At 46.9% G+C, this 57671-nt stretch carries 44 protein-coding genes, 3 rRNA genes and 1 riboswitch (2 of these 48 only partly in view); of the genes, 41 read left to right on the top strand and 6 right to left on the bottom strand.

Annotated features, from left to right (window positions below; genetic code table 11):
- From QFZ80_RS30760 to QFZ80_RS30745, 4 genes are all read right to left on the bottom strand, one after another.
- A protein-coding gene (locus tag QFZ80_RS30760) for an FtsX-like permease family protein (RefSeq protein WP_307562510.1) crosses the window boundary here: on the bottom strand, window positions 1-904 show its beginning. It extends 1043 nt beyond the left edge of the window; the window shows 904 of its 1947 coding nt (coding positions 1-904); it begins with the start codon at window positions 902-904; its stop codon lies off the left edge, out of view.
- Window positions 894-1655, bottom strand: coding sequence for an ABC transporter ATP-binding protein (locus QFZ80_RS30755; RefSeq protein ID WP_171641302.1), 762 nt, complete (start codon window positions 1653-1655; stop codon window positions 894-896). Before QFZ80_RS30755 ends, QFZ80_RS30760 begins: the two co-directional genes overlap by 11 nt.
- A gap of 99 nt (window positions 1656-1754) precedes the next feature.
- Complete coding sequence (locus tag QFZ80_RS30750; protein WP_307562508.1) at window positions 1755-2765, bottom strand: sensor histidine kinase; 1011 nt, start codon at window positions 2763-2765, stop codon at window positions 1755-1757.
- Entirely contained in the window at window positions 2758-3453 is a 696-nt protein-coding gene (locus QFZ80_RS30745; protein ID WP_307562506.1) for a response regulator transcription factor, read from the bottom strand. Before QFZ80_RS30745 ends, QFZ80_RS30750 begins: the two co-directional genes overlap by 8 nt.
- 160 nt (window positions 3454-3613) lie before the next feature.
- Here QFZ80_RS30745 and bcp point away from each other — a divergent pair, with 160 nt between their 5' ends.
- The 39 genes from bcp (at window position 3614) to QFZ80_RS30550 (ending at window position 54053) form a co-directional block, all read left to right on the top strand.
- Window positions 3614-4111 carry a thioredoxin-dependent thiol peroxidase gene (gene bcp, locus QFZ80_RS30740; RefSeq protein ID WP_307562504.1) on the top strand — a complete coding sequence of 166 codons (498 nt, stop codon included), beginning with the start codon at window positions 3614-3616 and terminating at the stop codon, window positions 4109-4111.
- 85 nt (window positions 4112-4196) lie between these two features.
- Window positions 4197-5567, top strand: coding sequence for a PepSY domain-containing protein (locus QFZ80_RS30735; protein WP_307562502.1), 1371 nt, complete (start codon window positions 4197-4199; stop codon window positions 5565-5567).
- A gap of 159 nt (window positions 5568-5726) precedes the next feature.
- Window positions 5727-6968 (top strand): MFS transporter, encoded by a 1242-nt coding sequence (locus QFZ80_RS30730; protein WP_307562500.1) that lies wholly within the window; start codon window positions 5727-5729, stop codon window positions 6966-6968.
- 156 nt (window positions 6969-7124) lie between these two features.
- Complete coding sequence (locus QFZ80_RS30725; RefSeq protein WP_307562497.1) at window positions 7125-8570, top strand: polysaccharide deacetylase family protein; 1446 nt, start codon at window positions 7125-7127, stop codon at window positions 8568-8570.
- Window positions 8571-8634: 64 nt separating this feature from the next.
- Window positions 8635-9612 (top strand): AAA family ATPase, encoded by a 978-nt coding sequence (locus QFZ80_RS30720; protein WP_307551874.1) that lies wholly within the window; start codon window positions 8635-8637, stop codon window positions 9610-9612.
- 10 nt (window positions 9613-9622) lie between these two features.
- Complete coding sequence (locus QFZ80_RS30715; protein WP_307562495.1) at window positions 9623-10837, top strand: DUF58 domain-containing protein; 1215 nt, start codon at window positions 9623-9625, stop codon at window positions 10835-10837.
- On the top strand, window positions 10824-13253 hold the full coding sequence (locus QFZ80_RS30710; protein ID WP_307562493.1) for a transglutaminase-like domain-containing protein: 2430 nt from the start codon (window positions 10824-10826) through the stop codon (window positions 13251-13253). The genes QFZ80_RS30715 and QFZ80_RS30710 overlap by 14 nt, the downstream gene beginning before the upstream one ends.
- A gap of 163 nt (window positions 13254-13416) precedes the next feature.
- Entirely contained in the window at window positions 13417-14955 is a 1539-nt protein-coding gene (guaA, locus tag QFZ80_RS30705; protein ID WP_307562491.1) for a glutamine-hydrolyzing GMP synthase, read from the top strand.
- A gap of 95 nt (window positions 14956-15050) precedes the next feature.
- A riboswitch (purine riboswitch) is annotated at window positions 15051-15151 on the top strand.
- A 137-nt stretch (window positions 15152-15288) separates the two neighbouring features.
- Window positions 15289-16692, top strand: coding sequence for an NCS2 family permease (locus tag QFZ80_RS30700; RefSeq protein WP_307551884.1), 1404 nt, complete (start codon window positions 15289-15291; stop codon window positions 16690-16692).
- A 408-nt stretch (window positions 16693-17100) separates the two neighbouring features.
- Window positions 17101-18642 (top strand): 16S ribosomal RNA (locus QFZ80_RS30695).
- A 242-nt stretch (window positions 18643-18884) separates the two neighbouring features.
- Window positions 18885-21802 (top strand): 23S ribosomal RNA (locus tag QFZ80_RS30690).
- 68 nt (window positions 21803-21870) lie between these two features.
- A 5S ribosomal RNA gene (rrf, locus tag QFZ80_RS30685) occupies window positions 21871-21987 on the top strand.
- Together the 16S, 23S and 5S rRNA genes form the textbook arrangement of a ribosomal RNA operon.
- A gap of 507 nt (window positions 21988-22494) precedes the next feature.
- Window positions 22495-23085, top strand: coding sequence for a chromate efflux transporter ChrB (gene chrB, locus QFZ80_RS30680; protein WP_373460209.1), 591 nt, complete (start codon window positions 22495-22497; stop codon window positions 23083-23085).
- Entirely contained in the window at window positions 23082-23615 is a 534-nt protein-coding gene (gene chrA / locus QFZ80_RS30675) for a chromate efflux transporter ChrA (RefSeq protein ID WP_307562489.1), read from the top strand. The genes chrB and chrA overlap by 4 nt, the downstream gene beginning before the upstream one ends.
- Window positions 23616-23969: 354 nt before the next feature.
- Window positions 23970-25475 carry an ABC transporter ATP-binding protein gene (locus tag QFZ80_RS30670; protein ID WP_307564278.1) on the top strand — a complete coding sequence of 502 codons (1506 nt, stop codon included), beginning with the start codon at window positions 23970-23972 and terminating at the stop codon, window positions 25473-25475.
- 68 nt (window positions 25476-25543) lie between these two features.
- On the top strand, window positions 25544-26593 hold the full coding sequence (locus tag QFZ80_RS30665) for an ABC transporter permease (protein WP_373460445.1): 1050 nt from the start codon (window positions 25544-25546) through the stop codon (window positions 26591-26593).
- Window positions 26594-26650: 57 nt separating this feature from the next.
- Window positions 26651-27586, top strand: coding sequence for an ABC transporter permease (locus QFZ80_RS30660; protein WP_307551890.1), 936 nt, complete (start codon window positions 26651-26653; stop codon window positions 27584-27586).
- 19 nt (window positions 27587-27605) lie between these two features.
- Entirely contained in the window at window positions 27606-28094 is a 489-nt protein-coding gene (locus QFZ80_RS30655; RefSeq protein ID WP_307562485.1) for a nucleoside deaminase, read from the top strand.
- Window positions 28095-28283: 189 nt separating this feature from the next.
- Window positions 28284-29417: a multiple monosaccharide ABC transporter substrate-binding protein gene (chvE, locus tag QFZ80_RS30650; protein ID WP_307551892.1), complete on the top strand. Its 1134-nt coding sequence runs from the start codon at window positions 28284-28286 to the stop codon at window positions 29415-29417.
- A 93-nt stretch (window positions 29418-29510) separates the two neighbouring features.
- On the top strand, window positions 29511-31061 hold the full coding sequence (gene mmsA / locus QFZ80_RS30645) for a multiple monosaccharide ABC transporter ATP-binding protein (RefSeq protein WP_307551894.1): 1551 nt from the start codon (window positions 29511-29513) through the stop codon (window positions 31059-31061).
- Window positions 31045-32208, top strand: a complete 1164-nt coding sequence (gene mmsB, locus QFZ80_RS30640; RefSeq protein ID WP_307551896.1) for a multiple monosaccharide ABC transporter permease — start codon at window positions 31045-31047, stop codon at window positions 32206-32208. Before mmsA ends, mmsB begins: the two co-directional genes overlap by 17 nt.
- An 88-nt stretch (window positions 32209-32296) precedes the next feature.
- A complete protein-coding gene (locus QFZ80_RS30635) occupies window positions 32297-34021 on the top strand; it encodes a methyl-accepting chemotaxis protein (RefSeq protein ID WP_307562483.1) in 1725 nt (574 codons plus the stop codon).
- A 38-nt stretch (window positions 34022-34059) separates the two neighbouring features.
- Window positions 34060-35076, top strand: a complete 1017-nt coding sequence (locus tag QFZ80_RS30630; RefSeq protein ID WP_307551900.1) for a substrate-binding domain-containing protein — start codon at window positions 34060-34062, stop codon at window positions 35074-35076.
- Window positions 35077-35107: 31 nt separating this feature from the next.
- Window positions 35108-36970 (top strand): cache domain-containing sensor histidine kinase, encoded by a 1863-nt coding sequence (locus tag QFZ80_RS30625; RefSeq protein WP_307551902.1) that lies wholly within the window; start codon window positions 35108-35110, stop codon window positions 36968-36970.
- On the top strand, window positions 36967-37239 hold the full coding sequence (locus QFZ80_RS30620) for a response regulator (protein ID WP_307562482.1): 273 nt from the start codon (window positions 36967-36969) through the stop codon (window positions 37237-37239). Before QFZ80_RS30625 ends, QFZ80_RS30620 begins: the two co-directional genes overlap by 4 nt.
- A 31-nt stretch (window positions 37240-37270) precedes the next feature.
- Window positions 37271-38185, top strand: a complete 915-nt coding sequence (locus QFZ80_RS30615) for a response regulator transcription factor (RefSeq protein ID WP_307562480.1) — start codon at window positions 37271-37273, stop codon at window positions 38183-38185.
- A gap of 262 nt (window positions 38186-38447) precedes the next feature.
- Complete coding sequence (gene pucL / locus QFZ80_RS30610) at window positions 38448-39917, top strand: factor-independent urate hydroxylase (RefSeq protein WP_307562478.1); 1470 nt, start codon at window positions 38448-38450, stop codon at window positions 39915-39917.
- Window positions 39914-40270: a hydroxyisourate hydrolase gene (gene uraH / locus QFZ80_RS30605; protein WP_307562476.1), complete on the top strand. Its 357-nt coding sequence runs from the start codon at window positions 39914-39916 to the stop codon at window positions 40268-40270. Before pucL ends, uraH begins: the two co-directional genes overlap by 4 nt.
- Window positions 40271-40316: 46 nt before the next feature.
- Complete coding sequence (locus QFZ80_RS30600; protein WP_307562474.1) at window positions 40317-41711, top strand: allantoinase; 1395 nt, start codon at window positions 40317-40319, stop codon at window positions 41709-41711.
- Window position 41712: 1 nt separating this feature from the next.
- Complete coding sequence (locus QFZ80_RS30595) at window positions 41713-42993, top strand: Zn-dependent hydrolase (protein WP_307564276.1); 1281 nt, start codon at window positions 41713-41715, stop codon at window positions 42991-42993.
- Window positions 42980-44224 (top strand): pyridoxal-phosphate-dependent aminotransferase family protein, encoded by a 1245-nt coding sequence (locus tag QFZ80_RS30590; RefSeq protein WP_307551912.1) that lies wholly within the window; start codon window positions 42980-42982, stop codon window positions 44222-44224. Before QFZ80_RS30595 ends, QFZ80_RS30590 begins: the two co-directional genes overlap by 14 nt.
- Window positions 44218-45813 (top strand): gamma-glutamyltransferase, encoded by a 1596-nt coding sequence (gene ggt, locus QFZ80_RS30585; RefSeq protein WP_307562471.1) that lies wholly within the window; start codon window positions 44218-44220, stop codon window positions 45811-45813. Before QFZ80_RS30590 ends, ggt begins: the two co-directional genes overlap by 7 nt.
- A 34-nt stretch (window positions 45814-45847) precedes the next feature.
- Window positions 45848-46837 carry an XdhC family protein gene (locus QFZ80_RS30580; protein ID WP_307562469.1) on the top strand — a complete coding sequence of 330 codons (990 nt, stop codon included), beginning with the start codon at window positions 45848-45850 and terminating at the stop codon, window positions 46835-46837.
- The gene (locus QFZ80_RS30575; protein WP_307562468.1) at window positions 46831-47478 is read left to right on the top strand and encodes a nucleotidyltransferase family protein; all 648 of its coding nucleotides are present in this window, start codon (window positions 46831-46833) and stop codon (window positions 47476-47478) included. The genes QFZ80_RS30580 and QFZ80_RS30575 overlap by 7 nt, the downstream gene beginning before the upstream one ends.
- 682 nt (window positions 47479-48160) lie before the next feature.
- Entirely contained in the window at window positions 48161-49075 is a 915-nt protein-coding gene (locus QFZ80_RS30570; RefSeq protein WP_307562466.1) for an FAD binding domain-containing protein, read from the top strand.
- Window positions 49059-51422: a xanthine dehydrogenase subunit D gene (gene pucD / locus QFZ80_RS30565; RefSeq protein WP_307562465.1), complete on the top strand. Its 2364-nt coding sequence runs from the start codon at window positions 49059-49061 to the stop codon at window positions 51420-51422. The genes QFZ80_RS30570 and pucD overlap by 17 nt, the downstream gene beginning before the upstream one ends.
- Window positions 51415-51912, top strand: a complete 498-nt coding sequence (locus QFZ80_RS30560; protein ID WP_307562463.1) for a (2Fe-2S)-binding protein — start codon at window positions 51415-51417, stop codon at window positions 51910-51912. Before pucD ends, QFZ80_RS30560 begins: the two co-directional genes overlap by 8 nt.
- Window positions 51909-53054: a BMP family ABC transporter substrate-binding protein gene (locus QFZ80_RS30555; protein WP_307551927.1), complete on the top strand. Its 1146-nt coding sequence runs from the start codon at window positions 51909-51911 to the stop codon at window positions 53052-53054. Before QFZ80_RS30560 ends, QFZ80_RS30555 begins: the two co-directional genes overlap by 4 nt.
- 21 nt (window positions 53055-53075) lie before the next feature.
- Window positions 53076-54053: an aromatic ring-hydroxylating oxygenase subunit alpha gene (locus QFZ80_RS30550; RefSeq protein WP_307551928.1), complete on the top strand. Its 978-nt coding sequence runs from the start codon at window positions 53076-53078 to the stop codon at window positions 54051-54053.
- Between the two features lie 124 nt (window positions 54054-54177).
- Here QFZ80_RS30550 and QFZ80_RS30545 read toward each other — a convergent pair whose 3' ends face one another.
- Entirely contained in the window at window positions 54178-54615 is a 438-nt protein-coding gene (locus QFZ80_RS30545) for a hypothetical protein (RefSeq protein WP_307551931.1), read from the bottom strand.
- A 244-nt stretch (window positions 54616-54859) separates the two neighbouring features.
- Complete coding sequence (locus QFZ80_RS30540) at window positions 54860-55066, bottom strand: hypothetical protein (RefSeq protein WP_307551933.1); 207 nt, start codon at window positions 55064-55066, stop codon at window positions 54860-54862.
- Between the two features lie 69 nt (window positions 55067-55135).
- Between QFZ80_RS30540 and QFZ80_RS30535 the strand changes: the two genes are divergently transcribed.
- Window positions 55136-57454: a sensor histidine kinase gene (locus QFZ80_RS30535; protein WP_307551935.1), complete on the top strand. Its 2319-nt coding sequence runs from the start codon at window positions 55136-55138 to the stop codon at window positions 57452-57454.
- A protein-coding gene (locus QFZ80_RS30530; protein WP_307562461.1) for a response regulator transcription factor crosses the window boundary here: on the top strand, window positions 57451-57671 show its 5' portion. The gene runs 412 nt beyond the window's last position; only the first 221 of its 633 coding nucleotides appear in the window; it begins with the start codon at window positions 57451-57453; its stop codon lies off the right edge, out of view. Before QFZ80_RS30535 ends, QFZ80_RS30530 begins: the two co-directional genes overlap by 4 nt.

The following is a 57671-nucleotide window of genomic DNA, read 5'->3' as shown; positions in this document are numbered from 1 at the left end:
GCGCGGATACGGTTGTAATGACAGTCAATAGCAAGGCATTCGATTTCATGCGAAACATGATGGATGAAAGCGATAAAACCTCGCGAACATTTAAATAGCCATTTTTCTTGCTTCGGATGATATTAAGGATTAGCCGGATAGACCCTTTATAGAACAGATAGGTTCCGATGATGACGGAGGCCAGAATAAAGATCATGGCAGAAAAGAGTGCAAACATCGTCATGAAATCGCCGCTAAACAGCTTAGAGGAAACGTAGTAGCCTAACAAAATAAGGATCAATCCCACTATCCCCATGATGGCTTCCGAAGTAGACAATCTTTTCACCTTCACTTCAGTCGAGGTAGAGACGCGAAACAACGATAAAATGCTCTGTCTTTTAATGAACATATAATTAACAAGCAGGATTAACAAGTAGACAGCGCTAAATATAACGAGGGTCTGGACCAGTGCTTGTAACGAAAATTGCAGCGAAGCGGCAGCCTTAACACCTGTAATTTGAAATAAAATCATTAGGATGAGCTTGGACACGGAAAATCCGATAAACGTCCCGACGATTAATGAGCCGAAATAAAGGATAAAGTTCTCGGCGCTAAGGATGCGGAAAATTGCGCCTTTCGTCATACCGATTAACTGCAATAAACCGATTTCTTTACTGCGCCTTTTCACAAAGATGTTGTTGGCATACAGATTAAAGATAGCGACAATCGCAACAAGTAAAATGGAAGCAGCTCGAATAGACGCGGCACCTTTAATTGTACCTTTGGTTTGGTCTAAAGCAGGGTCATACTGCAGAGTGACAAATGCGAAATAAAGCGCGACGCTGAACATTAAGGCAAACACGTACAAGTAGTAATGCTTGATGTTGGACTTCAGATTTTGAACAATCAGCTGGTTAATGCTCATTGTGCACCCCGCCCAGAACACCCTGTGTCTTCATGATGTCTTGAAAGAAGGCCTGTCTGGATTCTTGACCTTTATATAACTGGGTATAGATTTGTCCGTCCTTAATAAAGATGACTCTGCTGCTGTAGCTGGCGGCGACTGAATCATGGGTAACCATAACGATGGTTGCTTTCCGTCGTTGATTCAGTTCATTAAGCTTGTTAAGTAAATCGGAGGCGGATTTGGAATCGAGTGCACCGGTGGGCTCGTCGGCGAAAATAATACTTGGTTCATGAACAAAGGCTCTTGCGGCAGAGGTCCGCTGTTTCTGTCCGCCTGAGATTTCATTTGGATACTTATCCTTAATTTCAAAAATGCCGAGCTCTGTTGCTACCGCTTGAAATTTGTGATCGGCTTCTTGCTTCGAGGCTTTGGTAATGGACAGCGGCAGAAGGATATTCTCCTTAACGGTCAAAGTATCCAGCAGGTTATAGTCCTGAAAGATAAACCCCAGGTGATGCTTGCGGAATTCAGCCAACTGCTTCTCTTTCATGGCCGTAATTTCTTGGCCTTCGATTTTAATGGAGCCTTGACTTAGCCTGTCAATCGAAGAAAGTACATTGAGCAGGGTTGTTTTTCCTGAACCGGATGCGCCCATGATGCTGACGAAATCCCCTTTTTCAATGCTGATATCCAGACCCTTGAGCACCTCTTGTTTATTCAGCTTATTGCCATAGCTTTTATGGATTTTGGTTGCTTCCAAAATATTCATATCATTCACTCCTCTTCTACGATAGCTTTATTATAAAAAGCTTCGCATCCTTTTTCCTTCGATTGAACGAACAAAGAAGAAAGGCATGTGACAATGTTGTCACATGCCCGTAATCCGGACGGTTTCATTTGGTTGTGGAAAGGTGAGCGTGAAGGTTGTTCCCGCGCCTGCTTCTGAATGTACAGAGATTTGGATGAACAAGGCCTGCGCCGCTTTTTTGGCCAAATATAAGCCCATACCTGTAGCAGCGCTGTCCTGATGCCAAGTCGTAGAAGTAAAGCCTTTATCAAAGATACGAGGCAGATCCTTTGGGTTGATTCCACGGCCGTGGTCTTTTACCTCAAGCACTGTACGCTCATGCTGCTGGAAGCTCTTTACTGTGATATCCAAAGAGTCGCTGTCGCTGTATTTCACTGCGTTAGTTAAGAGCTGCCTTAGGATAAAGGCTAACCATTTCGCATCGCTGAGCACTTTCGTGACTTCGAATTGTACGTCAAAGCCAATTCCTTTTTGTATGCACCAGGACTTCAACGTCTTGATCTCCATATAGATAAGAGCTTCAAGATCTACGTGCTCGATATACAGGTCATTCTCCATAGACGGTAGACGTTTTTGGTGAAGCTGCTGGTCAAGCAGTAGATGAATCCGCAGCCATTCATAGGTCAAAGCAGCTTTCATGGTTTCATCATCCAAGCGGTCAATCATTAAACGCATGGCCGTGAGAGGTGTCTTCACTTCATGAATCCAGGACAGCAGCTCGTCTTTCTCTTGTTCTAATGCTATTTGGTGCCGTGAGGCAATTTGACTCAGCCGCTCAGTCAGGCTAGTCATACTCGTCTCGACAATTTGCTCAAACGGGCTTTCAGCATCGGCGATACTTGAGAGATCGAGATTGTTTTCTCGTTCTTCCAATTGCTTATAGAATTTCGTTTCTCTGTTGTAACGGATCGTCAGAAAGATGGCAAACATGGTCGTAAATAAAAAAACAATATAGAGAATAGGGAAGAAGGGAATTTCATAATCGAGATAAGCGATAAAAAGGAGTAGTCCTTGCCCAAACAGAAACAGCAGGATCCAGCTTTTCCTTTCCATAACATACTTCTTAATCATGGAAAGGGGACTCCTCTGCTGCGATGTAACCCTGACCGACCTTCGTTTCGATAAAGCGTCCTAAGCCAATCTCGTCCAGCCGTTTCCGCAGCCGATTGACATTCACGGTTAAGGTATTGTCGCTTACAAAACGCTGGTCATCCCATAAGCTGTTAATCATGTCTTCCCGACTAACGATCGTGTTCTTATGTTCGATCAAAAGCTTGAGAATATAGATTTCATTCTTCGTCAACTCAATCGAGCCTGCTTGATTAGTAACCGCATTTTTCTCGTAATCAACCGTTGCGCCGCACCATGTTTTGAGCTTGATGGATTCCGTGTTGTAGTTATAGACACGCCTGAGAATGGCTTGGATCTTCGCGATGAGCACATCAAAATGAAAGGGTTTCTGAATAAAATCATCCGCTCCCAGCTGCATAGACATGACCATGTCAGTGGGGTGATCGCGTGAAGACAGAAATACAATCGGAATGTTGGAATGGGTCCGAATCATCCGGCACCAATGAAACCCGTCAAATTTGGGCAGTTGAATATCAATGATAACTAAATCAGGTTTTAGGGCAATAAACTCTTCAATCACTCTGCTAAAATCCGTTATGCCGTGTACATCGTATGACCATTTGGCCAACCTGATCTTGATCTCCGTGAACAGGGTTGCGTCATCTTCAATGAGCAAGATCTTAAACACTAGGAATCACTCCAATTGAGTCGAATTTCTAAACCTCATTGTAATGGAAAATAGCGGCTTGTGCTATTCCGGTGTTTTTGGAATGGAAGTTTGATGTTCCCACCTCAAATGGCGCATAATGGATATACCTAAGAGTGGTTACATAGAGGAGAGAACATAGATGAGCAAAAAGATACAGATGGAGACAGATACTGCCAAGCGACTGGCACCTACTTTTACACTTCCTGCATCAAACGGGAAAAAAGTATCCTTAAAGGATTTTAAAGGGAAGAAGCTGGTCATTTACTTTTACCCACAAGACAACACGCCAACCTGTACCCAACAATCATGTGATTTTCGCGACTATAATGGAAAGTTTGCACAACTCGGCGTAGAAGTGGTCGGAATTAGCCCTGATGAGCTGAAAGCCCACGATAAATTCATTACGAAGTATGAGCTGCCGTTCCTACTGCTTTCTGACCCTGACCATCAGGTGGCTGAGAAGTTCGGTGTTTGGGCACTAAAGAAACTGTATGGCCGTGAGTATATGGGGATTATCCGTTCTACTTTCCTGATTGATGAAAAGGGATATATCGTCAAGGAATGGAGTAAAGTGAGAGTGAAGAACCATGTGCAGTCGGTTTTGGACGCTGTAATGGCATTGAATGCCAGTCGTTAATACGCGACAAAGAAAGTTGGAACTTTTTTACAAATCATTCGTCTAATCAATTGCGAGGAAGAAAATTTGTGAAGAGGGGAAAGCGATGAAAAAGAAGCTGATTGTTTCGATATTGTCTATTTTCATGGCTTACGGAAGTACAGCTTACGGGGCTGTGGAGGAAACCCATTGGGTGATGAAGGAGCTCAAGGATTACAAACAGTACATCGTGCCTTATAGGGACAACGCTTCGACACAAGGTACGATCACGCAGAAAGAGTGGGATTCATTCCAGCGAAATGTGCTGGACTCGGGCAGGCTGGATAAACCCATACTGCTCGATGATTGGGCGACGGCTCTTAAAATGGCGGTGGATTTGGCGGAAAAAAATCGTGATGCCTGGATCAGTATGTATGTTCACGGCCTGGGGCAAGGGACGGAGATTACCCGTGAAAATGCTGTCGGAGGGATGGTAAAGCTATTAAGCGGTTCTTACATCAAGGGGAGCTGGTCTGCGGAAGAAGTAAAGCCGGCAAAAGCGCTGCTGGATCACCAGGATATCAGCGATAAGCAGCGAGGTCTGGTTGAGAGTGCGTATATCCTTGGAATTTTGGATGATTCGGTGAAAGAAAAGTTTAGGCCGAACGATAAGCTGACGAATGCCGAAGCCATTTCTATGATGTTTCGGGTAATGGGGGAATTGGCGTATGACAAGCCGGATCTGCCGGCAGATCATTGGCTCAGTGAAGAGCTAGAGTCTGCCTACCAAAGCAGCAAGCTTCCAAAGCCGATGCTTAAGGTGCTGCGCCGTGCTTTTCAAGATCCGATGAACGTCGAACGCAATATTCCTGTTGCTTTGTGGCACGAAATGCTCGGTTCAGGGCTGCCGATACCTGCCAATATAAAGGAGAAAGCGTTTATGTATACGCTTGCCTATGATAAGGATGGAGGAATACTACGGGACAGAGCGGTAGTCGGAGTAACTAAGCTTGGAAAAAATCCAAGAAGCGCAACTGCGGAGGAAAAAATGAAAGCTGAACAAGCGTTTGCAGATTATGGCGCTGCTTTTGACTCCGATAAAATCGCTGTTGCCTACGGAGATGGCCTTTTGGAGGGACGGAACGGTCAAAGCTTCGGCGTCCATGGTTACCTAACCTATGCTGAGGCGGCTGCCCTTGCTATCCGTGCAAGCTTAAGGGAGGCTTTGAACGGTACCCCTTTGCTAATTGATGAGAAGACCGCATTGCAAATAGCCAAAGAAACGGACCCCGATTCTGAAGCCGAATGGACAGTAACCTTCAAGAAGGGGCTGGTGCTCCATTACAACACAAACAGGTTAATCTATGACGGATGGGTCGTAGAAGCGGTCTATCCAGCAGGAAACAAAATGGTTGTGTATATTGATGCCAGAACGGGTAAAATCATGGTCCTTGGGGAGAATGAAGCTCCTATAGGGGAAACAGAGGAGTCAAGCTGACAGACGAACTGCCATCTTACGACGAACATCGTAGGGTGGCTTTCTTTTTTTTATGATTGACAGCGATTGATTTATTAGTGAGGATACGTATAAGGGCAAAGCTTGCTATACTAGCTGCACCGAAAACAAAACCACCTACCTTGAAAGGATTTATCTCACATGTGGATGATGCTCAAAGACCGAAGAATGATGTTTCTCATGATAGCCAACATCTTATCCTCGATCGGCTCAGGAATAACCATGATCGGCGTACCGTGGCTGTTAGTGAATCGATCCGGGGGAAGTGAAATCTTTGGATATGCGACGCTAGCATCGACAATCATACTTTTCTTCCTATCGCCGCATATCGGCGTATATATTGACCGCATTTCCCGAAAGAAAATGCTGCTGGGAAGTGAAGTTGTCGGCGGATCTGTGACGCTGCTATTTGCGCTATGGGGATTAAGTGCGGGGCATTTTGAAACTTGGCAGTTGATCGTTATTTACTTTAGCGGTTCTCTGTATTACAACGTTCACTTTCCAACCCAGTTCGCATTTACGCAGGAGATCTTCTCGAAGGAACAGTACAAAACGTTAAATTCCATCCTCGAGGTCCAAAATCAATCCACATCGATGATCGCGGGCGGCTTGGCTAGTCTACTGATTGACCATATCGATTTTGCGTGGATTCTATTAGCGGACGCGATGACTTACTTTTTAGGTTTTGGCCTATTTTTGCTTATTCCCTATATCAAAAACAGGTCTGTCACTGCAAACGGCGCTGTTTCCATGTTGTCGAATATCAGAGAAGGCTTCGCTTATTTGAAAACGAGACCGCTATTAGTTATGTTTTTCCTTTGCGCGCTGATGCCGTTTCTTTGTGTTATGGTCGGTAATTATCTTTACCCTGTGTATATCACAAGTGTCCTCCATGGAGGGGCCAATGTTCTCGGGGCAGCAGATATGATTTTCGCCATCGGAGCTGTTGTGGCAGGCTTAACAGTCCCACTGCTCATGCAGCGTTTGGGTTCCTATTATACAACGATTCTTTCGTTTGTCATTTTTAGTCTGTCGATTGTTTTCTTTTACGTGTTTCCTCTAGTCTCTATTTTTCTCTTATTTAAAACGTTGAACGGATGGGGAAATGCGGGGAGTCGCGTAGCGCGTAATACGATTTTGATGGAAATGGTGCCAAATCATTTGATCGGTCGTGTGAATAGCTTTTTCAACACTGTAGGGATGGGCATGCGAGTTCTACTCATTGGCGTCTGTACACAAATTGTTTCTTTTCAAGGCGCTAGGACGGCTATTCTTTTACTCGGAGTCTTATTAGTCGTTAGTTTAATAGGTCTTATTGGCAGCAAACCCTTGTTTAACGTGGCAGCGCAAACGAAAAATGAGGTTGTACCGCAAGAAATTTAGCAATAATTTGAACAATAACAGATCAGGTCATTTCACTAGAAAACTATCCTTCTCACTCCGAGAGGGGTAGTTTTTGTTTTAGAGACATACTCTTGATGTTTCTCCCATATAATCTATCAGCTAGCAAAATGATAGAACAAGCGGAGGGATCATCGGATGCGTTTTCAGGTACAACGTGCAACCATCAGTCAGAAACGAGTTCAACTTTCAATGGTAATCCTTTTACTAGTTTCTCTATTTTTCTCAACAATTTCGGTAAAGGCAACAGAGAACGATGGGTACTCCGCACAAGTACAGGAAGGACAAGACCTTTATCAAAAGCTCAAAACAGGTAAGCGCCCGCAGAGCGAGAAGACGTATGAAACACCGGAACAGCCTACCGTTTACTTGACCTTTGATGACGGTCCTAGCAAGCTCACGAGTCAGGTGCTGGATATTTTAGATAAAGAGAATGTGAAAGCTACGTTTTTCGCACTTGGCGAACAAGCTCAGGCTCACCCTGCATTGGTCAAAAGAATTGTGCAAGACGGACATACCTTAGGCAATCATTCCTATAATCATGTATATAAAGAGCTGTATAGCGATTTCCAAACCTTTTGGGACCAAATCCAACGTAGTGAGGACTTATTTGCTAGTTTGGCTGATACCAGACCGCAATTAGTACGAGCTCCGGGGGGTACATATACGAATTTCGATGCGTATTACTACTATTTGCTGGATCAAGCGGGTTATTCGGTTATGGACTGGAATGTAGACAGTGGTGATTCCAAAAGATTGCGTGTACCCGCGAATGAAATTTGGCAAACGATTAAGGGATCACCGCTCGAACACGAGATCAACATCCTGTTTCATGATGGCAGCGGCCATGAGTCGACGGTAGAGGTACTGCCCCAAGTCATCAGCTATTACAAAAAATTAGGCTACGCTTTCGCTCCCCTTACTACAAAGGTTAAGCCTAAGCAATTCCCAGTGGGTAAGGCGAAATGGTCAAGAAACATGAGCTTGGCTCATTTCCAAGAGCTACTGAAAGAAACACAGCAATATGCCTTAGCGCATCCGATTCAGGCGGATAAAGATCAGAAGGATGCTGAACGGCATCTTGCCCAACAAACCGCAGTAGCTAGAGAAGAAACGGCACAAATTCTCTCCGCGCAGGCGGCGTTACCGCTGCAAGTTCATGTGGCTGGAGGCAGCAGCTTTACAATTGAACCTACAGAGTATCAGCTGCGTGCTAACCGGATTGAAATGCCGCTGCGCTTTCTCATAGAGAAAATAGGCGGGCAAGTAGAATGGCAGGCTGAGAAGAAGACAGCGAATGCACATTTTGGTGTTTATGATTTGGAATATGATTTATCCACTAGAAGCATTAGAATGTATACCCTAGGTAATAGCGTAGCTACCTATTCATTAGCAGATATGGATTTGCAAGACGGTAAGATTATCGTTCCTTTACGAAAAACCATAGATTTACTAGGCGGGCGAATTACGAATACGGTCATAGAATCAGATAAGCGAGAGGTGTCTGTGGCATTGCGTCCGTTTTATATATTTAAAGAGAACAATAGTCTTCTGAAAAACTCTCTATTTGCCATGGGAGGGTAATGTCTAAAATAGTAGAGGGCTGGAAAAACTAGAAGCATACCCTTATAAAGGAGGCTTCTTGTCTATGCAGTCGAAAACCCGAATATTCGATCAGCCGCAGCCTCTCGTGGAACGGATGATCATGAACGTAGAGAAAGTAATTGTTGGAAAGAGAGAGACGATAGAGAAAGCGTTCGTTGCTATGCTGAGCGGCGGCCATCTTTTGCTAGAAGACGTACCCGGTGTTGGGAAAACGATGCTTGTACGTGCCTTGGCTAGGACGATTGGTTGTGAGTTTAAGAGAATTCAGTGCACGCCTGATTTATTGCCGTCTGATGTAACTGGTGTGTCTGTATTTAACGTGAAGACGAATGATTTTGAGTTTCGCCCTGGACCTCTAATGACGCCAATCGTATTGGCAGACGAATGTAACCGTACCTCACCGAAGACACAATCTGCTTTCTTAGAGGCGATGGAAGAGAAGCGGGTTACCATTGACGGGGTCAGCTATGAATTGCCGAAACCTTTCGTCTTATTAGCTACGCAAAACCCAGTGGACTATGAAGGTACTTATGCGCTGCCGGAAGCTCAAATGGATCGTTTTATGATGAAATTGTCACTTGGTTATCCGACGCCGGAACAAGAAATTCTGATGCTGGATCGCCTACAGGATCGCCAGCCGCTGGATCACTTGAAGCCTGTTATTGTACAGGATGAGTTTGTGCAATTGCAAAGAGAAGCAACCATGATTCATGTCGATAATACGTTAAAAGATTTCATTGTTCGTCTGGCCTTGGCAACTAGGGACCATGCTGATTTGTACTTGGGTGCAAGTCCAAGGGCATCCTACGCCTTAATGCGTGCTGCGCAAACGTCTGCTTATATGAAGGGCAGAAGCTTCGTGGTACCGGATGATATCAAGGATTTGGTGCTGCCGATCTGGATGCATCGGCTCATTCTGACTTCTGAAGCACGAATGACCGGCAAGTCGGCGGATACGATTTTGACAGGTTTACTTGCTTCCATGCAAACTCCAGTTCTCCGTTACGTTTCGGCGAAGTAGGGGCCAACATATGAAAAGCTGGGGTAAAACGACACTGTTGGCTGTGGGAAGTGTGCTGTCTATCATTTTGGCGTATTGGCAAGGTGGATTTGCCGCTTGGTATTTAGGAATTTGTTTAACATTAATATGGGTCCAGGCTGGACTATTTTATGTATTCGCAATAAAAGGACTAACCGTTAACCGGCAGTTGTCAGGCGAAGTTTTCGTGTCGGGTGAAGATGTTACCATCACTTTGCAAGTTGGGCATCGTACATTATTGCCGCTGCCTTGGATGATCGTTAAGGAAACATGGGTACATGAAGGAAGCGGGGGGAAGCTGAGCTATAGCAAGCTGCTTTTCCCGGGGTTTCGATCAGCCTTAATCCTCCATTATAAAATGACGAGTCTTATGCGAGGCGTTTATCGTTTTGCAGGCTTTGAAGCAGTGACCGGTGATTTATTTGGTTTTGCTGTTCGAAAAGCATATCGTGATGATCTTCACCGGTGTGTTGTTTATCCAAGACCAGATTCTTTGACCGGAACCGGCATGAGGTTTCAATCGGAGGATGGTGATGTGCCTACTATTCGTGGCCCTAAAGTCGATACTCCGCTGATTAGCGGTGTTCGTGACTATGTCAGCGGTGATCCCTACCACCGCATCCATTGGAAATCCACAGCCAGGCTGAGCCGGCTGATGACCAAAGACCCCGAGCAAGCATCCTCCGCGAAGCAGATGCTGCTGCTCGACGCGGCGCCTGCGGCGGGTCCAGCTGAGGCGGCGCAGCCGCTGCTGGAGAAGGGCGTCGCCCTCGCGGCTGGCTTCTTCGAAGCCGCCGCTGGCGGGCGCGAGAGCTGCGGCTTCGCCAGCAGCTCGGGCAGCAGGCGAATCGCGCCGACGATTCGCCCTGATCTAACGCTCGCGTACGAAGTACTCGCGAGCGTAGGCGGCAAGCCCTCCCTTAGCTTTCCTGACCTCGTCAGGAAAGAGGCGGCGGACTTGCCGCTGGATGCGTCGATGCTGTGCATCACATCGACGCTGGACCTTGCGCTGGTGCGCGCTATCGCGGATGCGCGCACCAAGCGCCGGTCCGTGCACGTGATCTACGTGCACGCGCGGCCCTCCCTCTCGGTCGCAGAGCGAGAGGGGGCTTCTCAGCTGCAGGCCGTAGGCTGCAGCTTCACGGAAGTGCCGCACCCGCGGAGCCAGTGGCCAAAGCAAGGAGGTGTCGCGGATGCAACCGCTTGAACCTAACCGCGCGCCGCGCGCTCTTTCACGCCCTTTACGCACTAGCGCTGACTCGTCACGCTTGAAGTCTCGCTCTTTAAGTACTAACTCTTTAAGCACTGACTCTTTAAGCACTAGCTCTATACACGCAAGCGCCGAGCCCGCAGCCGCTATCCCATCAAGTCCAATCTTCCATTCAAGCGCCATCTCTAACGCACAGTCATCATCGCCAATCACCAACACCTTTTTCCGAGACAGTCTAATCTCGCTGCTGCTCTTCCTGCTGCTTTCAGAGTGGCTCCGTCCTCTAGCCTGGATGGCCGATGCCTCCATTCAAATCGGTCCTATACTGGTCGTATTTGCGATCTGCATCGCTATAGACTGCTTCAAGGTCCCTTATGTTTGGGGATGGACAGCCAAAAGTGTCATTATCCTGCTCTTCATCGGCTTTATGTTTGACCGTGAAGGCTTTCTAACCGGAGCATGGCTCATCGATTTGGTGAGGACTATTTCTCAGGATTTGGTTCACATCGTTCAAGCTCATTTCGACCTTATCAGTGGTCAAATGCGAACGCTGCTCTTTCTATTAGGTTGGTCGCTCCTGATCTCCGTGGTGCAGGCCCTAATGCTTCAGAGGCAGCACAGTCTCTGGTTTGTTGCGGCCACGCTCATCTATCTTGTCTTCTTACAGTTGGTGCTTGGCGCGGATACGGTTCAGGGGATTATGCGCACAATAGGATATGGACTACTTCTGTTATCGCTGCTTAATCTTTCAAGAATTGAACAAACCTATGGGATCACTTCGGAGCGTTCGGGCGGTGTTTTTCAATGGATTGTAGTCAGCTTGGTCGTTGTAAGTGCGCTGGCTAGTGTAGGATGGTACTCAGCTAGGCAGGCGGAACCTACTCCTCTCATGAAACCTGTGAGCTGGGCGTATGTATACGATCGCATATTTGAACTCTACAAGGAAGATACGGGGGCGAGCGGTGCTTTTGCTAGATCTGGATACGGTCAAGACGACTCCTCTTTAGGAGGTCCACTACAGTTGGACACGACCCCAGTATTCACAGCCAGAACATCCGAATTAACCTACTGGCGCGGAGAATCCAAAAGCTTCTACGACGGCAAAGGCTGGACTGAGCCCAACCAAACACTAGAGCCTTACGTTTCTAGTAATCAGCCTGTAACAGACCGGTCAGTGATGCAGGAAATTTTGTGGAACACCAAGTCACCAAATAATCAATTGTTTGTGGGTGGGAAGTTACTGAGCGTTGATATGCTTTTGAGCGAGAAGGGGAAACCGCAAACACCGAGCAGCCTCCTTACCTCTAAATCTAATGGTAAAGTAACTCTGCCCGAGATTATGGATCCTTTGTCTTATTACAAAATAACGGTCCAACCTGTGCAGGAAGATCCCTCGGTACTTAATACAGATATGGGCAGTTATCCCTCTGACATTACAGGGGAATATCTCCAACTTCCAGCTGCTTTGCCGCGGTCTGTTCGCAGCATTGCCGAGCAAGTGACAGCGAATCGTTTGACGCCATATGCCAAAGCGGTTGCGATTGAGCAGTATTTAAGCAATACCTATACCTATAGTCTCGAAAAGCCAACGCATCCAAGCCGTAATGAGGATTTTGTTAGTCATTTTCTGTTCGTAGATCGAACAGGGTATTGTGATCATTTTTCAACTTCGATGGTTGTCATGCTTCGTTCTGTCGGGGTGCCTGCCCGCTGGGTAAAAGGTTTCGCTCCAGGGACACTGCAAGCATCTAGCGACGGTGATGGGCTCAAGGAAGTTATGGTTCGCAATCAAGATGCGCATTCATGGGTGGAGGTTTATTTTCCTTCTATGGGCTGGGTGCCGTTTGAGCCTACGCCGGGCTTCTCTGGTATTTCGTCCGACCATCCGAGAGAAACCTTGACGACAGCTGCCATGGAGCAAGCGGCGATGACAGCTTCACTCATGAACATTCCCGCAACAACTAAGTTTGCAACCAATCCAAGTGAGTGGCTCCATGCAACGAAGGATAGAATCGTCAATTTTGCAAAGCCTTATAGGGAAGCTTTCATTGTTCTAATCGGATGTTGTCTCCTTCTTGTGGGTATTTTCGTTTTGCTTAGGCGAAAAGGTTTCCTAGTCAATACGCGGCTGTATTTTCCAAATTACAAAAGCCAGCAGGGCAACTCACACCCCATGACACCTTATATGGATCGTTTATGGATGCAGCTTTTTCGAAAATACGGCGCAAAACCCGCGAACCTGACGGTGCGAGAGTACGTGACAACTCTAAATTTCAATGATCAACGGCAGAAACAAGCACTGCTCGAATTTGCCTTGATTTACGAAAGTGTACGCTATGATACGGCCAATTCACTGACCTGCACGAAGCGGGAAATCACCACGATTTGGAAAGCCATTCAAAAGACACATTAAACCCCTTTACATCCTAGGTACCTAATGTTTAAAATTAGTACCTATAAATAGTGATAAGCGGACAAGGGGGCCCCAAAGAGCGGAGATAGGCTTTGTAGTTTATCCCATTGCTTTAAGGGGAGCCCCTTAAACCTCAATTGCTATGAATCTAGGAGGTCGGATAATGAGTAAACCGAGTGAAATGATTGTCGTATTAGATTTTGGAGGCCAGTACAATCAACTGATTGCTAGACGAATTCGTGATTTGGGCGTTTACAGCGAGCTGCTGCCGTTCAATACAACTGTTGATAAAATTCGTGAGCTTAACCCTAAGGGGATTGTGTTCTCGGGCGGTCCGTCGAGCGTATACGGTGAAGGAGCTCCCGCTGTTGACGCAGGAATCTTTGATCTGGGTATTCCAATCTTGGGTATTTGCTATGGCATGCAGTTAATTGCTCACCAACTGAACGGTAAAGTTGAACGCGCTCATACGCGTGAATACGGTAAGGCTGATCTTTCATTTACGAATGAAAGCCCGCTAGTGAAAGGGTTAGAATCCAAACAAACCGTGTGGATGAGTCACGGCGATCACGTTTCCGTTCTGCCTGAAGGCTTCGTCATAGAAGCAAGCACGGATTCTCTTCCGATTGCTGCAATGAGTAACCGTGAGCGCAACATTCATGCCGTACAGTTCCACCCAGAAGTTCGTCACTCCCTTCAAGGGAATGAAATGATCCATAACTTTATTTATGGCGTATGCGGTTGCGAAGGCGACTGGACGATGTCCTCCTTTGTGGAAGACATGATCAAAGAGCTTCGTCAAGAAGTTGGCGACAAGAAAGTGCTATGTGCACTTAGCGGTGGCGTTGATTCATCCGTTGTTGCTATTCTGCTGCATAAAGCGATCGGCGCTCAGCTGACGTGTATGTTTATTGATCATGGTTTGCTGCGTCAAGGTGAAGCGGAGAGCGTTATGGACACCTTTGTTGGCAAATTCGATATGAAAGTGGTCAAAATTGATGCACGTGACCGTTTCCTCGGCAAACTTGCTGGCGTAGACGATCCCGAGCAAAAACGTAAAATTATCGGAACAGAATTTATTCGTGTATTCGAAGAGGAATCCAGTCAGTTCGATGACTTTACTTTCCTAGCCCAAGGTACTTTATACACAGATATCGTGGAAAGCGGTACAGCTACTGCTCAAACAATTAAATCACATCATAACGTAGGCGGACTGCCGAAAGATATGAAGTTCAAGCTTATCGAGCCGCTCAAAACACTGTTCAAAGACGAAGTGCGTAAAGTAGGCGAGGAATGTGGCCTTCCAGCTGCAATCGTATGGAGACAGCCTTTCCCAGGTCCTGGTCTAGCCATTCGAGTTCTAGGTGAAGTAACGGAGGATAAGCTGAAAATAGTTCGTGAATCCGACGCCATTCTGCGCGACGAAATTGCCAAAGCAGGCTTAGATCGTGAGATCTGGCAGTACTTCACAGCACTTCCGGGCATGAAAAGCGTGGGGGTTATGGGTGACGCAAGAACTTACTCTTATACCGTAGGTATTCGTGCTGTTACATCTATTGATGGAATGACAGCTGACTGGGCGCGTATCCCTTGGGACGTGCTAGAGAAGATTTCGGTTCGTATCGTTAACGAGGTTGAGAACGTGAATCGTATCGTTTATGACATCACGTCTAAACCGCCTGCTACTATTGAGTGGGAATAATATAAATCACTAGTAAAAGACGAACGTTATGGGAGAAAATACCCTAGTATCGTTCGTCTTTTTTTATTGACATCTGGTTATTTCCCAACTAAAATGTGTTATGGATAACAGTTTTTCGTATAATCTCGGGAATTGGCCTGAGAGTTTCTACGAGATCACCGCAAATGATCTGGCTACGAAAAAAAGGAACGGAATCCGTATGAGTTTCCACGTGCACCTTTACACATGGAAGGTAGCTCTCATATGGATAGCTCCTTTTTCGTACCCGGAATCAGGCATTATGATTCCGGGTTTTTTGCTGTTCCCCACATTCGTTTTAGGAGGAGTAGGAAAATGGATCGCTTTTTTAAATTGAAACAAAACGGCACGACAGTAAGAACTGAAATCATGGCGGGGATAACAACCTTCATGACGATGGCTTACATCCTTGCAGTAAATCCGGACATTCTGAGTGCTTTTAAATCGGGGGCTACCGGCGGTGACTGGACTTCGATTTTCTTGGCTACAGCGATTGCTGCGGGTGTAATGACGATTGCAATGGGGTTATTCGTTAACTTTCCAGTTGCACTAGCTCCTGGGATGGGCTTGAATGCTTACTTCGCGACCATCATTTTAACTTCGCAAGGTAAATTCACGTTTTCAATGGCTTTAGCAGCCGTATTCATTTCGGGGATTATTTTCATCATTCTTACTGTCACCAGAGTCCGCCAAACACTCCTAGTGGCTGTTCCAGACAGCTTGAAGCATGCGATTACCGTGGGTATTGGTTTGTTTATCGCAATGATCGGTTTCAAGAACAGCGGCATCCTAACCGTTGCTGTTGAAAGTGGCAAAGATATTAAGGCACATCAATTTACAGATGTACTTTCATTTGAAACTGTGTTCCACATGGGTTCATTAGAAGATAAAAGCGTAATTTTGACGATCATCGGGATTTTGTTGATTTCTATCTTTATGGTGCTTAGACTGCGCGGCGCTATCTTGTTTGGTATTTTGGCTACAACAATCATTGGATATTTCATGGGTATGGTTAATCTCGGTACTTTGACTAGTGCAGAGACAACATGGATTCCTGATTTGTCCAAGCTTCGTTTCGCTGATTTTGATTTTGCAGGCATTATGACAACTGGGATTATTTCCGTTATCGCTACATTTACGTTTGTTGAGCTCTTTGACACATTCGGTACGATGGTTGGAACAGCAAATCGCGCTGGTATTATGAAGAATAAAGAAGAAGGCAACAAGCGCGTAGGTAAAGCCATGTTCGTGGATGCCATTGGTGTTAGTGGCGGTGCGTTGGTTGGGACAAGTACCGTTACTGCTTTCGTAGAAAGCGCAGCGGGTGTAGCGGAAGGTGGACGTACAGGTTTAACGGCGGTAACTACAGGCGTATGTTTCTTGCTTGCCCTGTTCTTAGCTCCGATTGCCATGTTGGTTCCTGGTTCTGCGACAGCGGCAGCGTTGATCGTGGTTGGTGTTCTTATGGTTCAATCCATTCGTGAGATCGACTTTCAAGACTTTGTTCTGGCGATCCCAGCGTTCCTTACAATCGTATTGATGCCTTTCACTTACAATATTGCGAATGGTATCTCCTTCGGTATCGTTACGTATGTTGTTCTGGCGGCGGCTTCTAACTTAGGTGGCAAAAGTCAGACGCGTTATCCGATTCACTGGTTAATGTGGGTACTGGCGATTCTAATCCTAGCTCGTTACATCTTTATAGGAAGCCAAGGTTAAAAAGGCTCAAGCTCTGGTGCATTACGCACTGGAGCTTTTTTATTATTAATGAAACGAAGAGATTCTTTATTTCGGAATAGGGGGGGACGTCGTCCAACTAATGCATTTCCATATTTATCAAGGTATAAAAAGCTTGCAATCAGTTTGTGGATTTGTTATATTACTCCTTGTCGCTTCGGCGGTCGAACGAAAGAACGAAAGAAATCAAAAAAAGTTCTTGCAATCGAGTAGGCTGATGTGGTATATTAATCAAGTCGCCTTTGAGGGGCGAAGGATTAAAACGAAAGAAATTGATCTTTGAAAACTGAACAACGAGTGAGTAAGCACGAACGAGAAATCGTTCAAAAAAGAGATTGCAAAATCTCGCTAGCAAGTCAATGAGCAATTAAGCTTTCAAATAGTTTTACTATTATGGAGAGTTTGATCCTGGCTCAGGACGAACGCTGGCGGCGTGCCTAATACATGCAAGTCGAGCGGATTTATCCTTCGGGATAAGTTAGCGGCGGACGGGTGAGTAACACGTAGGTAACCTGCCTATAAGATCGGGATAACTATCGGAAACGATAGCTAAGACCGGATAACTGGTTTTCTCGCATGAGAGAATCATGAAACACGGAGCAATCTGTGGCTTATAGATGGGCCTGCGGCGCATTAGCTAGTTGGTAGGGTAACGGCCTACCAAGGCGACGATGCGTAGCCGACCTGAGAGGGTGAACGGCCACACTGGGACTGAGACACGGCCCAGACTCCTACGGGAGGCAGCAGTAGGGAATCTTCCGCAATGGACGCAAGTCTGACGGAGCAACGCCGCGTGAGTGATGAAGGTTTTCGGATCGTAAAGCTCTGTTGCCCTAGACGAACAGCAAGAGGAGTAACTGCCTTTTGTGTGACGGTATAGGAGAAGAAAGCCCCGGCTAACTACGTGCCAGCAGCCGCGGTAATACGTAGGGGGCAAGCGTTGTCCGGAATTATTGGGCGTAAAGCGCGCGCAGGCGGTCAATTAAGTTGGGTGTTTAAGCCCGGGGCTCAACCCCGGTTCGCATCCAAAACTGGTTGACTTGAGTGTAGGAGAGGAAAGTGGAATTCCACGTGTAGCGGTGAAATGCGTAGAGATGTGGAGGAACACCAGTGGCGAAGGCGACTTTCTGGCCTATAACTGACGCTGAGGCGCGAAAGCGTGGGGAGCAAACAGGATTAGATACCCTGGTAGTCCACGCCGTAAACGATGCATACTAGGTGTTGGGGATTCGATTCCTCGGTGCCGAAGTTAACACAGTAAGTATGCCGCCTGGGGAGTACGCTCGCAAGAGTGAAACTCAAAGGAATTGACGGGGACCCGCACAAGCAGTGGAGTATGTGGTTTAATTCGAAGCAACGCGAAGAACCTTACCAGGTCTTGACATCCCGATGTAACACCTAGAGATAGGTGCCCTCTTCGGAGCATTGGAGACAGGTGGTGCATGGTTGTCGTCAGCTCGTGTCGTGAGATGTTGGGTTAAGTCCCGCAACGAGCGCAACCCTTGATCTTAGTTGCCAGCACTTTGGGTGGGCACTCTAAGATGACTGCCGGTGACAAACCGGAGGAAGGTGGGGATGACGTCAAATCATCATGCCCCTTATGACCTGGGCTACACACGTACTACAATGGTCGGTACAACGGGAAGCGAAGCCGCGAGGTGGAGCCAATCCTTATAAGCCGATCTCAGTTCGGATTGCAGGCTGCAACTCGCCTGCATGAAGTCGGAATTGCTAGTAATCGCGGATCAGCATGCCGCGGTGAATACGTTCCCGGGTCTTGTACACACCGCCCGTCACACCACGAGAGTTTACAACACCCGAAGTCGGTGGGGTAACCCGCAAGGGAGCCAGCCGCCGAAGGTGGGGTAGATGATTGGGGTGAAGTCGTAACAAGGTAGCCGTATCGGAAGGTGCGGCTGGATCACCTCCTTTCTATGGAGACTCGGATCTGAAAGATCCAGTCAAGTGCGAAAGCACAAATCGCTTACTCACTCGTGTTCAGTTTTGAAAGAGCAATCTTTCAAAAGCATTACAGTTGTTCCTTGAAAACTAGATAACGAAACAAAACGTAAAGTAAGAACTTAGGTTGCTTGATTCTAACGAATCTTGCAAAAATCTTTAAAGTTTTTTCAGCTTAGGAGAGACTTTAGCTAACGCTAAAGATCCCTATAAATGGTTAAGCTAGAAAGAGCACACGGAGGATGCCTAGGCACTAGGAGCCGAAGAAGGACGTGGCGAACGACGAAATGCCTCGGGGAGCCGTAAGCAGGCTTTGATCCGGGGATGTCCGAATGGGGGAACCCAGCTGTGGTAATGCGCAGTTACCATGCAGTGAATACATAGCTGCATTGGAGGCATACCCAGGGAACTGAAACATCTAAGTACCTGGAGGAAAAGAAAACAAAAGTGATTCCGTCAGTAGCGGCGAGCGAAAGCGGAATAGCCCAAACCAAGGAGCTTGCTCCTTGGGGTTGTAGGACCTCGTTGTGGGGTTAGTTCGGTAGGCGAAGTGATCTGGAAAGGTCCGGCATAGAAGGTAAAAGCCCTGTAGCCAAAATCGAACGAAACCCCTAGAGGTATCCTGAGTACGGCGGGTCACGTGAAACCCCGTCGGAATCCGGCAGGACCATCTGCCAAGGCTAAATACTCCCTAGTGACCGATAGTGAAGCAGTACCGTGAGGGAAAGGTGAAAAGCACCGCGGAAGCGGAGTGAAAAAGAACCTGAAACCGTGTGCTTACAAGAAGTCAGAGCCCTCTATATGGGTGATGGCGTGCCTTTTGTAGAATGAACCGGCGAGTTACGTTCCCGTGCGAGGTTAAGTTGAAAAGACGGAGCCGCAGCGAAAGCGAGTCTGAATAGGGCGCTTTAGTACGTGGACGTAGACCCGAAACCGTGTGATCTACCCCTGTCCAGGGTGAAGGTGAGGTAACACTCACTGGAGGCCCGAACCCACGCATGTTGAAAAATGCGGGGATGAGGTGGGGGTAGCGGAGAAATTCCAATCGAACTCGGAGATAGCTGGTTCTCCCCGAAATAGCTTTAGGGCTAGCCTCGGATGTTGAGTTGTGGAGGTAAAGCACTGATTGGGTGCGGGGCCCGCCAAGGGTTACCAAGTCCAGTCAAACTCTGAATGCCACAAACTTAAATCCGGGAGTCAGACAGTGAGTGCTAAGATCCATTGTCAAAAGGGAAACAGCCCAGACCATCAGCTAAGGTCCCCAAGTGTGTGTTAAGTGGGAAAGGATGTGGAGTTGCACAGACAACCAGGATGTTGGCTTAGAAGCAGCCACCATTGAAAGAGTGCGTAATAGCTCACTGGTCGAGTGACTCTGCGCCGAAAATGTAACGGGGCTAAACACGCCACCGAAGCTATGGCTTGCACTTTAGTGCATGGGTAGGGGAGCGTTGTATGTACGTTGAATTCTGACCGTAAGGACAGGTGGAGCGCATACAAGTGAGAATGCCGGTATAAGTAACGAAAAGATCAGTGAGAATCTGATCCGCCGAAAACCTAAGGGTTCCTGAGGAAGGCTCGTCCGCTCAGGGTAAGTCGGGACCTAAGGCGAGGCCGAAAGGCGTAGTCGATGGACAACAGGTGGAAATTCCTGTACCACCGTAGCCGTTATGAGCGATGGAGTGACGCAGAAGGATAGTGACGCGAGCTGATGGATGCTCGTCCAAGCAGTGAGGCTGATGTGTAGGCAAATCCGCACATCGTTAAGGCTGGGCTGTGATGGGGAGGGAAATTTAAGTACCGAAGGTCATGAGTTCACACTGCCAAGAAAAGCTTCTAGCCAGGCGAAGGTGCCCGTACCGCAAACCGACACAGGTGGGTGAGAAGAGAATTCTAAGGCGCGCGGAAGAACTCTCGTTAAGGAACTCGGCAAAATGACCCCGTAACTTCGGGAGAAGGGGTGCCTCGGTAGGGTGAATAGCCCGAGGGGGCCGCAGTGAAAAGGCCCAAGCGACTGTTTAGCAAAAACACAGGTCTGTGCGAAGCCGCAAGGCGAAGTATACGGGCTGACGCCTGCCCGGTGCTGGAAGGTTAAGAGGAGTGGTTAGGGTGCAAGCCCGAAGCTATGAATTGAAGCCCCAGTAAACGGCGGCCGTAACTATAACGGTCCTAAGGTAGCGAAATTCCTTGTCAGGTAAATTCTGACCCGCACGAATGGCGTAACGACTTGGGCGCTGTCTCAACGAGAGATCCGGTGAAATTTTAATACCTGTGAAGATGCAGGTTACCCGCGACAAGACGGAAAGACCCCATGGAGCTTTACTGCAGCTTGATATTGGACTTTGGTACGATCTGTACAGGATAGGTGGGAGCCTTTGAAGCCTGAGCGCCAGCTTGGGTGGAGGCATCGTTGGGATACCACCCTGATCGTATCGGAGTTCTAACCTGGTACCGTGATCCGGTATGGGGACAGTGTCAGGTGGGCAGTTTGACTGGGGCGGTCGCCTCCTAAAATGTAACGGAGGCGTTTAAAGGTTCCCTCAGAATGGTTGGAAATCATTCGCAGAGTGCAAAGGCATAAGGGAGCTTGACTGCGAGACCTACAAGTCGAGCAGGGACGAAAGTCGGACTTAGTGATCCGGTGGTACCGAATGGAAGGGCCATCGCTCAACGGATAAAAGCTACCCTGGGGATAACAGGCTTATCTCCCCCAAGAGTCCACATCGACGGGGAGGTTTGGCACCTCGATGTCGGCTCATCGCATCCTGGGGCTGAAGTAGGTCCCAAGGGTTGGGCTGTTCGCCCATTAAAGCGGTACGCGAGCTGGGTTCAGAACGTCGTGAGACAGTTCGGTCCCTATCTGTCGCGGGCGTAGGAAATTTGAGAGGAGCTGTCCTTAGTACGAGAGGACCGGGATGGACGTACCGCTGGTGTACCAGTTGTCTCGCCAGAGGCATCGCTGGGTAGCTATGTACGGAGGGGATAAGCGCTGAAAGCATCTAAGCGCGAAGCCCCCCTCAAGATGAGATTTCCCAGTATGTAAGACCCCTTGTAGACGACGAGGTTGATAGGTTCGAGGTGGAAGTGCAGCAATGCATGCAGCTGACGAATACTAATCGGTCGAGGGCTTAACCAATAAACCTAAAATTCTAACTTTACGCAAGTTTCGTATCTAGTTTTCAAGGCGCAAACACGCTTTGACTGTTTGGTGATGATGGCGGAGGGGACCCACGCGTTCCCATCTCGAACACGACCGTTAAGCCCTCCAGCGTCGATGGTACTTGAACCGCAGGGTTCTGGGAGAGTAGAACGTTGCCAAGCACAAAAGAAACCTTACAAGGAGAAATCCTCGTAAGGTTTCTTTTTATATATTTAAAACCCTAGAAGCTCCTATTTTGCTCAAGATCTACCCAAACCAAGCCACATCATGAGAATAAGAATCTCTAATGACTCTTATTCCCGCAGAAATCACCAAAAATTCATAAATAACAGTCTCTAAAAGCTCTTATTCTACGCAAAGTAGCGCAAATCAAGCCCCATCCTACAAATAAGAGTCTTCAAAGACTCCTATTTCCACAGACAGTACCATAAATTCAAAAATAGCAGCTTCTAGAGACTCTAATCTTGTTCAACGTCTACCCACACTAAGCACATTCCCCCCCATTTACAGCTTTTACACAATTTCAAGCCAAGTCCCAAGAATTTGAAGAATCTTTGTCATTTTTACAAAGATGAGAAAAGAATCGAATGAATCCTTTCAACTTATATTACAATAAAGCTTAGTTTACTTTATTGTTAATGGTGTTACAGAGATAGGAGTGATACATAGTGGGAAATGCCTATGTTCAGATAGGTATGGCGATGTTCCGGACGGGGATATTGGGATATGGCGGCGGGCCGTCGATTGTGCCGTTGATAAGGTACGAGGCGGTTACGCGGTTTCAATGGATGAAGGATGAGGAATTCATGGAAGTGCTGGCGATAGCTAATACACTTCCCGGACCGATAGCAACGAAACTAGCAGGGTATCTTGGATATCGGCTCAAAGGGGGATGGGGAGCAGCGATTGGTGTTTTAGCTCACATTGTTCCTACCTGCGCAGCAATGGTGGGGTTGTATTCGTTTATTAATTTCTTTAGTACTTCTCAAGTGATTAAAGGCATGATAGCGGCGGTAGTGCCTATTGTAGCGGTGATGTTAGGCGTAATGGCGTATGAGTTCGGGGAGAAAGCGGTTAAAGGCTTGGGTTGGACGGCAGGCCTCACATTTTTTGTAATTTCATTCTTGCTGCTGCAGACTTTCTCTGTGCATCCGGCTATTGTTATTTTTATTTTTTTACTATATGGCGCTTTCCATCATAAGCTAAAGGACAAGTGGAGCAAGAACAAGAAGCAGCTTGGCAAAGGTGATGGCGTATGAGTGAGTGGTGGCATTTACTTGTTAGCTTCTTTCTAGCTAATGTGTTCGGATACGGAGGAGGGCCCTCGTCGATCCCGCTCATGTATCAAGAGATTGTTCCTAATCATGCTTGGATGACCAGCAGTGGATTCTCGAACATGTTAGCGTTAGGGAATGCGCTGCCTGGACCGATTGCTACGAAAATTGCCGCATATGTTGGCTTTCAAATCAGTGGTTGGGTCGGTGTTCTAATTGCAGTGGCTGCAACGGTTGTTCCTTCCATTATTGCACTCATCATTTTGCTGAATATCCTGCAGAAATATAAACAATCTCCTGTAATTAAAGGAATGACGCTGCTTGTCCAGCCTGTTATCGCGATCTTGATGGTGTTGGTCACGTGGAGCAGTATGGTGGAATCAACGAAAACGATAGGATACTTGCAGTTTATTGGTATTGCCGCAGTTGCTTTCTATCTCATTCAAAAGAGGAAGATTCACCCTGCATTTGTGATTGTGGCTGGTTTCGTTTATGGTGGTATATTTCTTTCTTAATTTAAAGAATAGCATAGTTAAAGGGGCACTTTTCGTAAAAGAAGTGCTCCTTTTTAATTGTTGTGTAAGTTAATTTAACGTTATCTTTGGCAATAAGCACAAATGAATGCTTATTTTTCGTTAGACACCCAAAGTTAATGTCATGTTAATTGACGTACAAGTTTGCTCAACAGTATAGTGAGGAAAGATACATATAAACTGATTTCCTATAAATATGGACTTATGAGATATCCAACATATAGTTTCCAGTAACAGCAGATCCCAAAATGGGAGATGCTGTTTTGAATATATAGGGGGCTTAAAGGACGAGAAGGAGGGGGCTTATTGCATAAAACGGAGGGTTATTCAGTTGAGATGAACCAGATCGTCAAGCAGTTTGGTTCTGTTGTAGCTAATGATCATGTTGATTTCCGGGCAAAAGCTGGAGAGATTCATGCACTGTTAGGTGAGAACGGCGCCGGCAAAAGTACAATGATGTGTATGCTCTCAGGTGTATATCGCCCAACAAGCGGAGAGATTCTTATCCACGGTGAAAAGGTGCGAATTCGTTCGCCGAAGGATGCGATGAATCTAGGGGTTGGGATGGTCTTTCAAAATTTTCGACTAGTTCAAACGTTAACAGCCGCGGAGAATATTGTTCTTGGGGAGTCGTCTTCGTTCTGGCGCGGACCGCGATGGCTCGCTAGAAAGTCCGAAGAGATCGAGGCGATTTCGAAACATTTTGGTCTACCGTTTCCGGTGGACCGGCCCATTTGGCAGCTGTCGGTTGGGGAACAGCAGCGTGTTGAAATCGTGAAGACACTCTATCGGGGAGCGGATTTAATTATTTTGGATGAACCTACCTCGGTGTTGACACCAGGCGAGGTGGATCAGTTGTTTGAGACACTGAATCGCATGAAAAAAGAAGGTAAGACCGTGATTATGACGACGCATAAACTCAAGGAGGTTATGTTTGCTTCGGATCGCATATCCGTCATGCGTAAAGGCAAGATGATCGCAACGATGGCGAAGTCGGAAACGAACGAGAGGGATCTGGCGCAGCTCATGGTCGGCACGGAGAGCCTAGAAAGCCGCACGGTTGTTAGAGATAAACCGCAAGGTAAGCCGATGCTTGTGGTGGGTGGTTTGGATGTGTATGCGGATCATGGACGCAAGGTGCTGGATGGGCTTCAGTTTCAAGTGTATGAAGGCGAGATTGTTGGAGTTGCCGGGGTGTCTGGAAACGGGCAGAAGGAGCTTGCGGAGGTGTTAACAGGACTTCGCGTATGGAAACAAGGCGATGTCCAATTTGACGGCAAGGCATTGCGTAACGGTTCAGTGCGCGCGGCCATAGAGCTGGGGATTGCCCATGTGCCGGAAAACAGCATGAAGAGCGGTCTAGCGGGCAGTTTGGGCTCCGTAGATAACTTGCTCTTCAAGACATATCGTTCTCCGGAACGATCTCGATTCGGTTTACTGCGCACAGGAAGCAATCGAAGCTGGGCGCAGAAGCTTGTTGAGCTGTTCGATGTGAGGACATCGGGGATTGATGCCCCCGTTCAGTACATGTCAGGGGGCAATCAGCAGAAGCTGCTTTTTGCCCGGGAAATTGATCAAGATCCGAAGCTGATGGTTGCCGTGCATCCAACGCAGGGGCTAGATGTAGGCGCAACTGAGGGTGTGCACCAATTGCTAGAGGAATTGCGCAGCAAGGGGAGTTCTGTTCTCTTAATATCTGAAGATTTGGATGAGGTGCTGCAGCTAGCCGACCGTATACTGGTCATGTACGACGGACGCATCGTGGGCAATATTCCCCGAGAGGAAGCGAGCCGTGAATATATGGGTATGTTGATGGCGGGGTCTGAGGAGGATGCAGGGTGAGTGAACAACAAACGGCGGGAACCATTCCGATAGAAAAAAAGGTGCCTAAGCGAGAAGCTAGTTTTCGTATGCCTTACCGTTTTGAGATTGATCCTGCAGGGCCAGCCAGTCCGTGGTGGGTGACGATCGTATCTATCGTCTTGGCGCTGTTGGCCTGCGGTATTTTTATAGCTTTAAATGGCATGAATCCGATTATGGTCTATGCCAAAATGCTCAAAGGTGCCTTTGGTTCTTCCTTTGGCATTACGGAGACCCTCGTGAAGGCGATTCCTCTGCTGCTTTGCGGTCTTGGCGTATCGATCGCGTACCGGATTTCGGTATGGAACATCGGTGCCGAGGGGCAGTTTTTGGCTGGAGCGATGGCGGCTACCGCAATTACGGTTTATTTTCCACAGCTGCCAATGTACATTTCGATTCCATCTATGGTGGTAGCGAGCATCGTAGCCGGTGGGGTCTGGGGATTGCTGACGGCGATCCCTAGGACCTATTTTCAAGTAAATGAACTAATTACATCCTTAATGTTGAATTATGTGGCTCTTCTTGCCTTGAATTATGCGGTATTCGGTCCATGGAAAGATCCGAAGGGCTTTAACTTCCCAGGATCCCCGATGTTCACCGCGGCGCAGTCATTACCTACTTTTGGAGCTACCCGACTTCATTTCGGGATCGTTTTTGCTATAGTTGCCGTGCTGTTCTACGCCTTTGTGATCCGATATACACGTTGGGGTTATGAGCTGCGCCTCATTGGTGCGAATGCGGAAGCTGCGCGGAATGCAGGAATTCGAATTTCCAGACATGTTCTCGTTGTTATGATCATTAGCGGCGGGGTGGCTGGATTAGCGGGGATGAGTGAAGTTTCCGGTGTGGCGCACCGACTTATGTATGGTATTTCGCCGGGGTATGGGTATACAGCCATTATTGTAGCTTGGCTTGCGAAGCTGAATCCGGTAGGGCTTGTGATATCATCGGTGCTGTTCGGAGGGCTCATTGTGGGAGGATACAGTGTGCAGACGATCGGTCTTCCTTCATCCACCTCTTCTATGATTCAAGGGGCTATCCTATTTTTCCTCATTGCGGGTGGTATGGCTGGGAAAATTCGCATTCGCCGTAATCGGTGAGAGGTGAGCTAATGGGTGAGCTTGGATTGAAATCATGCTGAAAGGGGAGGGAATGTCATGGATATTGTCACACAATTAATTGTTTCCGCTATCTCTTCCGGTACGCCGCTGCTGTTAGCTGTATTGGGTGGAATTCTTATCGAAAGATCAGGCATCACGCAACTGGGCGCAGAAGGACTGATGTTGATGGGGGCAGTGACTTCTTGTCTCGTTTTTATTCAAACCGGGAGTTTGGCGCTGACCCTTCTCTGTGTACTGGCAGTGGGCGGTATTCTGGGTTTGCTTCATGGATTTCTTTGTATAACCCTGCACGCCAATCAGGTCGTAAGTGGTCTGGCCATGACGATATTCGGCGCAGGTCTTAGCGCTTATCTTGGAAAGCGCGTTAGCGGCATCCCATTACCCGGAGCGGTACCAAAGTTAGATTTGCCATGGCTTGAGAATGTGCCGTTTATTGGGAAGATTTTTGCGCACTTAGATCTTTTCACTTGGTTTAGTTTTGTGCTGGTTATTGTCATGCATCTGTTCATCCATCGTACATCGTGGGGGCTTCATCTCAGAGCGGTAGGGGATAACCCGGCAACAGCTGACGTTATGGGCATTCCTGTTATCGCGATTCGTTACTTTTGTATCATTATTGGCTCCATATTGATCGGCATTGGGGGGGCTGATTTGCTGCTCGTGTACACGCCAACTTGGAACGAAGGCATGACCTCTGGACGCGGTTGGATTGCGGTGGCGCTCATTATTTTCGCGAGATGGAATCCGGTTCGTGCTTTGGTGTGCGCTTATTTCTTCGGTGTATTGGATACCTTGGGGTTCCGCGTTCAGCTTATTGGCAGTCATATCCCTTCTTATTTTCTTAAAATGATTCCGTACATCGTGACCATTCTGGTTCTGATGTTCCTAGGTTGGCGTAATCGCAATAAGCCTTCGGGTGCACCGGAAGCGCTAGGCGTTCCCTACATCAGGGAGCAAAGATTTCAAAGTTGAGCACAAGGGGTGGAGGTACGTGGTAACTGATCGTAATGGGCATATTCCATTTTTGAAAAGATGTATAGAGCTATCTGTGCTTGCCAGAGAATCGGGGAATACCCCGTTTGGTGCGCTACTGGTTGGATCGAATGGAGAAATATTGCTGGAGCAGGGGAATATCGAGATAACGGAGTCGAACTGCACCGGTCATGCGGAGACAACATTGATGGAGGCGGCCTCTAAGCGGTATAGCAAGAAAGAATTGTGGGAGTACACCTTGTATACGTCCGCAGAGCCATGCGCGATGTGTGCTGGATCCATTTATTGGGGGAACGTTGGGCGTGTAGTCTACGGAATATCGGAAAAATGTCTAGCCTCACTGACAGGTGATGATGAGCAGAATCCTACACTCGATCTACCGTGTCGTGAGGTATTTGCCAGAGGAAATAAGCCGATAGAAGTCATCGGCCCTATTCTTGAGGTAGAAGAGGAAGCTGTAGCAGCGCATGCTGGATATTGGTCTTAAACGTGTAAAAGAAAGCCGTCAGGATGATAAACTGGTGGCTTTTCTTTGTATTGTGCACATATGAAAGCGTTTAAATAAGTTTAATATTTATAAAAACGAGTTGTTTTTTTGAAAAGACGCTGAATGCCTTCAGCCCTATACTTAGGTCTATGAAACACGAACCTGAGATAAACGAGAGGGGTAATTCAGATGAAAAGAAGGTTATCTGTATTTATTTTATTGTCTTTGATATTAGTGATTTCCGCTTGCGGTGCTAAAACCGCTACAACGGAACAAAAAGATGCGGCAAGCACAGCGGCGCCTACAACAGCAGCCAAAACGGATGCGAAAGCCGGAGGTAAAGTAGGAATCTCGATGCCGACGAAATCATCGGAAAGATGGGTGAGCGACGGAGCTAACATGGTAAAGGAATTCGAAAAATTAGGTTATAAAACTGACCTGCAATATGCGGAAGACGTGATTGAGAACCAAGTAGCTCAAATTGAAAATATGATTACCAAAGGTGTTAATCTCCTCGTAATCGCACCGATTGACGGAGAATCTTTGACAGATGTTCTGAAGAAAGCGCATGATGCCAAAGTTGAGGTTATCGCGTACGATCGTCTAATCAAAAAGAGTGAGTTTGTCAGCTACTATGCTACTTTCGATAATTTCAAGGTAGGCGTACTGCAAGCCTCCTATATCGAGAAAAAGCTTGGTTTGAAAGATGGCAAAGGCCCATTCAATATTGAGCTTTTCGCTGGATCACCTGATGATAACAATGCACATTTCTTCTTTGATGGAGCCATTTCCGTACTGAAGCCTTACCTGGATTCCGGTAAATTAGTAGTGAAGAGCAAGCAAACAGGGTTCGAGCAAGTAGCTACATTAAGATGGGATGGTTCAGTTGCCCAATCCAGAATGGATAATCTGCTAAGCAAAAACTATGCTTCTGAGAAAGTTGATGCTGTGTTGTCACCTTATGATGGTATCAGTATCGGGATACTATCTTCCTTAAAAGGTGTTGGCTATGGGACAGCAAGCAAGCCACTTCCGGTTATTACGGGTCAAGATGCAGAGTTGGCGTCCGTCAAATCGATTATTTCCGGGGAACAAACACAAACGGTATTTAAAGATACTCGTGAGTTGGCTAAAAAAGCGGTTGCGATCGCAGACAGTGTTCTAAAAGGAAACAAAGCCGAAGTGAACGATACGAAAACATATAATAATGGCGTTAAAGTTGTTCCTGCTTACCTGCTTGAGCCTGTGTCTGTAGATGCATCCAACTATGAATCCATCTTGGTAACCAGCGGTTATTACACAAAAGATAAATTAGGTAAATAATTATTATCAATCTAGGAACTGCCTAAATGATCTAGTGATAGCCGAGTATGACTATCGCTAGATCATTTATTACATGGAAGGCTTGGTGATCGCATGTCGGATGCCATATTGGAAATGAAAAATATTACGAAAACATTTCCGGGTGTGAAAGCGCTCAGTAATGTGAATTTACGTGTTCAAGAAGGTGAGATTCACGCCTTGCTTGGTGAGAATGGTGCAGGCAAGTCAACGCTTATGAAAGTATTAAGCGGCGTATATCCACACGGGTCCTATGATGGCGATATTTTATTCAAGGGTCAAGTATGTGAGTTCAAGGATATCAAACAAAGCGAAAATCTGGGAATCGTCATTATTCACCAAGAATTAGCTCTTATTCCTTATTTATCGATTGCAGAAAATATCTTTTTGGGGAATGAACAAGCTTCACGAGGGATCATCAATTGGAACGAAACCATTATGAAGACGAGGGAATTGCTGCAAAAGGTTGGATTAAGTGAGCAGCCTACGACCTTGACGCTCAATATTGGTGTCGGCAAGCAGCAATTGGTGGAAATTGCAAAAGCGTTATCAAAGAAGGTGAAGCTGCTGATCTTGGATGAACCTACAGCTGCCCTAAATGAAGAGGATAGCGATAATCTGCTGAATTTATTGTTGGAATTTAAGAAACAAGGGATCTCTTCCATTCTGATTTCCCACAAATTAAATGAAATTTCTAAGGTGGCAGATTCCATTACCATTCTTAGGGATGGTCAAACCATAGAAACGTTGGATATGAGAAAAGACCAGATTACCGAAGACCGCATTATTAAAGGCATGGTGGGCCGGGATTTAACACATCGTTATCCAATCAGGGAGCCGCAAATCGGCGAGACGTTGTTTGAAGTAAAGGATTGGAATGTCTATCATCCTCTGCAAGACAATCGTAAAGTCATCGATCAAGTAAATTTGAACATTCGTAAAGGTGAAATTGTCGGTATTGCCGGGTTAATGGGAGCAGGTAGAACGGAACTGGCAATGAGTATTTTCGGCAAATCCTATGGGAAGAAAATCAGCGGTCATTTATATAAAGATGGTAAGGAAATTCACCTGCCAACGATTGACAAGGCCATTAATCATGGTGTGGCATATGTAACGGAAGACCGTAAGAACTATGGGTTAATCTTGATTGATGATATTAAAAGAAACATAACGCTGGCAAGACTGGATAAGATTTCGAAAAATAAGGTCGTTAACGAGAATGAAGAAATTGTCCATGCGGAAAGCTTTCGGCAAAAGATGAATATTAAAACACCGAGCATTCTACAGAAAACAGGGAATTTGAGCGGTGGCAATCAACAGAAGGTTGTTTTAAGCAAATGGATCTTTTCAGAGCCGGATATTCTTATTCTTGATGAGCCAACACGGGGTATCGATGTTGGAGCCAAATATGAGATTTATACGATCATCAATCAATTAGCGATGGAGGGCAAAGGGATCCTGCTTATTTCCTCGGAGCTTCCCGAAATTCTAGGGATGTGTGACCGTGTTTACGTGATGAATGAGGGGAAAATGGTTGGCGAATTAAGTAAAGAGGAAGCTTCACAGGAAGAAATCATGAAATGCATAACGAGAGCAGGGGGACACATGCATGGAAACACTGAGTAAAATGTTCAAAAGCAATATCCGACAATATGGCATGATTATTGCGCTAGTTTTGATTACGGTATTTTTTCAAATTATGACGGATGGGGTTCTGTTGAAATCTCTGAATGTAACGAATTTGATTTTGCAAAATAGTTACATTTTGGTGCTGGCTATAGGCATGTTATTGGTCATTATCACTGGAAATATCGACCTTTCTGTAGGATCTGTAGCCGCTTTTGTAGGGGCAGTGTCCGCCGTTTTGATGGTCGATTTGAAAGTTCCTTTTGTCTTAGCAGTCATCATTTCTTTGGTCATTGGAGCATTGGTTGGGGCTTGGCAGGGCTTTTGGGTCGCTTATGTGAGAATTCCATCCTTTATCGTTACACTGGCGGGGATGCTCCTCTTCCGGGGGTTGACGATGATCGTTTTGAACGGGATGTCTATCGCGCCATTTCCGAAGACTTTTCAGAAAATCAGCTCTGGCTTTATTCCTGATGTATTAAATGGAAGCACTTTGCATAACACTACACTGGTCGTCGGAGTTGTATTATCCCTTATTTTGGTGTGGAGCGAACTTAGAAAAAGAAAGAGTCAACTCAAATATAAATTCGATGTCATGCCAATGGGATTCCTGATCGCCAAAATTGTTGTGATGGTTGGGATCATTAACGTATTCACATATGTACTGGCTAGCTATGAGGGTATTCCTAACATCCTGATTCTTTTGTTTGTGCTCGTTGTTATTTATACCTTCGTCATGAATAAAACGGTCATGGGACGCCATATTTATGCGCTCGGCGGAAGTGAAAAAGCAGCTAAATTATCAGGAATCAAAACGAAACATGTCACTTTCTGGGTGTTCGTAAATATGGGGGTAATGGCAGCGCTATCCGGTCTCGTATTTGCGGCAAGATTAAATGCGGCTACGCCTAAAGCAGGTGTGAACTTTGAGCTGGATGCTATCGCTGCTGTCTTCATTGGCGGTGCTTCCGCGACTGGCGGAATCGGTACGGTTATTGGTGCTCTCATCGGTGGACTTGTGATGGGTGTCATGAACAACGGGATGTCCTTAGTCGGTCTTGGTATTGACTGGCAGCAAGGTATCAAGGGCTTGGTGCTGTTATTTGCGGTAGGTTTTGATATTTACAATAAATCCAAAACTGCTTAGTCGGATGACATCCAGGAAATAGATCAAATAAGACTTTTCCTGAAGGGGAGGGTCTTATTTGCGGCTTAACCTACGGAGTGGGGGATAAATGATGAGTAAACGTATGACATGGCTAAGAAGCAATCCCTTCAAGGTGCTCTCTCTTTCTTTGCGTTCAAAGCTTATGATAGCCTTTGTGGTTATCGCTTTATTGGTCGCAGTGACTAGCGGATTATCTTACTATTTTCTGAAAAAAATCAATCTATCTTATGTGAATTTGTTAAATCATAATGCCATGATTCTGCAGCTTGCTTCGGATATCCAATACCAAACACAATTGCAGTATAGCCTTATGTCCAGCTATGTCATTGATCCTTCTCCGGAGAAAGTTCAATCTGTTCTCGAAAGTAATCAGAAGCTTTCAACTTTGGTGCAAGACATCAAGGGTATCGACGAGAATGCGGAAGATCAAACTTACTTTAAGGTAATGGGTGAGTCTATCGAGACGATTGCCGGATTGGTGCATGATCTTGAGAAGACGAAATCCAGTTTTCAAAGGACCGTACCCCTCACTCAAAATTTAACCAAGCTTGCTGAGAAGATTCAGAAAAAGCAAAAGAGCATCATGGAATTGAGGAAAGTGGAAAATGGCAATATGATGGATCAAACCATTTACAAGCTCATATGGGTAAGCATCACGGCTTTAGTGATCGCGTTAGCCATAGGATGGATGGTGTCCAGAATGATTATCGCCCCTCTTAGGATGATTGTTAAAGCGGCGAGAGATATAGCTTCTTGTGATTTAACGGGCCGAGATATTAGAGTCCGCAGCCGCGATGAGCTTCATGACTTGGCGGAGGCTTTCAATCAAATGAAAGGCAATTTGTTTAAAATCATTAGCCAGGTTGACTATCATGCAAAGCATGTATCGGCAGCAGCGGAAGAGCTCAGCGGCAACTCCGAGCACTTGAGCCAAGCGTCGGAGCAAATTACGACGGTTGTGCAAGAGATATCCGCAGGTTCGGAATCTCAGGTACAGCAAATGATGACGGGTGTCTCTTTCCTTACGCAGATGGATCATTCCGTATTGCAAATTGCCAAGATTACGGAATTAACGAATGAAACGTCGTCTCACGCATTGGCAGCTGTTAGTAGGGGGACGGATTCTATCGATTTATCCATTAGCCAAATGAACGCCATTTATTATAAAATGAAAGTGCTTTCGGAATCCGTACAGCGCTTAGGAACTCACGTTATGCATGTCCTCGCGGCGAACGATCTTATTGCCAATATTTCCAGGCAAACCAATTTGCTTGCACTTAACGCATCGATTGAAGCGGCTAGAGCAGGTGAAGCAGGCAAGGGCTTCGCGGTTGTTGCGCAAGAAGTTCGTCATTTATCTAAGCAAACAACAGAGGCTGCAGATGAAGTAGCGAGATTGGTGAATGCTATTCAAGAGGAAATGGTTGATGTCGTACATTCCTGTGAGGCAGGTTCACAAGAGGTGAGCACAGGGATTTCAGTTGTAAATGAAGCGAACGTGGCGTTTGAACGAATAAAAAAAGAAATCGAAGAGGTTAGCGAGCAAATTAGCCAAGTATCCCTGCAATCCGCTGACATTTCTCAGAAGTCGCAAACGGCTCTAGAGGTTCTTCGTTCGATAGAAGTAGTGGCCAAGCATACAGCTTCAGGTACGAGAGATGTGTCCATTAACATGGAAGAGCAATTAGGGAGCATGGAAGAAATCGTTTCTTCTGCTAACATTTTAAGCGGGATGGCGGAAGAATTAGATGAATTAATTGGTAGATTTCAATTAAGATCGAATGTCATATAGGGCTCATCTGCCTGAAAAAGGTTATAGGAGGAACAAGTATGAAAAAGCTGTTGATGGTGTATGCGATACTAATCGCAACTTTTTTGCTTTTCCTTTATTTTTATCAATACAGGGAGCCTACGGATCAATCGCTTAAGCAAATGAATCGTGGTCTCCAAGGAAAAATCGAAGAGAAGTATGTGATGGTCAACTTCCAGTCCGGCATTGATTATTGGAAAAGTTGTCTCAAAGGCTTCGAAGATGCCGCGAAGCTATTGAATGTTTCCGTTGAGTACCGGGGTGCTACACAGTACGATGTCTACGAAGAGATAACCGTATTGGAACAGGTAATCGCTAAGAAGCCGGCAGGTATTGCGGTCTCGGCGATCAATCCAAACGCACTGGTTGTGACCATTAATAAAGCTGTCGAAGCAGGCATACCTGTCGTATTATTCGATTCTGGCGCACCTAAGAGTAAAGCTTACTCTTTTCTGGGAACGAATAATTATAATGCTGGCGTAAGCGCAGCTCATAAAATGGCAGAATTGACCGGGACCAATGGTAAGCTTGCGATTATTACACTGCCTAATCAACTGAATCATCAGGATCGAATGGCCGGATTTCAGGATACGATCAGAAGCAGTTACCCAGATCTTCAAATTATTGCGATAGAAGATGGTAAGGGGGATCAATTGGCATCCGAACGGATTGCGGTTAAAGTTCTCAAGGATCATCCGGATTTGAACGGTATATTTGCCACTGAGGCCAATGGCGGTGTGGGTGTAGGTAATGCAGTGAAAGGCTTGAATCGGCTTTCTCGAGTGAAAATTATTGGATTTGATACGGATAAAGGGACGCTCGATATGGTAAAGAACGAGACGATTTCGGCAACGCTTGCGCAAGGTACCTGGAATATGGGGTATTGGTCGCTGATGCATTTGCTCCATCTTCAAAAGGAGGCCCAGAAATCGCATTTACCTCTGCAAAATGCCAAGGAGCCGCTTGTTCCTACCTATGTGGATACGGGAATTACAATCGTAACGAAAGAAAATGTCGATATCTATTATGCCAAATGACAGCTTAGAGGCGAATGATGAGGTGAAGCGCATGAAGATGTTCAAATGGATTACACTGAATAACTGGCCAATCCGTTATAAGTTAATCATGCACTTCTTACTAATTAGCATTTTGCCTGCTATTTGTTTGGGTATTCTGATCGCGTTAGCGACAGATCGGATTATCGAAAAACAGGTTAATGAGCATACGTCTCAATTAATCGGAAATGTGAATAAATCGCTTGAAGCTTATGCGGGGAATTTGCAGAATATTACCTATTTCACTTCCTTTAACCCACAAGTGAAGCGGTTTCTAAGTGGTGAGCCCGCCATCCAACCCTCAGAAGCCTACGATATGCGGATATTCCTTCAAGGATTTACAACCCTGTACTCGGAAGTGGCGGGTATCTTGGTGGTGAATGCAAAGGGGGATTACATCAGTAACGAAATGTATGCCAGAACAACCCGGAGTCTAACCGAAGAAGGTTGGTATAAGGAAGCTGTTGATCATAAGGGGATATTCAGTATCGTGGGTCATCCCTCTGGAAGAAATGTCACCACGCACGTTGACTATAAGGATGAGGATATTGTCTCTGTGGTCAGAGCGATTCTGGATCCCGAAACCCAAGCGGTTAAAGGTGTCATCTTAATTGATTTAAAGCTTAGAGTCATCGCAGAAACCGTGCAGGACGTAAGTTTAGGGAAATCGGGCTACTTGATGGTCATTGATGATAAAGGTGAAAGTATCTATACACCGGAGCATCCCTTTGTGAGCAAGTTTCAGCGAAGTTGGATTGATGAGAATCCCGCGGGTACATTTTCAAAAACGATCGATGGCACCTATATGCAGTTCATTTATCGGAAATCCGCTTTTACGAATTGGACGACGGTGGGGGTATTTTCAACGCAAGAGTCGGTTCGAGAGGTCAGAGAAATCCGCCTTTATTTGATCATGTTTGTTTTCGTTGTATGCTTGCTCGGTATTGCGGCTTCCTATTATTTATCCTACACCATCTCTTTCCCCATTTGGCAGCTAACGTCATTCATGAGAAGAGCAGAGGATGGTAATCTATCTATACGTTTCAAGGACAAAAGAACAGATGAAGTGGGCATGCTGGGGCGAAGCTTCAACCATATGCTGATGCAAATTACGAAGCTGATCGGTTTGGTCGAAAAGGAGCAGCGGCAGAAGAGGGAAGCGGAACTGCGAAGTCTGCAAGCGCAAATTAAGCCGCATTTTTTATACAACACACTCGATACGATTCTATGGTTAGCTCGTAAAAGCGGGGCGCATGAAGTGACAGAAGTAGTCGATTCCCTATCGAGACTATTTCGAATTGGTCTTAGCAAGGGGAATGAGGTCATTTCGCTTATGGAAGAATTCGAGCACGTGAAGAGCTATCTCATCATTCAAAAAACAAGGTACAAGGAAAAATTGAATTATTCCATTGTCATTGACCCTTCGCTCCATCAGCTTTATGTGCTCAAGTTGATTCTTCAACCGATTGTCGAGAATGCTATCTATCATGGGATTAAAGAGCGCCGTGGACCTGGTAATATCGACATACACGCTCGGAATGAGAATGAAAGAGTGGTTATCACCATTCGCGATAACGGAGCTGGAATGTCCGAGGAAAAGCTGGAACGCTTAAGACGAACCTTGGAAGCTGCTGCTTCTAAATCGAATCCGGCAGCAAGTGAATATAAGCAGGATACGCCGCATGTAAGCGAGCAGGAATCATCATTTATAGTAACAAATCCTCAATCGGGTGAGGGGTATGGATTAACGAATGTACATGAACGAATTGTGATCAGCTTCGGAGATGCTTATGGGGTATCCATTGAAAGCATAAGGGGAGAGGGAACAACCGTAACGATTACACATCCTGTGTTAAAAAGAGAGGTGTCCGTATGATCGTAAGTCCGCCCTGGAAAGTATTGATTGCAGATGATGAATCGATCATACGCGAAGGAATACTAAGTTCATTGAATTGGCAGCAGCTTGGCCTGGAGGTTGTGGCAGAGGCTGAGGACGGTGAAGAGGCCTTAGAGCTGGCACGTAAGCATAGTGTTCATATCCTGCTTGTTGATCTCAATATGCCCATAATGAACGGTATGTCATTGATCAAACATATGCGTGAGGAGCTGCCGGATTGCAAGATCATCATCATAAACCGGACATGATGAGTTTACCTATGCACAAGCAGCCATTCGTATGAATGTGGACGATTATATCCTCAAACCAGTGAATCCCGCGCAGCTTGCCGATGTTCTAACCAAAATAACGAAGCAGATGGCTTCTTCCTTAGAGAAAGAGGAGCATTTGCAAATGGCTTCCAAACAGATCGAAAGGAACTTCTCGCTATTAAGAGAACGCTTCTGCCTGGAATGGATGGATGGGGGACTTAGTGAGGTTGAGATTAGAGAGCAGCTTGCGTTTCTCAAAATACCCGATCGAGCGCCGAGTACGCTAGGCGTTATTCAATGGTCCGGGAATTCAAGAGGTAAGGAGCTTTTATCAGAAAGAGACCGTCAGCTATACTTGTTTGCCATTGAGAATATCGTTGAAGAGCTGTTATCTCCCTACACGCTGGTCAAATTTCGAGATCATTTGGGGATGCTGGTTGTATTATTATGGGATCCGGTGCCAGCCGATGCTATCGAGAAAATGGATGCAGCTGTGCAAACGTATTTGAAAATAACCTTAGCTTCTCAATTCCTGACGGGCATAGAAGGCGTTACAGGTGTTTCTAACATGTACCAGCAAGCGAGAACTTCCTTATATAAAGAAGCCCATCTGTCTCCTTTTGTTCGTCTGGCGAAGGATTTCATTGCACAGAGATATAGCAACCCTGAGATAACGTTGGAAATGATCGCCAATGAAATGAAGGTATCACCTGTCTATTTGGGAAGAATATTTAAACAAGAATTAGGTATTCCTTTTGTTAATTTACTTACTCATACGCGAATTAAACATGCAATTCATTACTTGAGCACAACGGATATGACGATTATTGAGATTTCCGAAAAAGTAGGCTATGACTCCCAGCATTATTTCAGTACAGCATTTAAAAAAGTAGTAGGCATAGCGCCTAATCAGTACCGCAAAGAAGGAACCATGCATTCGTAATCGCCAAGTAATGATAACAATCATACACCTCAGCTGAAAATGGTCAAATGGAAGCGTTAAGCTGCCCTATGAACCAAAGAGCCGAGGTGTATTTTTTTGCATGATGATATGAAAAGGTGCAAGCTCACAAAAAAAGTTACTGATGTTATGAAAGTTTACAAACTTTATTCATATAAATTGACCATGATACACAGCGGATTTACAATGAAACAAATCTTGATAATGAATGGTTAGATTTTCATAAAAATAGAGGTGACGAGTAGTGAAGCTGACGCTGCATAAAGTGAATGAATTGAATCAGGAAGATTTCATCGATATGTTCGGCCCTCTATTTGAACACTCACCTTGGGTGGCAGAGCGGGCATGGATCTCGCAGCCTTTTGCAACGGAGCAGGAGTTGATCAGTGCTTTGGAACGAGAGGTTTGGCGTGCTGATCGGATGGAGCAGCTAGCATTGCTTAGAGCGCATCCAGATTTAGGGACGCGAGTGCGGATGACCGATCATTCTGTTCAGGAGCAGTCCGGGGCCGGTTTGAACCAATTAACAGCTGAAGAATATGAGCAATTTCTAGCCTACAACAAGCAGTATACGGATGCCTTTGAATTTCCTTTTATAATGGCGGTCAAAGGCCAGACCAAAGAGACCATTCGAGAAGCGATTCGCACTCGGATACACCGAGATAAGGAAGAAGAGCTGGGGAAAGCATTGCAGGAGGTTTGTAAAATTGGGCGGTTTCGCCTAGAAGCTGTGTTAATCAATGAAGCGGAGGCGAAAGCGATGAAACAAGCGAACGGATCAGAGAGAATCATGTATTACGGCAAAGGTGATGTATGGGTATATCGTTCCTATGCGAAGCCGCTGACGAATCTGACGTTAATACCGGAATCGGGTTTCACCGGACGAGATAATGTGTTGTTCGGAATGAATATCAAAGTGGCGGTTAGCGGTGAGAAGTTCTTCACTTCTTTTACCGAAGGGGACAACTCGATGGTTGTTGCTACGGATTCGATGAAAAATTTCATTCTGCGCAAAGCCGGAGAATATGAAGGCGCTACAGCTGAAGGGTTTCTGGAGTTCACCGGCCGCCGCTTCCTAGAGACGTACCCACAAATGACGGGTGTGAGGATGACAGCAGATCAAGTTTCTTTTGAAGTGCTGCCTGTTCCTGGGGTAAAAGGATTCGCCGGCAGTGATCTGGTTTACCGTTATTCGCAAAATGAACATCCGACCGCACTGGTTGAAGTCGTGCGCATGGATGAGGGGATTGCTGTAGTGGAACATGCGGGCGGCATCGCTGATTTGAAGCTGATTAAAGTAAAAGGAAGTTCCTTCGCGGGCTTCGTTCGAGATGAGTATACGACGCTTCCGGAATCTTTTGACCGTCCTTTATTTATTTTCTTAGATATTGCTTGGAGTTATGAAGAAGTGGCGGATGCCCTAGACTCTGACCTCGGACGCTATGTGGCTGCTGAGCAAATTCGTGATATTGCGCATACCGTATTCCATGAGCAGCATTCACCGTCGATCCAAAATCTTATTTATCGAATTGGGCAGCGCTCGCTCATTCGTTTCCCTCAATTAAAAGAAATTCGTTTTGAATCTAATAATCGTACGTGGGAAACGATTTTGGAGCAAGCATCCGTTGGTGAGGGCAAGGTGTTTACAGAGCCTAGACCGCCTTATGGTTTCCAAGGCTTTTCCATGACAAAGAGTGACCTGGAGGGCCTATGAGCGCTGGTTTAACATCGCACGTACTGGATATTAGCAGTGGACGACCGGCTAGTGGAGTGAGGATTGATTTGTTTCGCCTCCAAGACGGGCGCTCAGAACTGCTTCGCTCGGAGGTTACGAATGAGGATGGTCGCCTTCAGGGGCCAATGCTTAGTGAGGATGATTTGACACCGGGAGTTTACGAGCTGGTCTTTCATATAGGTGATTATTTCAGAAGAATCTCGACTAACCTTGCAGAGCCAGCGTTTCTGGATCAAGTACCGGTTCGTTTTGGTATATCGACTCAAGATGCTCATTATCATGTGCCGCTGCTAATCGCACCATGGGGATATAACACATATCGAGGAAGTTAACGCTGACAGGATGGCTGAGCATGAATGACTCCGAGGGAGGATTCGTATGACTAATCAATTTGACCTCGTAATTCGGAAAGGTACTGTAGTCCTGAGAGATGAAGTACGCCAGTTAGACATCGGTATTCAAGGTGGCAAAATTGCTGCGCTAGGCGAAAACCTCGTATACTCGGAGGATACACCTGTCTATGATGCAGAGCATTTGCACATTATGCCGGGGATGGTTGACGCACATGTTCATTTCAATGAACCAGCACTTGGTCACTGGGAAGGGTTTGCTACCGGATCCGCGGCGCTTGCGGCTGGCGGATGCACGACCTATATCGACATGCCGCTGAATGGCGTGCCTCCCACCGTTCGCTTGAGCGCACTTGAACGCAAGCTGGCAGCAGCTGAAGGCGAATCTGTAGTGGATTATGCCCTGTGGGGCGGACTTGTTCCCGGCAATGTGGGCAATCTTCAAGAGCTGGCGGAAGCTGGCGTCATTGGATTTAAGGCGTTCATGTCTTGTCCTGGCGGAGAAGGGGAAGATATTTTCGTTGAGGTGGACGACCTGACTCTTTACGAAGGGATGAAGGAAATTTCCCGCTTGGGGCTAGTGCTTGCACTTCATGCCGAAAGCGAGGAGATCGTATCCAAGCTGGCTGCGCAAGCACTTGCGGAAGGCAGACGCGGGGCGCTCAACTTCGTTGCGACGAGACCGATTGCAGCTGAGCTTGAGGCGGTGAACCGCGCACTGTTCTACGCTGAGCAAACGGGCTGCAAGCTGCACTTCGTGCATATCAGCAGCGTTGAAGCTGTGCAGGCCATCACGGAGGCGAAGGCTAAAGGGCTGGACGTCACGGTAGAAACGTGCCCGCATTACTTAGTGCTTACTAGCGCCGATTTGGAGCGGCTTGGTGCGGTTGCCAAGTGTGCGCCTCCGCTGCGCACATCGGAAGATCAAGCTCGGCTGTGGGCGGCGCTGGCAGATGGGCAATTGGACATTCTCGCCTCAGATCATTCGCCATGCCCTACTCATATGAAGGAAGGGGATTTCTTCGAGGCGTGGGGCGGGATATCCGGCGCACAAAGCTCGCTGGAGCTTATGCTGGACGAAGGCTACCTACGCAGAGAGGTGCCGCTGCCTATGTTGTCGCGGATGCTATCCCTTGAGCCAGCCAAGCGGTTTGGCCTGCATCCCCGCAAAGGTGAAATCGCTTTAGGCGCGGATGCTGATTTAGCTCTAGTGGATATGAAGCTGGGCTACTCTCTTCAGGAGAGTGATTTGCTTTACCGCCATAAACATAGCCCTTATGTAGGGAAAGCGTTCGGATGTCGGGTGAAGGCGACCTTCTTACGAGGTGCTAAGGTGTATGAGCTTGGTGTAGGGGTAGAGGAGAAAGCAGACGGGATTTGGATGCCCCACGCAGCAGTGATCGGGGGTGAGGAAGGTGGCTAAAATGACACCGAACTCGCTGGATTTGCTGTCAAAATACGCAGAGCAGATGCTGGAAGTACTGGAGTGGCTTTCCTCTTATGGGGCTGACCCAGACGGAGGAGTCACTCGTTTGCTATATACGGAGCCATGGCTGCAGGCGCAGCAGGCTCTTACCCGGAAAATGCACAAGTTGGGGCTAGAAGCTGGCTTCGATGCCGTTGGTAATGTATTTGGAAAACTGCAAGGGAGTAACCTTGCTTTGAAGTCGGTTCTCACAGGTTCTCATATAGACACGGTGAAAAACGGCGGTAAATACGATGGGGCTTACGGTGTAGTTGCCTCCATGATGGCACTTGGTTATTTGAAGTCGGTTTATGGGACTCCGAAACGAACACTTGAAGTGGTTTCATTTTGTGAGGAAGAGGGAAGTCGCTTCCCGCCCGCTTATTGGGGCTCTGGTCATGTGACCGGTGTGAAGTCGCTGACGGGAGCTTCGGGGATTGCTGATCTTGAAGGTGTGACTCTGCTTGGGGCAATGCAGCAAGCTGGCTTCGACACTGCAAGTGTAGGTGAACACCCTGCAAAGCGCGAAGATATAGGAGCGTATATTGAGATTCATATCGAACAAGGCTCTGTTCTGGAGTATAAGCAGAAACAGATCGGTGTAGTAACAGCAATCGTTGGTCAAATTAGGTTGACGGTAGTGGTAAAGGGCACATCAAATCATGCCGGTACGACCCCGATGACAATGCGAAAAGATGCTCTTGCAGGAGCTTCAGAAATGGTGGCTCTGACAGAACGGATGGCGCTGGATCAGGGTGAACCGCTTGTTGCTACCGTTGGGCGTTTGGAAGTGAAGCGGGGAACATCGAATGTGGTACCGGGGGAAGTTGAATTTACGCTGGATATTCGGCATACTGACGAGTGGAAGATGGATGCTTTTCGTGCGAGATTGCTAGCTGAGTTTGAAGTAATCGCGAAGCGAAGAGATCTTCAAATAGATACGACGCTAAATTTACATGCTTCGCCTGTAGCTATGCATGAAGGGATTTCGGCAGAAATTGAAGCTGCCTGTGATACCCATAGGTTCGAGAGTATGCGGCTGCCTAGCGGGGCAGGGCATGATGCGCAGTTGTTCGGGTCGATATGTCCGACAGCGATGATCTTCGTTCCAAGCCGCGCGGGCATTAGCCACAGTCCTGATGAGTTTACGGAACCGGCCGAACTGGTCGCTGGGTTCCAAGTACTGGTGCATGTGTTATACCAATATGGCTATGGGGGGAAAGTAGATGAAATCTTATAAAGACTTGTCGCCCTCGCTGCGAACGATAATGACCCCAGGACCTGTTGAGGTCGACCCGCGGGTACTGCGGGCGATGTCTTATCCGATTCTGGGACAGTTCGATCCTGAATTCACCGAACTGATGAATGAGACGATGGAAATGCTTCGTGATGTATTTCAAACAAAAAATCAATGGGCTTTTCCAATAGATGGCACCTCGCGTTCGGGCATTGAGGCTGTTCTAGTAAGTGTGATTGAGCCGGGGGACAAGGTGCTTGTTCCTATTTATGGGCGCTTTGGCCATCTGCTTGTGGAAATCTCAGAGCGCTGCGGTGCAGAGGTCGTCCTGCTGGAGAGAGAATGGGGAACGGTGTTCGATCCAGAGGAAATCATCGCTGCCATACACCGCGAAAAGCCGAGCATTGTTGCGATCGTTCACGGCGAAACATCTACGGGTTGTATCCAACCGTTTGATGGCATCGGTGCTGCTTGCCGCCAAGTGGATGCACTGCTTGTTGTTGATGCCGTCGCTACGATTGGCGGAGTTCCGGTTAAGACAGACGAGTGGCAGCTCGATGCTGTTATCGGCGGGACGCAAAAGTGTTTATCCGTCCCATCCGGCATGTCGCCAATTACGTATAACGAGCGTGTTGAAGCCAAGGTAATGCGGCGCAAAACGATTGAGCGGGGACTGCGTGAGAAAGGTTCGGCAGTATCGGCTGGGAAGCCAGTTTCGAGCAACTATTTCGACCTCGGCCAGCTTCAGGACTACTGGAGTCCGAAACGGCTCAATCATCATACGGAGGCAACCTCGATGTTGTACGCTTTGCGCGAGGGCTTGCGACTTGTCCTGCAGGAAGGCCTAGAAAATCGATACCGTCGTCATCAGCGTCATGAGGCTGCGTTAGTTGCAGGCCTTCAGGCAATGGGGTTATCGCTGTACGGGAATCCTGAATGTAAGTTAACGGTTGTGACCTGCATCCATATTCCAGATGGAATCGCTGGTGAATCTGTGCGTTCGATGTTGTTAAACAGTTTCGGCATTGAAATCGCCAGTTCTTTCGGACCTCTGAAGGGTCAAATTTGGCGAATCGGTACGATGGGCTTTAGCTGTAATCAGAAAAACGTGCTCCACGTGCTTGGTGCACTGGAGGCGGTTCTCCTATGGCACGGCGCCGATATTACAGTCGGTAAGGCTTTGCAAGCAGCGTTAACGTTATATGCTCGTAATGAGGAGGAGCTGCCATGTTAAATATCATGCCGCGAGCCGAGCGCGCCATGATTGCTACGCCTCATTATTTGGCTAGCAGTGTGGGAAGTGCCATTTTGCAGCAGGGAGGCAATGCGTTTGATAGCGCGATTGCGATCAGTGCGACACTTGGAGTCGTCTACCCGCATATGACGGGGCTTGGCGGGGACGCCTTTTTCCTCATGCACGATGCTGCGACGGGCACCTTTACGGGCTTTAATGGAAGCGGGAAGTCAGCTGCGCAGGCTACGCTTGATTTTTACAAGGATAAAGGGTTACATGCGATTCCCCAAAGAGGAATTCTAAGCGCGATAACCGTTCCGGGAATGGTCGATGCCTGGTGGCAAGTATGGGAGAAGTACGGGAAGCTGCCGTGGGAGAAGCTGCTCGATCCGGCGATTGCTTATGCGGAAAAGGGTTTTCCTATCTCGCGTAATCTGCTTTTTTGGATGCGTAAGGACGAGGCTTTCATTCGGGCTTCTGAGAAGCTGAGTGCCTTATATATGGCGGGCGGCGAGCTTTTGAAGGAAGGGGATCGTCTTGTTCAGAAAGACATGGCCCAAACGTTACGTTTAGTTCAACGTGAAGGTAGGAATGCCTTTTATAAGGGTTCGTTGATGCAAACAGTTGTTGACAGCATTCAGCGGGATGGTGGATTGCTGCTGGAAGATGATTTCCGTACTTACTCGGGAGAATGGGTGGAATTGCTTTCGACAACCTACCGTGGGTATGAAATTTATCAAATGCCGCCGAATTCACAAGGATTCACAGCGCTAATGATGATGAATATGCTGGAAAATATAGAGGTTAGTGCGGTTCCGCGGGCCTCCGCGAATTTTTATCATCTGATGTCCGAAGTGATCAAAAAGGCATTCAAAGACCGAGATCTTTACTTGACGGATCCCCATTTTCGGGAAATTCCGCTGGAGCGTCTGATTTCTAAAGCCTACGCTGCGGAGCTCTGGAATGAGATTCAAGCAGAGCCGCTCAAGGTGAGTGAACACTTGTCACCAGCGATTGGGCAGGATACGGCCTATGCGGCTGTTGTTGATGATGAAGGGAATTCGGTTTCGTTTATCCAAAGCTTATATTTCGACTTCGGTGCTGCTTATGTACCAGGCGATACGGGCATTATTATGCAAAATCGAGGTTCTTTTTTCTCACTGGATCCCGCATGCGCGAACGTTCTAGAGCCGAATAAAAGGTCATTTCATACCTTAATGCCTGCCATGGTGAGCAAAGAGGGGAAGCCTTTCATGCTTTTCGGTACGCAGGGTGGAGAAGGTCAGCCGCAAACACAGCTTTCCATACTGACAGGCGTCTTGGATTATGGTTTGTCCATTCAAGAAGCTATCTCGCTACCGCGTTGGGTATACGGCCGTACGTGGGGGGAAGATGGCGATGCATTGAAGCTCGAGCACCGTCTGGATGGCGAGGTATATGCACGTTTGAAAAGGTGGGGACATCGTGTTGAGCCTGTGAACCCTTGGGATGGGATTATGGGGCAAGCGCAGGGCATTGTGATTGATGAGAAAGGCTTCATGAGCGGTGCTGCGGACCCTCGCGGTGACGGTTTAGCCATTGGATGGTAGGACGATAAATCCATAAAGCGAGGTGCGATGAGTGATGGAGGCTTATGACATTTTGCAAGCGGTGGAGAGTAGTGCGCAGGCGCGTGTATTAGCGACGGTTATTCATGTGGAAGGCCATGCTTATCGCAAACAAGGGGCAGTTATGCTGCTGATGGCGGATGAAAGCTCGCTAGGCAGTATTTCTCCCGGCTGCTTGGAAGCGGATCTATCCGCATACGTACCTGCTGTATGGGAGTCGCAAAAGCCGCAAATGGTGGAATACGACATGAGACCGGCAGACGATTTCGGCTGGGGTGAAACGATTGGGTGCGGCGGGTTGATTCGTATCCTGCTGGAGCCTGTTACCGGGGAGCTGCTTGTTAACCTGCTGGTGGTGAAAGCTAGATTGGATCGCGGGGAAGCTGTGCAGCTGCTGCGTACATTCTTGGATGGGTATTCGAATATAACCTATACGTTATGTGATCCTGACGAGGGCATGTCTTCAGACCGACACTCTGTATATGCCTCACTATTTACGCCGAAGCCTAGGGTAATTGTGTTTGGTGCGAATCAAGATACGATTCCGCTAGCCCAAATGGCGGTAAGTGTTGGGTTTCGCGTGGTGGTAGCGGATTGGCGGGAAGCTTTCTGCAATGCGGAGCGTTTTCCGGAATCGGAGACGGTCGTGGCTTTTCCAGAGCAATTGGTGGAACAACTAAAGCTGAATGCGCAGGATTATGTCATTGTCATGAGTCACCAGTTTGAGAAGGATGCAGCATTCGTACGAGGAGCTATGGTGTCAAGCCTGCGTTACCTCGGTATCATGGGGTCAAGGGATCGAACGGAGAAGATGCTTGAAGGACTAGAGCGGCCGGATTGGCTGCACTATCCCGTTGGTTTAAACATTGGTTCAGAGGGCCCTGTTGAAAATGCAGTCAGCATAGTAGCTGAATTGATACGTATTAAGCGTGGTGTTCGCACGACTGGAGACTGGGGCTCCTCTGCAGCCATGGGGCAAGATATCCAAAGCTGCCGCCCATGGTGAGCGCTGCGAAGAAGAAGATCATTGGCGTGTACTTGGCGGCAGGCAGCAGCAGACGAATGGGGACAGCGAAGCAGTCACTAGAAATGGCTGAAGGCGTACGGCTTGGCGGGGTTGCTTTGCGGCAAGCCCTTCATTCCGAACTGCATAGTGTGGTTGTGGTCGTGCGTGTTGGGGATCCCTTGGATTGGTTACCGGAAGAAGCTCACATGCATATATTAGTAGGCAGATGTCGTATTGAGATATGTGCAGACGCTGAATACGGGATGGCGCACTCGCTGCGCACAGGGATCAAAGTGGCAGAAGAGATGAGTGCAGAGGGCATCTTAGTCCTGTTGGCGGATCAGCCTTTCGTAGATGGTCAGATGCTATATCGCCTTACGAATACGTTTAATAAGGAATCGGGTTACGATTATATCGCCAGCGGGGATCAGGGGATGCCGAAGCCTCCTGTTATTTTGGGGCGAGGGATGTGGCCGGCAGCGGCTGCTTTGGAAGGGGATGCCGGAGCGCGATCCTTGTTTCACTTGCCAGCGTACCGCGGTCAAATTGTGGAAGAGGAAAACCAGTTAAAATTTATGGATGTTGACACATTGGATCGTTATGAACAGGCTAAAAAAGTATTTTCGCACAAATATATGTGAACTTAAATAACATAAAAGAGGGAATGAGTGCATTATTACTAATAATGCGCTATTTTTTTATACAAAAAAACAAAATGGTGTTAAGTAAGTTGACGCAGTTTTTGAAAATTGTTTATAGTAGATCTAATTTATATGCGGATGGCTTTTTTTGAAACGCAACAGCTTGAAGTAATAATTGAAATGAACTGCCATGTGCAATGCTGAATTATCTACAACAATTCAAACGCCCAAAGGCTATATAGCAACTTGAAGTTGCAGTTTTTACAACATTTTGAACCCATTTGTTCGAAATGGCCTGTATAGGGCAAAATTGTTGTACATTATGCAACAACGAAGGAAAAAAGGTGAGATTTAGGCTGCAATTGTTGCACTTTCTACAACATCATTCAACCGCGATTAGAGATTCACTCATCCAGAAACATCAATTATGCCTATATGACGATTGACCCCGATTTAAGACAACTCCATGTAGAGTAAGATTGGATGAATGAATCGTCTTACATGATTACATCTTCTATTGGAATTATCCAATGTCTTCCAATAAAAATATTCAATAATGATTATGAAGCAAGAGTTCATATGGAAAATACAATAGTAATTAAGAAGTAAGCTTTTTTACGAAAAATGCAGGAATGCTTACGAAGTAAGTTTTTCTAATGAAAAACGCTTAGGAGGGTTGTTCATGTCAGTTCCTTTGTATCAGCTGCCAGAGCAGCAGCCTTCAGTATGGCAGCCTACGAGCGTAGCGGAAGCCATGCGGATGAAGCATAAATGGGGAGATGAATCGGTACTCATTGCTGGGGGCACCTGGCTCCGCACTCGCTGGGAAAACGGACTTTCACCGCTCCCACAGCATCTGATTAGCCTTGGGAATATCTCATCTCTATCGGGATTAAAGGTTGATTCTCTTGGTCACATTCATATAGGGCCAGCTCTTTGTTTAGCAGATTTGATGAAAAATGAGCTGGTAAGGCAAAGATGCGGGCTTCTAGTGCAAGCCTGCGCTGAGATCGCAGCGCCTTCTGTACGGAATTTAGCCTCTATCGGAGGTAACGTAATGTCGCGAACGGGGGACCTCATTCCTGTATTGCTTGTAATGGATGCCCAAATCATTTGCTCGGATGGACAGAATGAACATTCACTGGCGCTGGCGGAGTGGCTGGAAAGTCCGATTTCGTCTCAGAACGAAATAATGACAGGGATCGTAGTACCAACGCCGGCTCAGTTGGAAGAGGAGAGTAAGGTTGAGTTTTATCTAAAGGTGGGACGAAGAGAAGCGTTCACCCCTTCGGTTGTAACGGTAGCTGGAAGGCTGTCTCTAGGAAAGGATAGAACCCTTACTCGTATTGCGTTTGCTGCGGGTGGAGGAAGCGCTGTTCCAGCAAGGTTTAAGGATCTGGAAGCCGCTGCTATGGGTCAGCCTTTATCCAAGGAGCTTCTGAAGTATCTGCATAAAGGAGTGTTCGCAGAATTTGATGCTGTGGCTGATGATTATGCCGGTGTTACTTATCGCAAGCAGACAGCGGCCAATCTCATCGTTTCTGAGTGCTATAAAGCGTGGCAAAAAGGAGGCGGAGCGGATGCTCCTAGGTCGTGATACGTATGCAAAAAAGTGGATTATCCGACCTGACGGTGAAGAGAAGGTAACCGGAAAGCTCCGATATCTCACAGATTTAACAGCACCCGGCATGCTGCATGGGAAGGTGCTTCGCAGCCGTTACCCCCACGCATGGATTCTTTCCATCGATACAAGCAAGGCGATAATGACACCGGGTGTTCGCATCGTGGTAACGGCAGAAGATGTGCCTGGAATGAATTTATTCGGCATTGCCTTCCCGCATCAGCCTGTGTTCTGTCATGATCGCGTTCGTTACATTGGGGACGCTTTGGCGGCGGTAGCAGCGGATACGGAAGAGATCGCTGAATACGCGCTTAGCCTAATCGAGGTTGTTTATGAACCATTGCCTGTTGTAGATGATCCAGAAACGGCGCTAGAAGCGGGTGCGATTAAGCTGCATCCCGATGGCAATCTGCTTCATCGAACCAGCTTGAAGCATGGGGAGGCAGAAACGGCGTTTGAGGGGTGTGCACATATTGTTGAGGAGACGTACTTTACACCTCGTCAAATGCACACCTATATGGAAACGGAAGGCGGCTTATTTGTCCCAGAGGATGATGGCCGATTGACGGTTTACTCGCCGACGCAGCATGGTTACAAGGATCGGATGCAGCTGTCAAGGATTCTAGGGATGGCTGAGGAACAGATTCGGGTAGTATCCAGTCCGATAGGCGGGTCATTCGGCGGTAAGGATGAGCTCAATGTGCAGCCCTTCGGTGCCCTGATGGCATTGAAGACGGGATCTCCGATCAAAATGCACAATTCGCGGCGTGAATCGGTCATATCTGGCATCAAACGGCATCCGATGCGGATTAAGATGAAGACCGGCGCGGATCATGAGGGACGTCTCATCGCGCATCAAGTCAGTATTCTTGCGGATACAGGCGCCTATGCAACTTTGGGTTGTGAGGTCTTGAATTTTGCTACGGAACATGCGATAGGACCTTATAATATCCCGAATGTAGATGTTCAGGGGACGAGTGTATATACGAATAACGGCGTATCCGGTGAGTTTCGGGGCTTTGGCGGCAATCAGGTGATTTTTTCCGTTGAGAGCCAAATCGAGCGGTTAGCAGAGAAGCTCGGTATGGACTCCTGGGAGCTGCGTAAGTTGAACTTGCGCGCTCCAGTTGACCCGGGGCCGATGGGCCAGCAGATTGTGCAAACCGAGGGCGCGAACCAAGTGTGGAGCAAGGTGAAGGAGTCGCCGCTCTGGGCGAAGCGCGGGAAGTTGAAGCGGGGAGGCGAGAGCGAGGAGCAGCAGGATCAAGCGGAGAGGCTGCAGGCTGAAGAGCGGGATGACAAGTGCGAAGATCAAGTCCCATGGATCCGCCGAGGTGTCGGCGCAGCGATGGTGATGCACGGCGCCGGGCTCGGCTTAGGCATCCCGGATCACTCCGGCGGCCGCATCGAGCTTACGCCGGAGGGCAAGATCCAGGCCTCCTTCGGCTTCGAGGAGTTCGGGCAAGGGCTTTACGCAGCGCTGACGTTGATGCTGCAAGACTTTTTCGGCTGCACCGCCGAAGACATCCGCATCGTCATCGGCGATACGGATCGCGTGCCAAGCAGCGGATCCAGCACCGCTTCGCGCGCCACCACGATGATGTGGCGCGCCCTGCAGCAGCTGAAGCCGCCGTTCGTGCAGGCGCTGCTTCAGCAGGCGTCTGCACTCGCCGGCCTTGCAGCCGAAGAGCTGGCAACCGGCGCAGGCGGGATTCATCGCAAGGGCGATGAATCGGGCATGCCGGTTGTGACGTATGCGGAGTTGGCGGAGGCTGCTGATGCAGCAGCCAAGCCAATCATCGCGCATACGGAGTTCGACTATCCGACGACACCGGAAGGGCTGGTCGGAGCTCATTATTTATACTCCTACGCATCCGTCATCGTGGAAGTGGAAGTGAACATGCTGACGGGGCGAGTGAAGGTGCTGCAAACCGATCACGTCATTGCAGCTGGTCCTGTCATTAATCCGATGGGGTTCCTCGGACAGATCGAGGGCGGCAGCGTCATGGCGCTGGGATATACGTTGACCGAGGATGCCGTCATGAAGGAAAGCAATTACGTCCGGCATAATTTGGACACGTACCTAGTTCCAACCTTCAAAGATAGCCCTCATACCATTCGGGTAGAAGCGATCGAAGATTTGCCCGAGGGTGATACATTTGGCCCGCGTGGGGTTGGCGAAATCGGTTCCGTCGGTTTGGCTCCAGCCATTACCGCAGCGGTCCGGCAAGCAACGGGTATTTGGGTGAATCGACTTCCGATTTCACCGGAGAGCATCGTGCAGTCCATCGATTGGTTAGAAGGGGTGGAGGCCATTGATTAATACAACTTATGTGCTTGAATGTTCCATTAACGGTAAGGCTGTCGCGGTATCGGTCCCTGCTTCCAAGCGGATGTCGGATATCCTGCGCGATGACTTGCTTTTGACAGGAACTAAAGTTTCTTGTGAGATTGGACGATGCGGCGCCTGCATGATACTGCTTGATGGTAAACCCGTTAATTCTTGTCTGCTCATGGCTTATCAAGCGGCGGGCAAGGAAGTGACGACTATTGAGGGGATATCGGCGGGGGAAGAGCTGCATCCCGTTCAGCAAGCTATGTTAGAGGAAGGGGGGCTGCAGTGCGGTTATTGTACCGCTGGGATGGTCGTTACGCTAACGGCACTTTGGGAAACGAATCCTACCCCGACTAGGGCGGAGGCCGAAGAGGCACTGTGCGGCAATATATGCCGATGCACGGGCTATGAAGGCATTTTCAGAGCTGTGGAAAAATGTGGTTTGTCGATGAAAAGAGAGGGGCAGAAGCCATTATGACCAAAAAACTAATGTTTTCCTTAACAGCTATCTTACTTATGTTCCTAACCGCTTGCTCCGGACAATCAACTACGACTAGCACCACGACAGCACCTAGTACATCCCCTGCTTCAACCCAAGCTGCAAATATAACGCCACAAGCAGAGAAAAAACTGCCAAGAGTCGCCTTTGTCTATATTGGAACTCCCGGTGATGGAGGATGGACTTACGAGCACGATCAAGGCCGTCTAATGATGGAAAAAGAGTTCGGGATCAAATCCACAGTAGTTGAGAATATTCCTGAAGGTCCTGATGCGGAGCGTGTTTTTGAAGAGTTAGCTCAGAAAAACGATATTATTTTCGGAACGTCTTTTGGTTATATGGACCCGATGTACAATGTAGCTCAAAAGCACCCGAAGGTCACATTCCTACATGCAACTGGCTATAAAACACTGCCTAACCTAGGGACATACATGGGGCGCGAATATCAAAGTGCTTATCTCGTAGGTATGGCGGCCGGTAAAATGACTAAGAACAATCACATGGGTTATGTCGGTGCATTCCCAATTCCAGAAGTTATTTATACCATTAATGCTTTTACACTTGGCGCTCAAAGCGTTAATCCGGATATTGATGTGTCTGTGGTCTGGAGCAATACTTGGTTCGATCCGGCGACAGAGAAGCAAGCTGCGATTTCTTTGCTGGATAAAGGCGTCGACGTTTTGGCTGCGTACCAAGATTCACCTGCAAGTATTCAAGCGGCAGCAGAACGCAAGGTTTGGGGGATCGGAAACGATTCGGATATGGGACGATTTGCGCCTGAGACCTATATTTCGAACCCGAAATGGAACTGGGGACCTTACTATGTACAAACGGTTAAAAGTGTCATGGATGGAACTTGGAAATCCAGCGCGTATTTCGGAACCATGAAAGAAGGCATTACCGATATCGCTCCTCTAGGTAAAAATGTGCCAGCTGACGTCAAGGCTCTTGTGGAGAAGAAGAAGCAGGAAATATTGGCGGGTACCTTCGAAGTTTTCCAAGGACCTATTGTGGATCAAGATGGCAAGATACGTTTTGAACAGGGTAAAAAGATGACGGACGAAGAGATTCTGGGTACAACCTGGTTTGTTAAGGGCATTAAAGGTGTCATTCCGAAATAAGCGCGAGAGGACGTTAGGACGATGGCGATACAAGATATTGCTTTGATGGACGAGTGGCATCCGGTGTTGTTATCGTCAGATCTGATAGATAAACCGGTACCTGTGATCGTATTAGGTGAAAAAGTGGCTGTATTCCGCACCTCGCAAGGCGTCCACGCTTTCAAAGACTTATGCATTCATCGGGGTGTACCGTTATCGCTGGGCAAAGTGAAGGGGGATGAACTCGTCTGTGCTTACCACGGTTGGTCATACAACGGCTGCGGTACATGTACGCGAATTCCGTCTCTGCCCGCTGATCGAGCGATTCCCTCGAAGGCGAAAGCGTTCGTCTACGCATGTGTAGAGGCACACGGTTTCATCTGGGTGAGCTTAGGTACACCGACTAGTTCCCTGCCAAAAGTGAATGCGTTTATCCCTGACGGTTTCAAAGAAGTCATCATGGGACCTTACACCTTGCAGGCTGCAGGACCTCGCATCATAGAGAACTTCCTCGACGTATCCCACTTGATGTTTGTACATGAGGGTTTGCTAGGTGATAGTGAATATGCCGAAATTGGGGATTATCAGGTTTACGAGGAGGAAGGAGTCCTTACTTCAGAGGAAATCGTTGTCTATCAACCCGATCCGGATGGAATGGGGCGCGGCATACATAGCCGATACGTATACGAAGTGTTCGGTCCGCTCAGTGTCGCTTTTACCAAAAGAGATCGCGATACGGATCATATCTTCCGGTTGTTCTTGATGGTGCTGCCGGAAACGGAGCAGATGAGCAAAGCGTTCATGTTGAAGCAGAGGAACTATGCGTATGAGGAACCTGACGAGGTTTTCGTTCAGTTCCAGGATCTGCTCATTGAGCAGGATCGTGAGATGGTCGAAAACCAGAAGCCAGAGCTGCTACCGCTCGATCTTCAGGCGGAGCTGCATCTGAATACAGATCGCTTGAGTATCGCGTACCGCAAGCGGCTTCGGGAACTGGGCGTCACCTTCGGGACGGCTTAGGATTAAATGGAGTGCTGCGGCGCATGGGAGAATAACCGGAGTGGTTATCCCATGCGCCGCAGCGTTTTTTATTCTTGTAGGGTCGTGAAAGCAGGTGCGCGCTTCGGCATGATGGCTTTCCTCGTTATCTTTTCTTCCTGTTATTCTTAATTAGCGTCATTCTTCTGGAATGACGCAACCAAGAATAATAGGATCGTAAGTCACGCAATTCCATGGTTTTAGACATAAATCCGAGGAAGGTGATGACAATCATTCTGTGTAAGGGTTTGCCGATCAGATCCGTTTCATTTTCTACCTCAATAAATTGGACAACCATTAGTAAATCATCATCGATAACGTATACTTCTTCTTCGTTGCGGTAGTAGGGCGCTATGTTGCCACTCTTAAGCTTATCCCATAAATAGTTACATATCTCCTCAAGCTGTGTTTGTTCACTTTCCACACGAGTGATCCATCGACTATGGGCATGATGCGTGATAACAATATCGACGATCTTTTTATCAGCTAGTTCGATATAGAAGGGCTCATAGGTACTCCATCGGTTCATTATTTTATCTTTCATACCTTGAACTCCTTTCTTCTCATCCATTCAAAGAATCGAGTGCCATTTTCCATATATATACTTATTATCATAAAGTTAACTTGTTGTAAGGGCATCACATAAATCATTTCACTGATTTCAACCTATTTTTCATTCTTGTGCAAAACACGCAAAAATCTTTGCAAGAAAACGAAAAAAGGATTGCATGATTAGCTGAAGGCTAATTATGCAATCCTTTTTTAATTTGGTAAAATACTACTAGGAACTACCACCATTCACATTTGGGTTCCACTAGTTCTTTCTGCCTAGTATGTGCAGGACGGTTAAATGTTCTTACCGCTGCGGAAAATTCTTCTTTAGATAATGATAATGAGTGTGTAGTTAACAAAGTGTTTGCATCTTCGCGACGATCAACGCGTTTCATCATGCGAACGTTTTGCTGCAATTGCGGGGTTAACTGAATGATAGGCATAGGGTCACTCCTTTCCCGAGCGATTGGACTACAAAAGTATTATAGCAAATAAATGGAGGATGTTGGAGGATGAGAAATAAATATGCAATAGGCTTGTGCGTGTCAATTTTCATAGTGTTGCAGATTTGGTGCTCGTTCATTACCTTTCATTTCCCTTATATCGGTATTTATCTGGAAAATACGCCAGAGCAGCAATGGGTTATCAAGGAGATCGATCACGAAAGCGCTAGTTCGAAGCTTGATGTCAAGGTTGGGGATATCGTCAAGCAGGTGGACGGCAAGCTTCCCGATGAATTCTTATACGTTCAAAAGTGGAAAGTTACAGAGCGTGCTCAAAACTTGCTGATTTCAAGAGGCGGAAGTGAGCATAAAGTCGAAGTGAACGTGGATAGCCCTATTGCCCGTGATATGATTCCACTAATAGAGGAATTTGTTTGTCTGTTCATGGCTGGTTTGCTTGTTATGAAAATGCGCCATTCTCCATCAGCCAGGATGCTTTCGGCTGTTTTTCTGACTATGGCTATCATTTTTATGAGTCTTGGCGCTTCTATTCGAGGGGATGCTATTGGAAAGCTGTTGATCGCCAGCTTTATGATGGTTTTGCCGATTGTCTTTTTGCATTTCTTAATTGTCTTTTTCAAGGAAAAAGGCGATATCGAATTACCAACTCGAATTTTAAAATATTTGTATGCCATTGCAATTATTGCCCTTGGTTTAAGGAGCGGGTACTTTTACCCTTCGATGGTCACGTTTTTCCAATATGATGGCTCTGTAACCTTGATTTTTTTCATTATTGGCTTTGTTATTAATATGAGTGTCTTAACATTCCTGTATGTTAAAGTTCGGAAACAACAATCCTACGTGTCCAGTATTATCAATAGCGTATGGTTGTCATTATTGATTTCTTTTTTACCGGTGATCTGCTTCTCTATTCTTCCAAAATTAATTATGGGAGAACGCATTTTAAATGCGATATACACAAGCTGGATTATTTTATTTTTTCCCATCTCTTTTGCGTACTTGATCGCCTCCAACCAGTTGTATGATATCGGTCTTGTTGTCCGGCGCTTCTTGTTCGCTGGCCTGCTGTCCATTTTACCGGTAAGCCTGTTTACAGGGGCCTATGTTTTCTTATTTCGCCATATCGTGGAAGAAAAGCAAATTCTGTTCATTTTCGTCGGATTGATGCTGCTAGTTTCCACGGTACTGTATGCAGCTGAATATGGGATTACACGACTGGAACCCTTTTTGTTCCCGAGAAAATTCGCCCTGCAGTCGGCTTTGAAGAAAATTTCCAAAAACCTTGGAACCATTTCCAGTTTCCGTGAGTTGAAAGAGATTATTCTCGTGGATATTGTGGGGACACTTCAGGTGATGGGTGGAGCCATTGTGTTCCAGTATAAGAATGATAACGAGATCATTTACGAAGGGGAAATAGATACCTCAGAAGTTCAGCAGCTTATCAAATCGTCATCCATACTCGACCATCCATCTTACACATGCATGGTGATGAATAGTCATGAAGAGTATACGAGCTATTTGATTATGACACGTAAAAAGACGAACACACTTCTGTCAAAAGAAGAAATTCAATGGCTGCATTTAATTACATCCTATTTGGAAGTTAGTTTGGAAAATGTCCACTTGATCCGCAAGTTGACGGTCAGGCTGCAGCAATTTGCTTCCGAGCTCCCTCATGAAACGGCTGCGAATGATATTTTATGGTTTCGTAAGGTGATGTTTGAACTTCAGGAAGAGGAACGAATTCGAATTGCTAACGATCTTCATGATACGACGATGCAGGATCTTTTCTTTCTCAAAAGAAGAATTTCCTCTCTTGCAGATAAGTCAACGATGCATCAAGAAGATCAGTTGCAGTTGAAAAATATGAATAATTTTGTGGAAATGATCAATGCTAGCCTGCGCCAAAGCTGCTTTGAGTTAAATCCCCATTTGCTAAAAGAGGTAGGTCTGATTCAAACGTTGAAAATGTACTTGGAAAAGGAGTCCTATACAACGCCATTTGAGCTTGAATTTCAAGCAGGACATGCTGCTGTCATCGAAACCAAAGATTTGCTTACTAAACGGCATATATTTCGAATCGTCCAAGAGCTGCTTAATAATGCAAAAAAGCATTCTCAGGCAACTAAAGTTACCTTTCAGATCGTGGAAAGAGACAATAATTTTCGTTTAATTTATGAGGATGACGGTGTGGGATTTCATGACAGAGACGGAGTTCACCCGGAAATTGGCGCATCAGGCATGGGGATCGAACAAATGAGAAGCAGAGTCTTGCACGTGGGTGGACGCTTTGAGCTCAACACGCAAAAAGGAAGTGGAACGAAGTTTATCATCACGATACCCACCGAGGAGATGATTTCTGCATGATTGAAGTCGTTAAGACATTAGTTGTAGACGACCATCCTTTATTTGCACGTGCGACCAAATCTTTGTTAGAAGAGATAGATGGTATTGAAGTTATCGGCGTTGTCTCTAATGCCAAGCAATGCTTGGAACAAGTGGAGCTGCATCAGCCGGGTCTCGTATTTCTAGATTATCAACTTCCTGATCAATCCGGCACAGAAGTCGCTGCCCAGTTAAAGGA

Source organism: Paenibacillus sp. V4I7 (assembly GCF_030817275.1).
Classification (GTDB): domain Bacteria; phylum Bacillota; class Bacilli; order Paenibacillales; family NBRC-103111; genus Paenibacillus_E.
The sequence above is the reverse complement of the archived record's forward strand: the minus strand, read 5'-3'. Positions and strand labels throughout refer to the sequence as shown.

What these genes read in the sequence shown, in the direction of transcription:
- QFZ80_RS30755 (WP_171641302.1), bottom strand. Translation starts at nt 1,655, where the DNA reads ATGAATATTTTGGAAGCAACCAAAATCCATAAAAGCTATGGCAATAAG.
- QFZ80_RS30750 (WP_307562508.1), bottom strand. Translation starts at nt 2,765, where the DNA reads ATGATTAAGAAGTATGTTATGGAAAGGAAAAGCTGGATCCTGCTGTTT.
- bcp (WP_307562504.1), top strand. Translation starts at nt 3,614, where the DNA reads ATGAGCAAAAAGATACAGATGGAGACAGATACTGCCAAGCGACTGGCA.
- QFZ80_RS30735 (WP_307562502.1), top strand. Translation starts at nt 4,197, where the DNA reads ATGAAAAAGAAGCTGATTGTTTCGATATTGTCTATTTTCATGGCTTAC.
- QFZ80_RS30730 (WP_307562500.1), top strand. Translation starts at nt 5,727, where the DNA reads ATGTGGATGATGCTCAAAGACCGAAGAATGATGTTTCTCATGATAGCC.
- QFZ80_RS30725 (WP_307562497.1), top strand. Translation starts at nt 7,125, where the DNA reads ATGCGTTTTCAGGTACAACGTGCAACCATCAGTCAGAAACGAGTTCAA.
- QFZ80_RS30720 (WP_307551874.1), top strand. Translation starts at nt 8,635, where the DNA reads ATGCAGTCGAAAACCCGAATATTCGATCAGCCGCAGCCTCTCGTGGAA.
- QFZ80_RS30715 (WP_307562495.1), top strand. Translation starts at nt 9,623, where the DNA reads ATGAAAAGCTGGGGTAAAACGACACTGTTGGCTGTGGGAAGTGTGCTG.
- QFZ80_RS30710 (WP_307562493.1), top strand. Translation starts at nt 10,824, where the DNA reads ATGCAACCGCTTGAACCTAACCGCGCGCCGCGCGCTCTTTCACGCCCT.
- guaA (WP_307562491.1), top strand. Translation starts at nt 13,417, where the DNA reads ATGAGTAAACCGAGTGAAATGATTGTCGTATTAGATTTTGGAGGCCAG.
- QFZ80_RS30700 (WP_307551884.1), top strand. Translation starts at nt 15,289, where the DNA reads ATGGATCGCTTTTTTAAATTGAAACAAAACGGCACGACAGTAAGAACT.
- chrA (WP_307562489.1), top strand. Translation starts at nt 23,082, where the DNA reads ATGAGTGAGTGGTGGCATTTACTTGTTAGCTTCTTTCTAGCTAATGTG.
- QFZ80_RS30670 (WP_307564278.1), top strand. Translation starts at nt 23,970, where the DNA reads ATGAACCAGATCGTCAAGCAGTTTGGTTCTGTTGTAGCTAATGATCAT.
- QFZ80_RS30665 (WP_373460445.1), top strand. Translation starts at nt 25,544, where the DNA reads ATGCCTTACCGTTTTGAGATTGATCCTGCAGGGCCAGCCAGTCCGTGG.
- QFZ80_RS30660 (WP_307551890.1), top strand. Translation starts at nt 26,651, where the DNA reads ATGGATATTGTCACACAATTAATTGTTTCCGCTATCTCTTCCGGTACG.
- chvE (WP_307551892.1), top strand. Translation starts at nt 28,284, where the DNA reads ATGAAAAGAAGGTTATCTGTATTTATTTTATTGTCTTTGATATTAGTG.
- mmsA (WP_307551894.1), top strand. Translation starts at nt 29,511, where the DNA reads ATGTCGGATGCCATATTGGAAATGAAAAATATTACGAAAACATTTCCG.
- mmsB (WP_307551896.1), top strand. Translation starts at nt 31,045, where the DNA reads ATGGAAACACTGAGTAAAATGTTCAAAAGCAATATCCGACAATATGGC.
- QFZ80_RS30635 (WP_307562483.1), top strand. Translation starts at nt 32,297, where the DNA reads ATGATGAGTAAACGTATGACATGGCTAAGAAGCAATCCCTTCAAGGTG.
- QFZ80_RS30630 (WP_307551900.1), top strand. Translation starts at nt 34,060, where the DNA reads ATGAAAAAGCTGTTGATGGTGTATGCGATACTAATCGCAACTTTTTTG.
- QFZ80_RS30625 (WP_307551902.1), top strand. Translation starts at nt 35,108, where the DNA reads ATGAAGATGTTCAAATGGATTACACTGAATAACTGGCCAATCCGTTAT.
- QFZ80_RS30620 (WP_307562482.1), top strand. Translation starts at nt 36,967, where the DNA reads ATGATCGTAAGTCCGCCCTGGAAAGTATTGATTGCAGATGATGAATCG.
- QFZ80_RS30615 (WP_307562480.1), top strand. Translation starts at nt 37,271, where the DNA reads ATGAATGTGGACGATTATATCCTCAAACCAGTGAATCCCGCGCAGCTT.
- uraH (WP_307562476.1), top strand. Translation starts at nt 39,914, where the DNA reads ATGAGCGCTGGTTTAACATCGCACGTACTGGATATTAGCAGTGGACGA.
- QFZ80_RS30600 (WP_307562474.1), top strand. Translation starts at nt 40,317, where the DNA reads ATGACTAATCAATTTGACCTCGTAATTCGGAAAGGTACTGTAGTCCTG.
- QFZ80_RS30595 (WP_307564276.1), top strand. Translation starts at nt 41,713, where the DNA reads ATGACACCGAACTCGCTGGATTTGCTGTCAAAATACGCAGAGCAGATG.
- QFZ80_RS30590 (WP_307551912.1), top strand. Translation starts at nt 42,980, where the DNA reads ATGAAATCTTATAAAGACTTGTCGCCCTCGCTGCGAACGATAATGACC.
- ggt (WP_307562471.1), top strand. Translation starts at nt 44,218, where the DNA reads ATGTTAAATATCATGCCGCGAGCCGAGCGCGCCATGATTGCTACGCCT.
- QFZ80_RS30580 (WP_307562469.1), top strand. Translation starts at nt 45,848, where the DNA reads ATGGAGGCTTATGACATTTTGCAAGCGGTGGAGAGTAGTGCGCAGGCG.
- QFZ80_RS30575 (WP_307562468.1), top strand. Translation starts at nt 46,831, where the DNA reads ATGGTGAGCGCTGCGAAGAAGAAGATCATTGGCGTGTACTTGGCGGCA.
- QFZ80_RS30570 (WP_307562466.1), top strand. Translation starts at nt 48,161, where the DNA reads ATGTCAGTTCCTTTGTATCAGCTGCCAGAGCAGCAGCCTTCAGTATGG.
- pucD (WP_307562465.1), top strand. Translation starts at nt 49,059, where the DNA reads ATGCTCCTAGGTCGTGATACGTATGCAAAAAAGTGGATTATCCGACCT.
- QFZ80_RS30555 (WP_307551927.1), top strand. Translation starts at nt 51,909, where the DNA reads ATGACCAAAAAACTAATGTTTTCCTTAACAGCTATCTTACTTATGTTC.
- QFZ80_RS30550 (WP_307551928.1), top strand. Translation starts at nt 53,076, where the DNA reads ATGGCGATACAAGATATTGCTTTGATGGACGAGTGGCATCCGGTGTTG.
- QFZ80_RS30545 (WP_307551931.1), bottom strand. Translation starts at nt 54,615, where the DNA reads ATGAAAGATAAAATAATGAACCGATGGAGTACCTATGAGCCCTTCTAT.
- QFZ80_RS30540 (WP_307551933.1), bottom strand. Translation starts at nt 55,066, where the DNA reads ATGCCTATCATTCAGTTAACCCCGCAATTGCAGCAAAACGTTCGCATG.
- QFZ80_RS30535 (WP_307551935.1), top strand. Translation starts at nt 55,136, where the DNA reads ATGAGAAATAAATATGCAATAGGCTTGTGCGTGTCAATTTTCATAGTG.